At 68.3% G+C, this 54,884-nt stretch carries 53 protein-coding genes, 2 tRNA genes and 1 riboswitch (2 of these 56 only partly in view); of the genes, 17 read left to right on the forward strand and 38 right to left on the reverse strand.

Going from position 1 to position 54,884, the window contains the following annotated elements; all coding sequences use genetic code 11:
- Together ABL838_RS13765 and ABL838_RS13770 are read left to right on the forward strand one after the other, a co-directional pair.
- On the forward strand, positions 1–106 hold the 3' portion of the coding sequence (locus ABL838_RS13765; RefSeq protein WP_184638370.1) for a 2-isopropylmalate synthase. The gene continues 1,433 nt to the left of window position 1, outside the view; 106 of the gene's 1,539 nt are visible here — the last part of the coding sequence; its start codon lies beyond the left edge, outside the window; the stop codon is at positions 104–106.
- Between the two features lie 116 nt (positions 107–222).
- Entirely contained in the window at positions 223–1,437 is a 1,215-nt protein-coding gene (locus ABL838_RS13770; RefSeq protein ID WP_126019166.1) for a serine hydrolase, read from the forward strand.
- A gap of 95 nt (positions 1,438–1,532) precedes the next feature.
- Here ABL838_RS13770 and ABL838_RS13775 read toward each other — a convergent pair whose 3' ends face one another.
- The 3 genes from ABL838_RS13775 to aat are packed head-to-tail and all read right to left on the reverse strand — an operon-like array spanning position 1,533 to position 3,895.
- Positions 1,533–2,363, reverse strand: a complete 831-nt coding sequence (locus ABL838_RS13775) for an IclR family transcriptional regulator (RefSeq protein ID WP_126019169.1) — start codon at positions 2,361–2,363, stop codon at positions 1,533–1,535.
- A gap of 30 nt (positions 2,364–2,393) precedes the next feature.
- Positions 2,394–3,143, reverse strand: a complete 750-nt coding sequence (locus ABL838_RS13780) for an arginyltransferase (protein WP_126019171.1) — start codon at positions 3,141–3,143, stop codon at positions 2,394–2,396.
- On the reverse strand, positions 3,140–3,895 hold the full coding sequence (gene aat, locus ABL838_RS13785) for a leucyl/phenylalanyl-tRNA--protein transferase (RefSeq protein ID WP_418125641.1): 756 nt from the start codon (positions 3,893–3,895) through the stop codon (positions 3,140–3,142). Before aat ends, ABL838_RS13780 begins: the two co-directional genes overlap by 4 nt.
- A gap of 205 nt (positions 3,896–4,100) precedes the next feature.
- Here aat and ABL838_RS13790 point away from each other — a divergent pair, with 205 nt between their 5' ends.
- From ABL838_RS13790 to ABL838_RS13805, 4 genes are read left to right on the forward strand one after another with little or no spacing between them, the layout of a single operon-like run.
- Positions 4,101–6,431, forward strand: a complete 2,331-nt coding sequence (locus ABL838_RS13790) for a xanthine dehydrogenase family protein molybdopterin-binding subunit (RefSeq protein WP_418125642.1) — start codon at positions 4,101–4,103, stop codon at positions 6,429–6,431.
- A 34-nt stretch (positions 6,432–6,465) separates the two neighbouring features.
- Positions 6,466–7,380, forward strand: a complete 915-nt coding sequence (locus tag ABL838_RS13795) for a helix-turn-helix domain-containing protein (protein ID WP_418120232.1) — start codon at positions 6,466–6,468, stop codon at positions 7,378–7,380.
- A complete protein-coding gene (locus ABL838_RS13800) occupies positions 7,359–7,718 on the forward strand; it encodes a VOC family protein (RefSeq protein WP_093054451.1) in 360 nt (119 codons plus the stop codon). The genes ABL838_RS13795 and ABL838_RS13800 overlap by 22 nt, the downstream gene beginning before the upstream one ends.
- A 16-nt stretch (positions 7,719–7,734) precedes the next feature.
- Positions 7,735–8,151: an SRPBCC family protein gene (locus tag ABL838_RS13805; protein ID WP_418125643.1), complete on the forward strand. Its 417-nt coding sequence runs from the start codon at positions 7,735–7,737 to the stop codon at positions 8,149–8,151.
- On the opposite strand, the gene pobA is transcribed toward ABL838_RS13805, so the two are convergent.
- A complete protein-coding gene (pobA, locus tag ABL838_RS13810) occupies positions 8,148–9,329 on the reverse strand; it encodes a 4-hydroxybenzoate 3-monooxygenase (protein ID WP_126019182.1) in 1,182 nt (393 codons plus the stop codon). The genes ABL838_RS13805 and pobA overlap by 4 nt on opposite strands.
- 153 nt (positions 9,330–9,482) lie before the next feature.
- Between pobA and ABL838_RS13815 the strand changes: the two genes are divergently transcribed.
- The 4 genes from ABL838_RS13815 (at position 9,483) to ABL838_RS13830 (ending at position 14,000) form a co-directional block, all read left to right on the forward strand.
- Complete coding sequence (locus ABL838_RS13815) at positions 9,483–10,253, forward strand: IclR family transcriptional regulator domain-containing protein (RefSeq protein WP_418120235.1); 771 nt, start codon at positions 9,483–9,485, stop codon at positions 10,251–10,253.
- Between the two features lie 63 nt (positions 10,254–10,316).
- A complete protein-coding gene (locus ABL838_RS13820) occupies positions 10,317–10,976 on the forward strand; it encodes a response regulator (protein WP_184638356.1) in 660 nt (219 codons plus the stop codon).
- A gap of 109 nt (positions 10,977–11,085) precedes the next feature.
- Positions 11,086–12,423, forward strand: coding sequence for an ATP-binding protein (locus tag ABL838_RS13825; protein ID WP_418125644.1), 1,338 nt, complete (start codon positions 11,086–11,088; stop codon positions 12,421–12,423).
- A 92-nt stretch (positions 12,424–12,515) separates the two neighbouring features.
- On the forward strand, positions 12,516–14,000 hold the full coding sequence (locus ABL838_RS13830; RefSeq protein ID WP_418120238.1) for a DegQ family serine endoprotease: 1,485 nt from the start codon (positions 12,516–12,518) through the stop codon (positions 13,998–14,000).
- Between the two features lie 44 nt (positions 14,001–14,044).
- Here the strand turns inward: ABL838_RS13830 and ABL838_RS13835 are convergent, their stop codons facing one another.
- The 4 genes from ABL838_RS13835 to ABL838_RS13850 all read right to left on the reverse strand — a co-directional run bounded on the left by ABL838_RS13835 (position 14,045) and on the right by ABL838_RS13850 (position 18,019).
- Positions 14,045–14,200: a hypothetical protein gene (locus ABL838_RS13835; protein ID WP_418125645.1), complete on the reverse strand. Its 156-nt coding sequence runs from the start codon at positions 14,198–14,200 to the stop codon at positions 14,045–14,047.
- 132 nt (positions 14,201–14,332) lie between these two features.
- Entirely contained in the window at positions 14,333–16,204 is a 1,872-nt protein-coding gene (locus ABL838_RS13840; RefSeq protein WP_418125646.1) for a sensor histidine kinase, read from the reverse strand.
- Position 16,205: 1 nt separating this feature from the next.
- A complete protein-coding gene (locus ABL838_RS13845; RefSeq protein ID WP_126019195.1) occupies positions 16,206–16,892 on the reverse strand; it encodes a response regulator in 687 nt (228 codons plus the stop codon).
- 125 nt (positions 16,893–17,017) lie between these two features.
- On the reverse strand, positions 17,018–18,019 hold the full coding sequence (locus ABL838_RS13850; protein ID WP_418125647.1) for a helix-turn-helix transcriptional regulator: 1,002 nt from the start codon (positions 18,017–18,019) through the stop codon (positions 17,018–17,020).
- Between the two features lie 105 nt (positions 18,020–18,124).
- Here ABL838_RS13850 and ABL838_RS13855 point away from each other — a divergent pair, with 105 nt between their 5' ends.
- Complete coding sequence (locus ABL838_RS13855; protein ID WP_418120242.1) at positions 18,125–18,529, forward strand: GFA family protein; 405 nt, start codon at positions 18,125–18,127, stop codon at positions 18,527–18,529.
- A 34-nt stretch (positions 18,530–18,563) separates the two neighbouring features.
- On the opposite strand, the gene ABL838_RS13860 is transcribed toward ABL838_RS13855, so the two are convergent.
- Entirely contained in the window at positions 18,564–19,457 is an 894-nt protein-coding gene (locus ABL838_RS13860) for a CsgG/HfaB family protein (protein ID WP_126019203.1), read from the reverse strand.
- A 470-nt stretch (positions 19,458–19,927) separates the two neighbouring features.
- On the opposite strand from ABL838_RS13860, the gene ABL838_RS13865 reads away from it, so the two are divergent.
- Positions 19,928–20,146: a hypothetical protein gene (locus ABL838_RS13865; protein WP_126019206.1), complete on the forward strand. Its 219-nt coding sequence runs from the start codon at positions 19,928–19,930 to the stop codon at positions 20,144–20,146.
- A gap of 15 nt (positions 20,147–20,161) precedes the next feature.
- Here the strand turns inward: ABL838_RS13865 and ABL838_RS13870 are convergent, their stop codons facing one another.
- The 9 genes from ABL838_RS13870 to ABL838_RS13910 form a co-directional block, all read right to left on the reverse strand.
- Positions 20,162–20,563: a GreA/GreB family elongation factor gene (locus tag ABL838_RS13870; RefSeq protein ID WP_418125648.1), complete on the reverse strand. Its 402-nt coding sequence runs from the start codon at positions 20,561–20,563 to the stop codon at positions 20,162–20,164.
- Between the two features lie 339 nt (positions 20,564–20,902).
- Complete coding sequence (locus ABL838_RS13875; RefSeq protein WP_418120244.1) at positions 20,903–21,763, reverse strand: AraC family transcriptional regulator; 861 nt, start codon at positions 21,761–21,763, stop codon at positions 20,903–20,905.
- 132 nt (positions 21,764–21,895) lie between these two features.
- Positions 21,896–21,971 (reverse strand) — tRNA-Asn (locus ABL838_RS13880).
- Between the two features lie 165 nt (positions 21,972–22,136).
- Positions 22,137–22,212, reverse strand: a tRNA-Asn gene (locus ABL838_RS13885).
- A 48-nt stretch (positions 22,213–22,260) separates the two neighbouring features.
- Positions 22,261–24,420, reverse strand: coding sequence for a TonB-dependent siderophore receptor (locus tag ABL838_RS13890; RefSeq protein ID WP_418125649.1), 2,160 nt, complete (start codon positions 24,418–24,420; stop codon positions 22,261–22,263).
- 5 nt (positions 24,421–24,425) lie between these two features.
- A complete protein-coding gene (locus ABL838_RS13895) occupies positions 24,426–25,361 on the reverse strand; it encodes a thiamine phosphate synthase (RefSeq protein WP_418125650.1) in 936 nt (311 codons plus the stop codon).
- Positions 25,358–26,170, reverse strand: coding sequence for a thiazole synthase (locus ABL838_RS13900; protein WP_184638334.1), 813 nt, complete (start codon positions 26,168–26,170; stop codon positions 25,358–25,360). The genes ABL838_RS13895 and ABL838_RS13900 overlap by 4 nt, the downstream gene beginning before the upstream one ends.
- Positions 26,171–26,188: 18 nt before the next feature.
- Complete coding sequence (thiS, locus tag ABL838_RS13905; protein WP_126019219.1) at positions 26,189–26,392, reverse strand: sulfur carrier protein ThiS; 204 nt, start codon at positions 26,390–26,392, stop codon at positions 26,189–26,191.
- Complete coding sequence (locus ABL838_RS13910; RefSeq protein ID WP_369658309.1) at positions 26,389–27,480, reverse strand: FAD-dependent oxidoreductase; 1,092 nt, start codon at positions 27,478–27,480, stop codon at positions 26,389–26,391. The genes thiS and ABL838_RS13910 overlap by 4 nt, the downstream gene beginning before the upstream one ends.
- A 35-nt stretch (positions 27,481–27,515) precedes the next feature.
- Here ABL838_RS13910 and thiD point away from each other — a divergent pair, with 35 nt between their 5' ends.
- A complete protein-coding gene (thiD, locus tag ABL838_RS13915) occupies positions 27,516–28,364 on the forward strand; it encodes a bifunctional hydroxymethylpyrimidine kinase/phosphomethylpyrimidine kinase (RefSeq protein WP_369658308.1) in 849 nt (282 codons plus the stop codon).
- Here thiD and ABL838_RS13920 read toward each other — a convergent pair.
- Positions 28,309–29,652, reverse strand: a complete 1,344-nt coding sequence (locus tag ABL838_RS13920) for a purine-cytosine permease family protein (RefSeq protein ID WP_418125651.1) — start codon at positions 29,650–29,652, stop codon at positions 28,309–28,311. The two genes, thiD and ABL838_RS13920, sit on opposite strands and share 56 nt — an antisense overlap.
- A gap of 76 nt (positions 29,653–29,728) precedes the next feature.
- A riboswitch (TPP riboswitch) is annotated at positions 29,729–29,829 on the reverse strand.
- Positions 29,830–30,027: 198 nt separating this feature from the next.
- On the opposite strand from ABL838_RS13920, the gene ABL838_RS13925 reads away from it, so the two are divergent.
- The gene (locus ABL838_RS13925) at positions 30,028–31,926 is read left to right on the forward strand and encodes an adenylate/guanylate cyclase domain-containing protein (protein ID WP_418125652.1); all 1,899 of its coding nucleotides are present in this window, start codon (positions 30,028–30,030) and stop codon (positions 31,924–31,926) included.
- On the opposite strand, the gene ABL838_RS13930 is transcribed toward ABL838_RS13925, so the two are convergent.
- Genes ABL838_RS13930 through ABL838_RS13940 form a run of 3 tightly spaced genes read right to left on the reverse strand, consistent with a single transcriptional unit; the run spans position 31,900 to position 35,107 of the window.
- Complete coding sequence (locus ABL838_RS13930; protein WP_369658305.1) at positions 31,900–32,883, reverse strand: PDR/VanB family oxidoreductase; 984 nt, start codon at positions 32,881–32,883, stop codon at positions 31,900–31,902. The genes ABL838_RS13925 and ABL838_RS13930 overlap by 27 nt on opposite strands.
- Positions 32,880–34,103, reverse strand: a complete 1,224-nt coding sequence (locus ABL838_RS13935; RefSeq protein ID WP_418125653.1) for a Rieske 2Fe-2S domain-containing protein — start codon at positions 34,101–34,103, stop codon at positions 32,880–32,882. Before ABL838_RS13935 ends, ABL838_RS13930 begins: the two co-directional genes overlap by 4 nt.
- The gene (locus tag ABL838_RS13940) at positions 34,100–35,107 is read right to left on the reverse strand and encodes a Bug family tripartite tricarboxylate transporter substrate binding protein (protein WP_418125654.1); all 1,008 of its coding nucleotides are present in this window, start codon (positions 35,105–35,107) and stop codon (positions 34,100–34,102) included. The genes ABL838_RS13935 and ABL838_RS13940 overlap by 4 nt, the downstream gene beginning before the upstream one ends.
- Positions 35,108–35,191: 84 nt before the next feature.
- Here ABL838_RS13940 and ABL838_RS13945 point away from each other — a divergent pair, with 84 nt between their 5' ends.
- Positions 35,192–36,133, forward strand: coding sequence for a LysR family transcriptional regulator (locus ABL838_RS13945; protein ID WP_369658302.1), 942 nt, complete (start codon positions 35,192–35,194; stop codon positions 36,131–36,133).
- On the opposite strand, the gene ABL838_RS13950 is transcribed toward ABL838_RS13945, so the two are convergent.
- A complete protein-coding gene (locus ABL838_RS13950) occupies positions 36,120–36,863 on the reverse strand; it encodes a TetR/AcrR family transcriptional regulator (protein WP_418125655.1) in 744 nt (247 codons plus the stop codon). The genes ABL838_RS13945 and ABL838_RS13950 overlap by 14 nt on opposite strands.
- A 112-nt stretch (positions 36,864–36,975) precedes the next feature.
- Between ABL838_RS13950 and ABL838_RS13955 the strand changes: the two genes are divergently transcribed.
- Positions 36,976–38,286, forward strand: coding sequence for an aspartate aminotransferase family protein (locus tag ABL838_RS13955; protein WP_418125656.1), 1,311 nt, complete (start codon positions 36,976–36,978; stop codon positions 38,284–38,286).
- Here the strand turns inward: ABL838_RS13955 and ABL838_RS13960 are convergent.
- The 9 genes from ABL838_RS13960 to ABL838_RS14000 form a co-directional block, all read right to left on the reverse strand.
- On the reverse strand, positions 38,283–39,365 hold the full coding sequence (locus tag ABL838_RS13960; RefSeq protein WP_418125658.1) for an NAD(P)/FAD-dependent oxidoreductase: 1,083 nt from the start codon (positions 39,363–39,365) through the stop codon (positions 38,283–38,285). The two genes, ABL838_RS13955 and ABL838_RS13960, sit on opposite strands and share 4 nt — an antisense overlap.
- Positions 39,323–39,652, reverse strand: a complete 330-nt coding sequence (fdxA, locus tag ABL838_RS13965) for a ferredoxin FdxA (protein WP_126019243.1) — start codon at positions 39,650–39,652, stop codon at positions 39,323–39,325. The genes ABL838_RS13960 and fdxA overlap by 43 nt, the downstream gene beginning before the upstream one ends.
- Before the next feature lie 44 nt (positions 39,653–39,696).
- The gene (locus tag ABL838_RS13970; RefSeq protein ID WP_418125660.1) at positions 39,697–41,037 is read right to left on the reverse strand and encodes a sulfate adenylyltransferase subunit 1; all 1,341 of its coding nucleotides are present in this window, start codon (positions 41,035–41,037) and stop codon (positions 39,697–39,699) included.
- 115 nt (positions 41,038–41,152) lie between these two features.
- Complete coding sequence (gene cysD / locus ABL838_RS13975; RefSeq protein WP_418125661.1) at positions 41,153–42,094, reverse strand: sulfate adenylyltransferase subunit CysD; 942 nt, start codon at positions 42,092–42,094, stop codon at positions 41,153–41,155.
- Positions 42,095–42,137: 43 nt separating this feature from the next.
- Positions 42,138–42,758, reverse strand: a complete 621-nt coding sequence (locus ABL838_RS13980) for a phosphoadenosine phosphosulfate reductase family protein (RefSeq protein WP_418125662.1) — start codon at positions 42,756–42,758, stop codon at positions 42,138–42,140.
- Between the two features lie 21 nt (positions 42,759–42,779).
- The gene (locus ABL838_RS13985; RefSeq protein WP_126019251.1) at positions 42,780–43,175 is read right to left on the reverse strand and encodes a DUF934 domain-containing protein; all 396 of its coding nucleotides are present in this window, start codon (positions 43,173–43,175) and stop codon (positions 42,780–42,782) included.
- A complete protein-coding gene (locus ABL838_RS13990) occupies positions 43,172–44,950 on the reverse strand; it encodes a nitrite/sulfite reductase (protein ID WP_418125663.1) in 1,779 nt (592 codons plus the stop codon). Before ABL838_RS13990 ends, ABL838_RS13985 begins: the two co-directional genes overlap by 4 nt.
- Positions 44,951–45,233: 283 nt before the next feature.
- Complete coding sequence (locus tag ABL838_RS13995) at positions 45,234–46,202, reverse strand: tripartite tricarboxylate transporter substrate-binding protein (protein ID WP_418125664.1); 969 nt, start codon at positions 46,200–46,202, stop codon at positions 45,234–45,236.
- Positions 46,203–46,223: 21 nt separating this feature from the next.
- A complete protein-coding gene (locus ABL838_RS14000; RefSeq protein WP_418120257.1) occupies positions 46,224–47,561 on the reverse strand; it encodes an arylsulfatase in 1,338 nt (445 codons plus the stop codon).
- A gap of 93 nt (positions 47,562–47,654) precedes the next feature.
- Here ABL838_RS14000 and ABL838_RS14005 point away from each other — a divergent pair, with 93 nt between their 5' ends.
- Positions 47,655–48,560, forward strand: coding sequence for a LysR family transcriptional regulator (locus ABL838_RS14005; protein ID WP_418125665.1), 906 nt, complete (start codon positions 47,655–47,657; stop codon positions 48,558–48,560).
- 20 nt (positions 48,561–48,580) lie between these two features.
- Here ABL838_RS14005 and ABL838_RS14010 read toward each other — a convergent pair whose 3' ends face one another.
- The 6 genes from ABL838_RS14010 to ABL838_RS14035 all read right to left on the reverse strand — a co-directional run.
- Positions 48,581–49,402 carry a M55 family metallopeptidase gene (locus tag ABL838_RS14010; protein ID WP_418125666.1) on the reverse strand — a complete coding sequence of 274 codons (822 nt, stop codon included), beginning with the start codon at positions 49,400–49,402 and terminating at the stop codon, positions 48,581–48,583.
- Between the two features lie 18 nt (positions 49,403–49,420).
- Complete coding sequence (locus ABL838_RS14015; RefSeq protein ID WP_418125667.1) at positions 49,421–50,503, reverse strand: P1 family peptidase; 1,083 nt, start codon at positions 50,501–50,503, stop codon at positions 49,421–49,423.
- A gap of 16 nt (positions 50,504–50,519) precedes the next feature.
- Positions 50,520–51,452 carry a glutathione ABC transporter permease GsiD gene (gene gsiD, locus ABL838_RS14020; protein ID WP_418125668.1) on the reverse strand — a complete coding sequence of 311 codons (933 nt, stop codon included), beginning with the start codon at positions 51,450–51,452 and terminating at the stop codon, positions 50,520–50,522.
- Positions 51,453–51,462: 10 nt separating this feature from the next.
- Positions 51,463–52,383: a glutathione ABC transporter permease GsiC gene (gsiC, locus tag ABL838_RS14025; protein WP_126019272.1), complete on the reverse strand. Its 921-nt coding sequence runs from the start codon at positions 52,381–52,383 to the stop codon at positions 51,463–51,465.
- Positions 52,384–52,508: 125 nt separating this feature from the next.
- Positions 52,509–54,065 carry a glutathione ABC transporter substrate-binding protein GsiB gene (gene gsiB, locus ABL838_RS14030; RefSeq protein WP_418125669.1) on the reverse strand — a complete coding sequence of 519 codons (1,557 nt, stop codon included), beginning with the start codon at positions 54,063–54,065 and terminating at the stop codon, positions 52,509–52,511.
- Positions 54,066–54,133: 68 nt separating this feature from the next.
- Positions 54,134–54,884 carry the 3' portion of a dipeptide ABC transporter ATP-binding protein gene (locus ABL838_RS14035; RefSeq protein WP_418125670.1) on the reverse strand. The gene runs 1,127 nt beyond the window's last position, so the window shows 751 of its 1,878 coding nt (coding positions 1,128–1,878); its start codon lies off the right edge, out of view — the gene reads right to left on this strand; it ends in the stop codon at positions 54,134–54,136.

The following is a 54,884-nucleotide window of genomic DNA, read 5'->3' on the forward strand; positions in this document are numbered from 1 at the left end:
CGGTGTGGGTGCAGATCCGGACATCGTTGTCGCTTCGGCTAAGGCTTATTTGAGTGCGCTCAACAAGTTACAGAGCCAAGCTGAGAGAGTTGCGGCACAAGGTTAGGTTTTCGGGCGATCCTTGATATTCGAATGAAGAAGAGGATGCAAGTAACTGATATTGCGTGTCTTTTTTGATTTCGATACACTGCGGTCCTCGTTTTTGCCGCTGGAGATTTTTTAATGCCTGAAGCCCGCCTACGCCGAGTTTCCAGCCAGCGGTTCCTGCCCGCTTTCAAAGCCATCGCCGTCGCGCTCTGCGCCACGGCGTTTTTGCTGCCTGGCGCCCAGGCCGCGAAGAAGGAAAAGCCCGCCGCCGCCAAGACCGCCGTCGCCTCCAAGAAGGCGAAGGGGCCGGTGCCGGTCGAAGTCAAGCGCAACGCCGCTTCCTCCAAGACCGCCACTGTCGCCAAGCGCGGCGGCCGTGCCGAAAAGGCCGAACGTGCCGAGAAGGTGGTTCGCGGCGGCCGCAACGTCGTCGCCACCATCCACAAGAAGAACGGCAAGACCGTGGTGGCCGTGCAGCGCCGCTCGGTGGTTCGCGTTGTCGAGGCGCCCGCGCGCCAGTCCTTCGGCCAGATGGCCGGGCTGCATGGAACCGAAGATGCGCTCGACCTGAAGTCGAGCGTCGCCCTGGTCATCGACCAGGACACCCACGAAGTGCTGTTCAGCAAGAACGACCACGCCGTGCTGCCGATCGCCTCGCTTACCAAGCTCATGACCGGCCTGCTCATCAGCGAGGCCCATCTGCCGAACGACGAACTCATCACTATCACCCAGGACGACGTCGACACCGAGAAGCGCAGCAGCTCGCGCCTGACGGTAGGCACCACGCTCTCGCGCGGCGAACTGCTGCACCTGGCGCTGATGTCGAGCGAAAACCGCGCCGCGCACGCGCTGGGCCGCACCTACCCGGGTGGCCTGACGACCTTCGTGAGCATCATGAACGCCAAGGCCAAGATGCTCGGCATGAAGGACACGCGCTACGTGGAGCCCACGGGCCTCTCGAGCCGCAACCAGTCGAGCGCGCAAGACCTGGCGCTGCTGGTCAATGCCGCCTATGCCGATGCCACGGTGCGTTCGCTGTCCACCTCGCCTGAATACCAGGTCGAAGTCGGCAACCGAGTGCTGCAGTTCAACACCACCAACCGCCTCGTGAAGAGCCCTGACTGGGAAATCGGCGTGCAGAAGACCGGCTACATCTCCGAAGCGGGCCAGTGCCTCGTGATGCAGGCGCGGGTGGCGGGCCGCAAGCTGATCATGGTGTTCCTGGATTCGGCCGGCAAGTTCAGCCGTATCGCCGATGCGGAGCGCGTCCGCCGCTGGGTGGAAGCCACGCACTCGGTGGGCTCGCCGGCGGCTTCGTCGCGCAATGCTGCTTACCAGGTGGCTGGCTGATCAGCCGATCGGGCAAGTCCCGGCCCTCCACCTCCAACGAAAAACAGGCCCTCTCGGGGCCTGTTTTGCTTGGGGGTGGCTGTTTGGCCCGCTTGTCAGACGCTGGCCGATGGCGCAGACCCCCCCGAGGGTGACGGCGTTGCCGGCATGCCTTCCTTGAACCCCAGTGCACCCGAGATTTCGTTTGCCGTCGCCTGCAGCTTGGGTAGCCAGCCCTCGTCCAGCCGGTCGGCCGGCGCGGAGATCGACAGCCCCGCCACCAGCTTGCCCTGGTCGTCGTAGATGCCTGCGGCCATGCAGCGCACACCCAACTCCAGTTCTTCGTTGTCGCGGGCAATGCCGTATTGGCGCGCCTTCGACAACTCGCGCTCCAGCGCCGGCAGTTGGGTGATGCTGTTGCGCGTGTGGCCAGCCAGGCCGGTGCGGGTGGCGTAGCTGCGCACCCGTTGCGGGTCATCGGCCGCCAGGAACAGCTTGCCGGTCGAAGTCAGGTGCAGCGCGGCGCGGCCGCCGATGGCACGCACCACCTGCATGCCCGAGCGCTCGCTGTAGGAGCGCTCGATGTACACGATCTCGTCGCCCTGGCGCATGCTGAGGTTGACGGGCTGCTGCGTCAGCTTGTGCAGCTCGCGCATCGGGCCCAGGGCCGCGTCGCGCACGTTGAGCCGGCCCTTGACCAGGTTGCCCAGCTCCAGCAGGCGCATGCCGAGCCGGTAGCTGCCGGCCTCGGGGCGGTCGACGAAACGGCCAACGGCCAGGTCGTTGAGGATGCGGTGCGTGGTCGACGGGTGGAGCCCCGTCTTTTCGCTGATCTCCTTCAGCGAAATGGCGTCCTCGCGAGATGCCAGGACGTCGATCAGCGCAAACATGCGCTCGATCACCTGGATCACGGGAACGGCGGGAATGTCGGATTGGTTTTTTCTCATGGCGCTCTGCGGTGATGACCGAGCGCCATTTTACCTTGTGAAATCACTTGGCGGCTGCCAGCGGCCATCCAACAACACTTCATGAGGGGAGAAGCGCGCCTTGTAGTTCATCTTGGGGCTGTGCTCGATCCAGTAGCCCAGGTAGACGTGCGGCAGCCCGAGCTTGCGGGCCTGCTCGATCTGCCATAGCACGCTGTAGGTGCCGTAGCCGGCGCTCGAATCGGGCTCGTAGAAGGTGTAGACGGCCGAGATGCCGTCGTTGAGCACATCGAGGATCGACACCATCCTGAGCGCTCCCGCGCTGCCGTCGGGCTGGGTCTCGCGGAATTCCACCAGCCGCGAGTTGACGCGGCTTTGCAGCAGGAACTGGGTGTACTGGTCGATGCTGTCGTGGTCCATGCCGCCGCCCGCGTGGCGGCCGTTCTGGTAGCGCAGGTAGAGCTGGTAGTGCTCCGGCATGAAGCACAGCTTGAGCACGCGGGCCTGCAGGTTTGCATGCTGCTTCAGCGCCCGGCGCTGGCTGCGGTTGGGATGGAAGGCATTGGCCAGCACGCGCAGCGGAATGCAGGCACGGCAACCATCGCAGTACGGCCGGTAGGTGAACATGCCGCTGCGCCGGAAGCCGCTGAGCACCAGGTCTGAATAGGCGTCGTTGTGGATCAGGTGGCTGGGCGTGGCCACTTGCGAGCGGGCTTGCCGGTCCGGCAGGTAGCTGCACGGGTAGGGCGCAGTCGCGTAGAACTGCAGCGTGTGAAGCGGGAGGTCCTTGAGGTGCGTCACGTCAGGGAAGGAGGTCGCGCTGAAAGGAGTTCGGACCAGTATACGGGCTCGAATCGCCACCGTGGGCCCTCTTGCTGCCGTGCCCCCGCCACGTGCGCGACGAAGCGCTTGCGGGCCATTTCGCGTGCGCCGAGGCTCGCGAGGTGGGCGGTGTTCTGCTGGCAGTCGATCATCCGCACGCCGAAGTGGCGGCATAGCGACACCAGCGCGGCCAGCGCGATCTTCGACGCGTCCGGCCGGCGGGTGAACATCGACTCGCCGAACACCGCGCGGCCCAGCGAAACGCAGTAGAGGCCGCCCGCCAGTTCGCCATCGATCCAGGTCTCGACGCTATGGGCGTGGCCCGCGCGGTGCAAATCCGTATAGGCGGCCACCATGTCCGGCACGATCCAGGTGCCCGACTGGCCCACCCGCGGCGAGGCCGAGCAGGCCCTGATGACGGCCTCGAAACCGTGGTCGATGCGCACCTCGCAGCCGGGCGCTTCCACGAAGCGCGCCAGGGTCTTGCGCAGAGAGCGGTGCAGCCTGAACTCGTCCACCTGCAGCACCATGCGTGGGTCGGGGCTCCACCACAGGATCGGCTGGTCCTCGCTGAACCAGGGAAAGACACAGTTGCCGTAGGCCTGCATCAGAGTATCGACGTCGAGAGCACCTCCGGCGGCCAGCAGGCCGGGCACCGGGTCGGCCACACCCCAGGCCGAGGCGGGGTCGGGCAGGGCATCTCCAGGTTCCAGCCAGGGAAGTTGTCGCATGGGCATAGGTATACACGGCTTCGCAAACACCAATCCAGTGGGCGAAAATCGCTGGTCGCCGATATCGCCACCAGCGTTCGGCCCACACGCCACGGCACCACAAGACCCGCCGGAAACCCTATAGTGCACAGCTTGCATCCGCAGCACCCACGAACAGATCAGGCAGGCCCGAGCGCACGCCGGGGATAAGTACAAGAGGACAACGTTGACCACTGAACCCAATCCCACCCGCTTCGGCAGCGGCCAGGCAGTGCGCCGCCTGGAAGATGAAAGCCTTCTGTCGGGCGCCGGCCGCTACACCGACGACGTCACGCTCCCCGAGCAGGCGCACCTCGTCTTCCTTAGATCCTCTTACCCGCACGCGCGCATCCTGTCCATCGACACCAGCGCCGCCGCCGCCATGCCCGGTGTGCTGCGAGTGATCACCGGCGCCGAGATGGTGGAGGCCGGCGTCAAGCCTCTTCCTGGCGCCGCCGGCTTCAAGCGCGCCGACGGCAGCGACAGCGCCAGCCCCCCGCGCCGAGCCATCGCCCACGAGCGCACCCGTTTCGTCGGCGAAGTGGTGGCTGCCGTGGTGGCCGACACCGTGCAGCAGGCGCGCGACGCCGCCGAAGCCATCATGGTCGACTACGAAGACCTGCCCATGGTGGTCGACCTCGCCAGCGCCACCGCGGAAGGCGCGCCGCTGCTGTGCGAGGAGGCCACCGGCAACATCTCCGCCGAAATGCGCCACGGCAGCAGCGAAGCCGCCACGGCCGCCTTCGCCAAGGCCAGCCACGTGGTCGCGCTCGACGTGAACAACCAGCGCGTGGTCGCCCTGACGATCGAGCCGCGCTCGGTGCTCGCGGCGCGCGACGCCGAAACCGGCCGCCTCACGATCCGCATGAGCACCCAGATGCCCTCCGGCGTGCGCGATTCCATCTGCGCCGCCATCGGCCTGCCCAAGGAAAAGGTGCGCGTGGTGGTGGGAGATGTCGGCGGCGGCTTCGGCATGAAGACCGGCGCCTACCCGGAGGACATCGCCGTCGCCTATGCGGCGCTCCAGGTGGACCGGCCGGTGAAGTGGGTGGCCGATCGCAGCGAGGAGTTCCTCTCCAGCGCGCACGGCCGCGACATCGAGGCGCGCGCCGAGATGGCACTCGACGCCGACGGCAAGATCCTCGCGCTGCGCATCAAGACGCTGGCCAACGTCGGCGCCTATGCGACCGGCACCGGCGTCGCGATCCAGCTGCTGATCGGCCCCTGGGTGCAGACCAGCGTCTACGACATCCAGACCATCGACTTCCATTTCAAGGCGGTGCTCACCAACACCGCTCCCACGGGCGCCTACCGCGGCGCGGGCCGCCCCGAAGCCATCTTCACCATCGAACGGCTCATGGACGAAGCCGCGCGCCAGACCGGCATCGACCGCATCGTGCTGCGCCGGCGCAACTTCATCCGCCCCGAGCAGATGCCGTACAAGAACCCGATGGCGCAGACCTACGACACGGGCAACTTCGAGTCGGTGATGGACCAGGCGCTCACGCTCGCCGACTGGCAGGGTTTCGAGAGCCGCGCCGCCGAGTCGGCCGGCCGTGGCAAGCACCGCGGCCTGGGCATCGCCACTTTCCTCGAATGGACCGGCGGCAACGTGTTCGAGGAACGCGTCACCGTCTCGGTGCAGGCCGACGGCGTGATCGAGGTTTTCTCGGCCGTCAACGCCATGGGGCAGGGCATTGCCACCTCGCTGGCCCAGCTCGCCGTGGATGCCTTCGGCGTGCCCATCGAGAAGGTGCGCGTGGTGCTGGGCGACACCGACCGCGGCGACGGCTTCGGCAGCGCCGGCTCGCGCTCTCTCTTCACCGGCGGCTCGGCCGTGCGCATCGGCGCCGAGCGCACCATCGACAAGGCTCGCGAACTGGCCGCGCAGGAGTTCGAGGCGGCGCTCGACGACATCGTCTACAGCCGAGGCGTCTTCAACGTGGCCGGCACCGACCTGGAACTCGACCTCTTCACCCTGGCGGCCAAGCAACCGGGGCGCGAGATCTTCGTCGACTCCACCAGCACCGTTGCCGGCCCCACCTGGCCCAACGGCTGCCACATCTGCGAGATCGAGATCGATCCGCCCACCGGCGAGATCAGCGTGGTGGCCTACAGCTCGGTCAACGACGTGGGCCGCGTCATCAATCCGATGATCGTGCGCGGCCAGCTCGAAGGCGGTGCGGTGCAGGGCATCGGCCAGGCGCTGTACGAGCAGGTGGTGTACGACCACGAGACCGGCCAGCCCGTCACCGGCAGCCTGATGGACTACGCCGCCCCGCGCGCCGACATCGTCGACACCATGTTCAACATGGAGATGGACGAGTCGACGCCCTGCAAGAACAACCCGCTGGGCGTGAAGGGCGTGGGCGAGCTGGGCACCATCGGCGCCACGCCGGCCATCGTGAATGCGGTGGCCGACGCCTTCGCGCGCAACGGCTTCGCTACGCGCGCGCCGCGGCTGCACATGCCGCTGAGCCCTGCGCGTGTCTGGCAGGCGATGCAAACGGTCGATTGAGCAATCGTTTTCGTGGGACAGAAAGGCACCGGCCATGCTTGTCACCACCGAGGTCCGGACCGATGCGATCCGCATCGCCAGCTACCGCTGCGACGCGGGGCCCGACGCGCAGCCCTTCACCGAGCTGCACGAAGGCCATTCCGTCTCGTACGTGCGAAGGGGCAGCTTCGGCTATCGCACGCGCGGCAATGCCTATGAACTGGTCGCTGGCTCGGTGCTGGTCGGCTGTCCGGGCGACGAGTACGTCTGCACGCACGACCACCATGTCTGCGGCGACGAGTGCCTGGCCTTTCACCTCTCGCCGGGCTTCGTCGACCTGATCGGCGGTGACCGCAAGACCTGGCGCACCGGCGGTGTGCCGCCGCTGGCCGAGCTCGTGGTCATCGGCGAACTGGCCCAGGCCGCTGCCGACGGACAGAGCGACGTGGGGCTGGACGAACTGGGCATGTGGTTCGCGAGCCGCTTCGTCGAGGTCGTCTCGGGGCGGGCGAAGCCAAAGTTGCCGTCCCCGGCCATCTCTCGCGACCGCCGCCGCGCGGTCGATGCCGCGATGTGGATCGACGCCAACCTGCAGCACGACATCGGCCTCGACGGCGCCGCTGCCGAAGCGGGCCTGAGCTCCTTCCACTTCCTGCGGCTCTTCTCGCAGGTGCTGGGCGTCACGCCGCACCAGTACCTGGTGCGCTCCCGCCTGCGGCATGCCGCGCGCCTGCTGGCCGACGACGACAGCCGGCCCGTGACCGAGGTCGCGCTGGACGTGGGCTTTGCCGACCTCAGCAACTTCGTGCGCACCTTCCATCGCGCAGCGGGCGTGTCGCCGGGCGGCTTCCGCAAGGCGGCCAGGGGCGACCGCAAGATTCTCCAAGAACGCATCGCGGCGCTCTTAGATGATGGACTCCTGATCAACACATCGAGCAGGAAGCCATCATGTACGACCACATCGGACTGAAAGTCAAAGACCTCGCCGCGAGCCGCCGCTTCTATGAAGCAGCGCTCGCGCCGCTGGGCCATGTGCCGGGCCCGCACGACGACAGCTACGCCGGCATCGGCCCGGCCGACGAACCCGCGCTGTGGCTCTACGCCGCCAAGGGCGCGAAGGGGCCGGGCACTCACATCGCATTCCGCGCGCCGAACCACGAGGCCGTGGCCGCCTTCCACAAGGCCGGCCTGAAAGCCGGCGGCACCGACAACGGTGGCGCGGGCCCCAGGCCGGACTACAGCCCGACCTATTACGCTGCCTTCCTGATCGACCCCGACGGCAACAACGTCGAAGCGGTCTGCCCCTGAAGAGAGGTTCCACGCCATGGCCACGGTCTACAAGGAATTCATCGTCGAGGCGAGCGCGGCGCAGGTCTGGGACGCGCTGCGCGACTTCGATGCAGTGCACACGCGGCTCGCGCCGGGCTTTCTCACGGCCTGCACGATCGATGAGGAGGGCGCGCGCATCCTGACCTTCGCCAACGGCCTTGTCGCGCGCGAACTGCTGGTGGGCATCGACGAGGCCCATCGTCGGCTGGCCTACACCGTCACCGCCGGGCAGGCGAGGCATCACCATGCGACGGCGCAGGTTTTCGAGGAAGGCGAAGGCCGCTCGCGCTTCGTCTGGATCACCGACGTGCTGCCCGATGCGATGGCGGCCTACATCGGGCCGATGATGGAGCAGGGCGGCGCTGCCATGAAGGCCGCGCTGGAAGGTCGCCCGGTTCCGTCTGCGGCCTAGAAGTCTTCGAGCGGCAGCCCGACGTAGTTCTCCGCCAGCGCGGTGGAGGCGGCGGCTGAATGCACCAGGTAGTCGAGCTCGGCTTCCTGGATCTTCTGGCCGAAGGCGCCCGTCTCCGGAAAACGGTGCATCAGCGAGGTGAACCACCACGAGAAGCGCTCGGCCTTCCATACGCGGCGCAGGCACAGGTCGGAATAGCGGTCGAGCGCCGAGGCCGACTTCTCGCCGTAGAAGATTTCGAATGCGCGCGAGAGATACCCGACGTCGGCCGTGGCGAGGTTCAGCCCCTTGGCGCCCGTCGGCGGCACGATGTGCGCCGCGTCGCCCGCCAGGAACAGCGAGCCGAAGCGCATCGGCTCGGCGACGAAGCTGCGCAGCGGTGCAATGCTCTTCTCCAGCGAAGGCCCGGTCACCAGTCGCTCGCGCGCTTCTGGGTCGAGGCGTGCGCGAAGCTCGTTCCAGAAAGCCTCGTCGCTCCAGTTCTCCACTCGCTCCTCGGTCGGCACCTGCACGTAGTAGCGGCTGCGCGTGGCGCTGCGCATGCTGCACAGCGCGAAGCCGCGCTCGGTGTTGGCGTAGATGAGTTCGTGCGACACGGGCGGCACGTCGGCTAGCACGCCGAGCCAGCCGAAGGGGTAGATCTTCTCGTAGGTCTGGATCGCATCGGCCGGCACGCTGGCGCGGCTCACGCCGTGGTAGCCGTCGCAGCCGGCGATGAAGTCGCATTCGATCTCGTGCGTCTGGCCATCCTTTTCGTAGCGCACGCGGGGCTTGCCCGACTGGAAGTCGTGCAGGCTCACGTTGGCCGCGCTGTAGATGGTGGCGAGCCCTTCGGCCGCGCGCGCTTCCATCAGGTCGCGCGTCACTTCGGTCTGGCCGTACACCGTCACCTGCTTGCCGCCCGTGAGGCCGTGCATGTCGATGCGGTGGCGCGCGCCCTTGAAGAGCAGCTCGATGCCCTCGTGCGGCAGTCCCTCGGCCTTGGCGCGGGCGTCGACGCCCGCACGCGCCAGCAGGTCCATCGTGACCTGCTCGAGCACGCCGGCGCGGATGCGGCCGAGCACGTAGTCGCCACTCTGGCGTTCGACAATGACGTTGTCGATGCCTGCCTTGTGCAGAAGCTGTCCGAGCAGAAGGCCGGCGGGTCCGGCTCCGATGATGGCGACCTGGGTGCGCATGTTCGTGTCTCCGAGAGGGTTTCACGAAGCGTAGGGTGCACGGGGCCTTCCAGGGAGGCCGTGCGTGCGGCTGTGTGCGATCATGCGAATGCGTGCGCGATCATCGCGCAACACTTCCACAGACGACGAACCCCATCCTCCATCGACCGAAGAATGAGCATCGCCAAGGCCGACTTCATCGAGGGCATCGCCAAGGGCATGGCCGTGCTCGAAAGCTTCGACACCGAGCGCCAGCGCCTGAACGCCACCCTGGCCGCCGAACGCGCCGGCCTCACGCGCGCAGCAGCCCGCCGCCATTTGCTGACGCTGGCCCACCTGGGCTACCTGGAAACCGACGGCAGCTATTTCTGGATGGCGCCGAAGGTGCTGCGCTTCTCGGGCAGCTATCTCGCGTCTTCCCGATTGCCGCGGGCGCTGCAGCCCACGCTGAACCGGCTCGCGGCGCAGACCGGCGAATCGTTCTCGGCCGTGGTGCTCGACGGGGAAGAGGTGGTCATCGTTGCGCGCAGCGGCAGCTACGGCACGCCGACGCGCGTGCTGGCCTATGGCCTGCACCTGGGGGCGCGGCTGCCCGCGCATGCCACTTCCACCGGGCGCGTGCTGCTCGCGGCGATGGCACCGGCGCAGTTCACGCAGTGGCTCAAGGGCCGGCATCTCGCACGGCTCACGCCGCGCACGGTGACGCAGGCGCGCGGCCTGCGTCAACTGATCGCCCGCACGCGTAAAGACGACTACTGCTTCGCGAGCGAAGAGCACGAGCTGGGCGTGCAGGCGCTGGCCGTGCCGCTGCGTGACATGCAGGGCCGCACCGTGGCGGCGCTGAACGTGGTGCTCTCGGGCACGCGCTACCAGGAAGAAGCGCTGCAGCGCGAGATGCTGCCGCTGCTCTTCGAGGCCGCGCGCGAAGTGCGGTCTCTGTTGTGAGCTCGGAGCCAATCTGAACTTTGGCCGCGGCCTGCGCCTCGAATCCCCGAAACGGACACAACCATGCGACTGCTCCTTCTCGAAGACGACGTGATGATCGGCGAAGCGGTGCTCGACCTGCTTCGCGCCGAACAATACGCCGTGGACTGGGTGAAAGACGGCGAGGCCGCCGAAACGGCGCTGCGCACCCAGCAATACGACCTGGTGATGCTCGATCTCGGCGTGCCCCGGCGCGACGGGCTCGAGGTGCTGCGCAACCTGCGAGCCCGCAAGCAGCGCATGCCGGTGCTGATCGCCACGGCGCGCGACTCGGTGCAGCAGCGCATCGAAGGCCTCGATGCCGGCGCCGACGACTACGTGCTCAAGCCCTACGACCTCGACGAGCTGCTGGCGCGCATCCGCGCCTTGCTGCGCCGTGCGGCGGGACGCGCCGAGCCTGTTTACGAGCACATGGGTGTGAGCATCAACCCGGCCACGCGCGAGGTCACGGTGGCCGGCCAGCCGGTGGTGCTGTCGGCGCGTGAATGGGCCGTGCTGGAGCCGCTGCTGGCCCGGCCCGGCATGGTGCTGTCGCGCGCCCAGCTCGAGGAGAAGCTCTACAGCTGGAAGGACGAGATCAGCAGCAACGCGGTGGAGGTCTACGTACACGGCCTGCGCAAGAAGCTCGGCGCCGAACTCATCCGCAATGTGCGCGGCGTCGGCTACATGGTGCCGAAACTATGACTCGCCCCCAGGCCTCGCGCACTTCGTGTCGCTTCGCCAACCCCCTTCCGGGGGCGACGCCTACGGCCCGGCAAAGCCGGTTCCGTGTCGTCCCGCGAAGGGGGCGTGTATGAGCAGAGTCATTGGTTCGCTGACAGGCTCGCTGCGCGCGCGGCTGCTGTGGTTCCTGCTCGCAGCCATCGTGCTGGCGGCGGGGGCGCAGGCACTGGTGGCCTACCGCACGGTGCTGGCCGAGGCCGACGACATCTTCGACTATCACATGCAGCAGATGGCGCTGTCGCTGCGCGCCGGCCTGCCGCCGAGCGCTGCGGTGGGCGGGCTGGGCGCCGCCGAGCAGAACTTCGATTTCGTCGTGCAGGTGTGGACGGCCGATGGCACGCGCATCTTCGAATCCGCCGAGCAGGCCGCGCTGCCGCAGCTCGCGGTGCTGGGCTTCGCCGACGTGAACGCGCGCGGCACCACCTACCGCGTGTTCTCGATGCAGACGCGCAGCCTGGTGATCCAGGTGGCGCAGGACATGGCGGCGCGCCGCCACATGGCGGGCACGCTGGCCCTGCGCACCATCGCGCCGGTGGCGCTGATGGCGCCGCTGCTGATGCTGGTCGTGTGGTGGGTGGTGAGCCAGTCGCTCGCGCCGGTGGCGCGGGTGCGCAAGCAGGTGGCCTCGCGCCAGGCCGACGATCTCTCCCCGGTGAGCGAGGAGAACCTGCCCGAGGAGGTTCGCCCGTTGGTGCAGGAACTGAACCTGCTCTTCGACCGCGTACGCCATGCCTTCGACGCGCAGAAGCACTTCGTCGCCGATGCCGCGCACGAGCTGCGCTCGCCGCTGGCCGCGCTCAAGCTGCAGGTGCAGGGCCTGCAGCGCGCGCCTGACGATGCCTCGCGCGAGCTGGCGGTGAGCAGGCTGGTGGCGGGCATCGACCGGGCGACGCGCCTGGTCGAGCAGATGCTTGCGCTGGCCCGGCATGAAGCCAGCATGGCGGCCGGCGCGAAGCCCGAGCCGGTGGACCTGGCCGAGGTGGCCCGGCTCGCGGTGTCCGACGCCGTGGCGGCCGCACAGGCGCGCGGCATCGACATCGGCATCGCCCATGCCGACGAAGCGGTGGTGCATGGACAGTCCGAGGCGCTGCGGATGCTGCTGCGCAACCTGCTGGAGAACGCGATCAAGTACACGCCGGTGGAAGGCCGCGTCGACATCGGCATCGCGCGCAAGGGCGATACGGCCGAACTCACCGTGGACGACAGCGGGCCAGGCCTGCCGCCGGAGGAGCGCGAGCGGGTGCTCGACCGGTTCTACCGCTCGGGCGAATCCCAGGCGCCCGGCAGCGGCCTTGGGCTGGCCATCGTCAAGTCGATCGCCGACCTGCACGGGGCCACGGTGGCGCTGGAGCAGTCGCCCAGCCTCGGCGGGCTGCGCGTGCTGGTGCGCTTTTCCGCGCGCGCCTGAGCCCCGGCCGCGCCGTTTAAGCGGCGCTTAAGTCAGACCCGCGACATTCCTTTCATCGTTTTGCGTCCATACGCCTTGAAAGGAACCGAAAAATGAACTCACGTCTGACTTCGCCCCGTGCCCTGGCCATCGCCCTGGCAAGTGCGGGTGTGATCGGTGCGGTCGGCGCCGGCGCCTACACCAGCGCCCGCGCCGTGGGCGCGCCGACCACCAATGCCGTCGCCACCGCGCCCGCGGCCATGGTCACGCTGCCCGACTTCTCGACGATCACTTCGCGCGACGGCCCGGCCGTGGTCAACATCAGCGTGACCGGCACCATGAAGGCCTCCGACGACGAGGCAGCCGCCGAGATCCAGGGCATCGATCCGGACGATCCGATGTTCCAGTTCTTCCGCCGCTTCCAGGGCCAGATGAATCCGCGCGGCCAGCAACAGCAGCGCGAAGTGCCGGTGCGCGCGCAGGGTTCGGGCTTCATCGTCGACCCCAGCGGCATCATCATCACCAACGCCCACGTGGTGAAGGATGCGAAGGAAGTCACCGTCAAGCTCACCGACCGCCGCGAATACCGCGCGAAGGTGCTGGGCGCCGACGCCAAGACCGACATCGCGGTGCTCAAGATCGACGCGAAGAACCTGCCCGTGCTCGCGCTGGGCAACACCAAGGACCTGAAGGTCGGCGAATGGGTGCTGGCCATCGGCTCGCCCTTCGGCTTCGAGAACACCGTCACGGCCGGCGTGGTGAGCGCCAAGGGCCGCTCGCTGCCCGACGACAGCTACGTGCCCTTCATCCAGACCGACGTGGCGGTGAACCCCGGCAATTCCGGCGGCCCGCTGCTCAACACGCGCGGCGAGGTGGTCGGCATCAACTCGCAGATCTACAGCCGCAGCGGTGGCTACCAGGGCGTGTCGTTCGCGATCCCAATCGACGTGGCGATCCAGGTGAAGGACCAGATCGTCGCCACCGGCAAGGCGCAGCACGCGCGCCTTGGCATTGCGGTGCAGGAGGTGAACCAGGCCTTCGCCGATTCGTTCAAGCTCGACAAGCCCGAAGGCGCGCTGGTCTCGAACATCGAGAAGGGCGGCCCCGGCGACAAGGCCGGCCTGAAGGCGGGCGATGTGATCCGCAAGGTCGACGGCCAGCCCATCGTGTCCTCGGGCGACCTGCCCGCGGTGATCGGCCAGCAGGCCCCCGGCAAGAAGGTCACGCTCGAAGTGTGGCGCCAGGGCGAACGCCAGGAGCTGCAGGCCAAGCTCGGCGATGCGAGCGACAAGCCCGCGAAGGTCGCCAAGGCCGATGCCGACGTGGGACAGGGCAAGCTGGGCCTGGCGCTGCGCCCGTTGCAGCCGCAGGAAAAGCGCGAGGCTTCCGTCGACAACGGCCTGCTGATCGAGGACGCGGCCGGCCCCTCGGCGCAGGCCGGGGTGCAGGCGGGCGACGTGCTGCTGGCCATCAACGGTACGCCCGCGCAGAGCGTGGAGCAGGTGCGCGAGGTGGTGGCCAAGGCCAGCAACAAGTCGGTGGCGCTCTTGATCCAGCGCGGTGAAGACAAGATCTTCGTGCCGGTGCGTATCGGTTGAGTTCGCCCCGCAGGCATGACGTCGCCCGCCCAGAGCCTCTCGGCTCACATCCTGCCCACGTCGGCGACCATGATCGGCGTGTGCATGACGGTGATGTCCATCGGGCACCTGGGGCCGCGCGACGACATGCGGCTTCTGATCGACCGCCTGCTCGCAGTGGACGCGCTGGTCTTCCTGGCCAGCGCGTTGCTGTCTTTCATCTCGATGCGTTCGCGCAGGTCGGGCGCGGCTGGAGGCCTGGGGCGAGATGGTCTTCATCGCCGGCCTCGGGCTGCTGGCGCTGGGTGCGGTGACGCTGGCCTTTGCCCTGCGCTGAACGGCTGCGCGGCGCCTCAGGCAGGCGAGCAGGGCCAGTCGAGCTGCATGCGCGTGCCGCCGGCGGCCGGGTCCGCCGTCTCGATCTGCAGCCTCGCGCCGATGGACTGGGCGCGCGCCCGCATGTTGGCGATGCCGTGGCCGGTTCTCCCGCCATTGGCCGGCGCCGAAGGCAGGCCGCGCCCGTTGTCGGTGAGCATGATGCGCACCAGCGAAGGTGTCTCTTCCCCGTGCCAGCTCGCGTGCATCACGATGCGCGTGGCGCCCGCGTGCTTGAGCACGTTGGTGAAGGCTTCGAGCAGGATGCGTTGCAGCTGCAGGGCCGCCTGTGCGGCGAAAGGCTCCAGCTGCGGGATCACTTCCACGTCCCACACCAGCTCGATGCCGGCGGCGTCCAGCCGCGGCTGCAGGCGGTAGCGCAGCGTGGCCAGCACGGTGGCCAGGTCGTCGTGCGTGGGCTGCAGCGAATCGACGGCCATGCGCATCTCGTCGAGCGCGAGCTTCACGTGTTCCTCGATCACCGTGCGGTCCGGTTTGGCCTGCGTCACCACGTTGAGGAGGCCGACCAGCTGCGAGCCGACGCCGTCGTGGATCTCCCGCATGATGCGCTGGCGCTCCAGCAGCACGGCCTGTTCCTGCTGCTGCTGGCGTACGGTCTCGAAGGCGCCGCGCAACTGGTCTTCGCGCTCGGCCACGCGGGCCGCGAGGTTGGCGTTGAGCGCGCGGTAGTCGGCTACGGTGCGGCTGTAGCGCTCGACCACCAGGCCGGCCAGGATCATCACGAAGAAGAACATCGCGTGCGCCGTCAGCGTGTAGTAGGCGCCGCCGAAGAGGCCCATGCGCACCAGCAGCAGGTCGTGCGCGCCGGCCAGGATGGCCAGCGTGCCCGCGGCCATCAGCACGCCCGCGATACGGCGACGGTCCACCAGCGCCCCGTACACCACGTAGGGCAGGCAGATGATGCTGATGCATTGCAGGATGACGAGGCCGCCGGTCCACAGCAGCGGCTGCGCGAAGGCGAAGGAGGCGCAGGCCAGCGTGACCGACAGCGCGAGCGCCGTGTAGATCGAGCGCACCAGCCACGGCGGATTGCGCTCCAGCACCAGCAGCACGAAGCGCGCGATCAGCCCGATGTGGCAGGCGTAGCAGACCGCCACGATGGCGCCCCACAGCGGCCAGGGAATGGCCACGTCGGGCCACACGCGGTCGAGGTTGCGCGCCACGCCCGAGAGCGCGGCCAGCGCGAAGCAGCCGTAGAGCGCGTCGCGCTGGCGCAGCCACAGCCCGCCGGCGATGCCGCCCATCAGCAGCAGGCTGACGGCATAGACGATGGCCGAGGTGTTGCGCCAGTTCTGCCGGGCGCGGTAGACCGTTGCCAGCGACGCCTCGGGGCCGTAATCGATGCTGGCCAGCCCCGCGCCGCGCTGGCGCTGGATGGTGGTGCGCACCACCAGCGACTGTGGCTGGCCTGCCTGGTGCAGCACGGCCGGCACCGGCACCAGCAGGTTGCTCTTGGACGCGTCGTAGCTCGGCAAGCCCAGCGTGCCATAGCTCGCCACCAGCGCGTCGTTGAACGAGATCGCCACCTGGTTGCCCGCGCCCGAGAGCAGCAGCGCGGCGGGCTTGCCGGCCGGCACCGCGGAAGCGGGAAGTTCGATGCGGTAGGTGGCCTTGCCGCCGCGCCCGGGGAATTCATGGTCCCAGCGGAAGGGAATCTCCACGCGTCGCTGCTGCGCCGGCAGGCCGTCGGGTTCGAGCACCGCCTCGGCCGAGGGAACGTCGAAAGCGTCGGGCGATTCCGCTGCGTCGGCACGGGAGGCCGCCGACGCCAGGGCGAGCCACAGGCACAAGGCGGCGAGCAGCAGGCGGCAGAGGCCGCCGGCGGTCACGCTAGGGAAGCCAGCCGAGGTTGCGGGCCTCGAACACAGCTTCCGATTTGTTGTGCACATCCAGCTTGCCGTAGATATTGCGGATATGGGTTTGGACAGTCGAGGCCGAGACTCCCATCTGCACACCGACTTCGACATAGGTGAAACCACGAGAGACCAGGTCGAGCACCTCGAACTCGCGCGGCGACAGGCGCTCGGGCACGACCGTCGGCGTGCCAGCCGCCTTGGCCGCGGCCTGTTCCCTGGGCGCGCCGCCCGAGTGCGCCTGCCAGCGGCGCAGCAGCTTGCGCGCGATGACCGGCGACATCGGCGAGCCGCCGGCGCGCAGGTGGCGGATGTGGGTAGCGAGGTCGGCCTCGGTGCCGTCCTTCAGCAGGTAGCCGCTGGCGCCGGCCTCGAAGGCCTGGACCATGTTGGCTTCGTCGCCGAAGATCGAAAGCACCATCACCGCGCAGGCCGGCTGCATGTTGCGGCACTGGCTGATCACCTGCAGCCCGGGGCGGTCGGGCAGGCCGAGGTCCACCAGCAGCACGTCGATCGGGTTGTCGACCAGCCAGCGCAGGATGTCGCTGGCGTTGGAGGCGCTGTAGGCCAGGCTCAGGGACGGGTCTGCGTCGACCACGCGCGAGATGCGCTCGCGCATGCCGGTGTCGTCTTCGACGAGGGCGACCTGTGTTTCCGCGGTCATGCGTGGACCGGGCCCGGAAAGAAGCTGCATGCGCTCATGCATGGCGTGGTGACAAGGCGCATGGGGGAAAAGACCTGGGTTGCTGATGCCGCAAAGGGTAGGGGGCTGCCCGCTCGCTGCCCATCCTATATACGGGGGAGGCGGCCTACCGCTTTCGGTGGCCTATGGGATGTCTTGCCGGTTGCCGCCCTGGCCAGCCGCCCTGCCACGAGCGCGATGTGCCCGACCAGCTCCAGAGGCGACTCGACCTCGAAATCATGCGGCAGGCAGCCCAGCCACACGGCCAGCGCATCGAGCGAATTGGCCGCGGTGGCGATGCGGGTGGAACCGTCGCCGACAGCCTGCGGCGTGCCGCCGACCCAGCCGAGATAGGGCTCCAGCGCCTCGACGGGTGCATGCACCACGATCTGCGCATGGTGCAGGTAGGGCGACACCTTCAGTGCGTGCTCCATGTAGGCGGCCACGTCGCCATGGGGCAGCCGGCGCGGCGTGAAGCGCTCGCCGGTGGGCTCGGGCTCGACGATGCGGTCGAGGCGGAAGGTGCGCCAGTCCTCGCGCGCCACGTCCCACGCCAGCAGGTACCAGCGCCGGCCCGTCTGCACCACGCGATGCGGCTGCGCCGTGCGCTCGGTGAGGGCGTCGTGGTGGTCGCGGTAGCCGAAGCGCAGCTCGAGCCGGTCGGTGCAGGCTTCGGCGAGGAAGGACACGGCCTTCAGGCGCACGGGCGATTTGTCGTGCATCACCGGCACCACCGAAGAGCGGACGCTGTCGAGCCGGCGGCGCAGGCGCGGCGGCATCAGCTGTTCGAGCTTGGCCAGCGCGCGCATCGAGGCGTTCTCGATGTCGCCCGAGGCGCCCACCGGATTGCCCAGGCCGAGCGCGACGGCGATGGCTTCCTCGTCCTCGAGCAGCAGCGGCGGCATCGCGGTGCCAGCGCCGAGCCGGTAGCCGCCGGCCACGCCCGAGGTGGAATCGACCGTGTACCCCAGGCTGCGCAGGCGGTCGACGTCGCGGCGCAGGGTGCGCTCGGTGATCTCGAGCCGGGCGGCGAGGTCGGCGCCCGTCCAGGAGCGTTGCGCCTGGAACAGGGAGAGAAGCCGGATCAGGCGTGCGGTGGCGGAAAGCATGCGCGCATCATGCCTTTGATCGAGGACAGAATCTGTCCGCAATGGGTCGTAGCCTCGGTTCTTCTCTCAACCACCTCCGCACCGCGGAACACAGGACGAAGACCCATGAAGAAGACGTACAACGGCAGCTGCCATTGCGGCAAGGTCCGCTTCCAGGCCCTGATCGATCTCGCCGAAGGCACGGGCAAGTGCAATTGCTCGATCTGCACCAAGACCCGCGCATGGGGCGCGATCGTGAAGCCGGATGCCTTCACGCTGCTTTCGGGGGAGGAGGACCTGTCGCTGTACCAGTTCAACTCGCACAGCACCGAGTGGCTGTTCTGCAGGAACTGCGGCGTGCGTTCGTTCGGGCGCGGCAACGTGCCCGAAATCGGTGGCGCCTATGTGAGCGTCGCGGTGAACTGCCTGGACGACGTGACGCTGGAGGAACTGTCGACGGCGCCCGTCCGGTACATGGACGGGCGCAACAACAACTGGTTCGAGGCGCCGGCCGAGACGCGCTACCTCTGAGCGAGGCGGGCCCGGCCGGCGGGTTGCTGCCTTCTTACTTGCGGCGGCGGGTTGCCGGCGCGGCGCCCGGTGCCGAGGTCTGCGAGGGAGCGGCACCGCCGTCCACGCCCAGACGACCGCCGCCGCCCAGGCCCTGGCCGCGCACCGTCTGCGCCTTGTAGTTGCGCAGCGAGCGGACCATCTGGTTGAAGGCGTCCATGAAGGCCGCCGCGATCACCTTGCCCTGCGGCGTGCGGGTGTAGCCGCCGATGCCGCCGGCGGCGGAGAGGCCGCCCAGGCCGGCGAAGCCCGCGAAGTCGGTCTTGGAGGCGCTGCCTTCGGCGGCCGCGACCTGCACGCCCGAACGGTTGTCGATCAGCGTCAGGAGGGCGCTGGCTTCCTTGGTCTGCAGGCTCGCGCCGAGGCTGGCGATGGCGCGGCCGCGGCCGCCGCCCACCAGGCCGCCGAGCGCGCCGCCCAGGCCGCCGGCATCGCTGTTGCTGAACACGATCTCGGGCGACAGGCCGTAGTCGGAAGCGACCATCTGGCCGCGGCCGAAGTTGCTGCCGCCGCGCATTTCACCCGACTGCATCAGCGCGCGCTCGCGCGTCATCGCGTTCATGCCGGCGGCGCTGCGCTCGACCACCACGAAGCAGTTCGACTGCTGCACCAGCAGGCGCAGCAGGTTGGCCGTGGGAGGCAGCTTGTACTCGCCGGTGAGGATGGTGTACCAGCCCGCGTTCACGTTCTCGATCAGCGAGACCGTGCCCAGCGGCGAATCGCAGCGCTCGAGCTGGCTGCTTTCGCCGGAGGTCGCGGCGCCGGCGGCGCTGCCGGTGGCCACGGTCTTGGCCGACTGGCTGCCCATTTGCATGTCCATGGTCTGGCAGCCCGAAAGGGCCAGCAGGCCGGCGAGTGCGCTTGCGAGAGAAAGTTTAGAAAAAGCCATGTCCCGATCTGTCAAGTGAAAAGAATGCGGCGCCCGTTGCGGACGTCACTTGTCAAGATCGAAGATGGATCTGCCCTGGCCTGTATGACCTCCCGATTCGACGCGCCGCCGGCGACCGCGCGACGATACGACCCGAGATTCAGGCACGCCAGTGCCGAAAGTCATGTGCATTCACGCGCGGCCCGGCCGTGTTTTTTCCACCGCGCGGGCGGCGGCGTATCGGCCGGAGTCCGAAGTGTGGGAGGTGCGGGCCGCGGCAGCCCCCTTCCTCGATCGCCCGGCCGCGACGTCGGGCAGGCGCACTGCGCTTGGGGGACGGGCGGGTGGGGCGCGGCGATTCTATTACTCTGGAAACTTTCAGGAACACCGTGAAACAACGAGAGCTTCCGTACCAATGGCTCAGGAGGGAAAAGCCGCGGGATGCGCTGTCCCGAAAGTTACATTCGGGCCTTCACTTCCAGGAGTTTCAGATGGCGACCAAGAAGAACATCGTTGGAGAAGCAGCCGCGGAACTGACCCGCCAGCAGGTGCAACAGGCCCTGGCCATTGCGGGAGCTTCGAACTTCAGCGCAGCGGCCGACCCGGCTTTCGTCGGCTCCATCCTGGTGGCCCTGGCAGTCAACACGAACTCGGTGAGCGCGACCATCGACAGCGCCAAGGACCGGACCAGCGCGGTGATCAAGCACTGAAAGAAACGACCTGCCTCAGCGCGTGTAGTCGCCGTTGGCCTCGGGCTGGAAGAGCACTGCGGTCACACGCGCAGAGCGCTCGATGCCGTTGGGCATGCGCCAGCAGGCGAGCGCCCCGGTCTTCACCCCCAGCAGGCCGATGCCGACGGGCGACAGCACCGATACGAAGCCAGCGCCCGGCTGCGAGTCGCCGGGATAGCACAGCGTGATCTGCTGGCGCTGGCCCGTGGCCGGGTCCTCGATCTCGACCTGGGAATTCATCGTCACGAGGTCCGGCGGGACTTCGCGCGATGGCAGCACGTCCGCCGCGTCGAGCAGTTCGGCGAGTGCCGGTGGGAGCTGGTGATCCGCCAGTTTGCCGAGGCGGACGAAGTCGAGTTCGGTGAGCGTGCGCTCCCCGTGAATGGTGGCAAGCATGAAGCACTCCAGTTGAGTGCGGCGCCGTCAGGAACGAAGGAAATGAACGGCGACGCGGCCGCGCGGCGGGTGCCCGGCGGTCAATGGTTCGCGCATCAGAAGGAAGGGTAGCGGACCGCCGGGCTCAGGAAAGTGCGCAGGTGCGTCGGTAGGCCGCCATCGTCGCCACGGCACCGGTACGCGCTGCTTCGAGCGCAGCGTGCTTGCGGGAGTGGAACGAACGGGCCATCCGCACGAGTGTAGGGATGCACCACGAGCCCATCAAGCAATGGCCCCGCGTGTACTGCCGTTAAGCACGGCGGGCATGGGCTCATCGCGTTCCAGCCGCGCTAGCCGTTTTCACGGCGTGCCTGTGCGGCGGATCGGAATCAGCAAGTCGGTGCGAAGCTCGGCCTGCGAGACCTGCCGCGGCGAGTTCAGGTAGTGCTCCAGCGTGGGCCGGTCGTCGGGCTCGTAGCCGCTGGCGGGCAGCCAGCGGATGTAGAGGGCGCGCACGGCAGCGTTGATCTGCGAGTACGGGCCCGCGAGGCGATGCGCCGCGTAGCAGCCGCCGGGAATGTCGAGCATCTCGACTTCGGGGACTTCCGGCCACGCATCGGGAGAGTCGACGGCGGCGTAGTACCTGAAGCCGATGCTGCCCTCCGGCTCGTCGAAAGACGCTCCCCAGCGGTCCGTGATGCGGGCCGTGCCGGCGTGCTGGCGTAACCGCCGATGAGTGTGAGGGATGGTCGAGAACGGCCCCTGGTGCCGCAGCGCATGCAGCCGTCGTGTCGGGTGTTCGACTATGCGCACGGCTGGCGCGGCGACGCCGTCATCGGGTTGCGGCAACGCATCGACATCGAGAATCGCCCGCACCATCTTCTGCTGGAATGCGCGCGGCGACTGTCCGGTGAACTGGCCGAAGGCGCGCGTGAAGGCCTGCGGGCTTTCGTAGCCCACGGCCAGCGCGACCTGCGTGATGCTCTGGTCGCCGGCTTCCAGCAGCCGGGTGGCGAGCGCCAGTCGTACGCGCCGCACTGTGGCCGCTACGGTTTCTCCGGCCACGCTCGCATAGACGCGGTGGAAGTGGAAGGGCGAGAAGTGCGCGAGCCGCGCGAGGTCTTCGAGCCGGTGCTCGGCCATCGGATCGGCAACGATGGCCGCGACGGCGCGCGCGACGCGGGCGCGGTAGTCCTGCTCGATGCGGCGGCTGCTTTCCATGCGCGCGAGTGTGCGCCTTTCATGCGAGGGGCACTTAGCCGACTTTGCTCACATGGGCCAGCGGAGCAACCAAAGAAAAAGCCCGCTGTCCGTAAAGACAGCGGGCTCTTCAGAGGCCTTGCGGCTTGATGGTGGCTCCTCGACCTGGGCTCGAACCAGGGACCTACGGATTAACAGTCCGGCGCTCTACCGACTGAGCTATCGAGGAACAAGCCTTAAATTATATGCAATGGATTTGCCGATCTCGGCGCTTCGACTGCATTTTTTGCATCGATGCGACGATTGCCTGCAAGAAACACCGCGCACCACTTCTAATGAAATGCCCCGCTACCTTGTGGGTAGCGGGGCATCCAGAGGCCTTGCGGCTTTGTGGTGGCTCCTCGACCTGGGCTCGAACCAGGGACCTACGGATTAACAGTCCGGCGCTCTACCGACTGAGCTATCGAGGAACAAGCCTTAGATTATAGCGTCATTTTTCATGACTTTCGGCAACGCGTTCAAAGTGCAACGCTCAGCCCCAGACGCAGCGTTCGCGGCGCGCCAGGGAACAGGTAGACGTGCCCGAACTGGTAGGGCGATTCCTTCCAGTAGCGGCGATCGAACAGGTTGTCTACCGACAGCGTCCAGCTCGCGTTCGCGCCGCGCAGCTTCGTGTCGTAGCGCAGCACGGCATCGACGCGCGTCCACGAGGGCAGCGTGATCGAGCCATCAGGCAGCACGTTGCGGCGGCCTTCATAAGAAAGCTGTCCCGCCACTTCGAGCCCCGGCACCGATGAGAAGCGATACGCCGTTTGCGCGCGCAGCACCTGCTTCGGCACATTGGTCGGCGACTGCCCGTTGAGCGCCGGATTGGCCGTGCTCCCGCGCCGCTTCGCATCGATCAGCGTCACGCTGCCACCGATGCGCCAGGGCCCCTGGTTCCACTGCGCACCCGCTTCGAGACCACGATGCACCGCCTTGCCGTCGTTGCGCACCTCGCACAAGCCGCTGCACAGGTCCATGTTGGTCAGCGGCCGCGAGATGTCGAACCATGCGAGCTGCCAGTTGAAGGCGTCGTTGCCGCCCTTGAGGCCAAGCTCCCACTGACGCGAGCGCAGCGCGGGCAGGGCCTGCCCCGCGTTGCTGTACTGCGAGATCCTGTTCGGCACCACCTGCGACTCGACGCCGCGCCCCCAGCTCGCGTAGGCCAGGAGCCCCGGCTGGATGGCGTAGCTCGCCGCGATCCATGGCGTGGTCACGTCCTGCTTGTAGCCGGTCGGGTCCGAGCCGTCGTTGCCGATGCTGCTGCGGTCGAGCCGGGTGTGGCGCGCGCCGAGCCAGGTGGTGAAGCGGTCGTTCCAGCGGATCGCGTCCTGCACCGAGAGCTCGGTCGACCGCTCGTCCCGGTTGGTCTGCGGCGTGGTGGCATCCGGAGCCGGCGGCACGACGGCCGTGCCCCAGATGTTGCCGGTGCCCGCGTAGTTGTAGGCCTGGTTGTCGAAGCGGTTGCGCACGCGGCTTTGCAGCAGCCCGAAGCCGAGCTCGTGCCGCACGCTGCCCGTCGTCACGTTGCCCTTGAGGTTGATGCTGCCGGCCGTCAGCGTGCGGCGCTCGTTGTCGCTGCGGAAGTCGTAGAAGTCGAAGGTGCCATCGGAGCAGTAGCGGTCGTAGTTGCCTTCGGCGCCGCAGCCGAAGGCATAGGCCAGTCGGTCGTCGCTCTTCAGCCGCTGCTGGCCGATCTGCGCGCTCCAGCGCCAGTCGGCGTTCAGCGCCTGGCTGAAGCGCAGCGTGCCCGTCAGCGCCTTGAACACCGAGGGCTGCGACCACGGCTGATTGTTGAGGTTGATGCGCGGATCGACCGGTGCCGGCAGCACGCTGCCCAGCAGGCTGTAGCCGTTCTGGCTGGGCTGCGTCTTGCGGCTTTGCTCGATCTCGAACTCCAGCACCGAGTCGCGCGTGATGCGCCAGTCGGCTGCGAGCGAGAACAGGTTGCGGTTGCCGTCGAGGTTGTGCGTGAGCGGCTTGAGGTTTTCGCTTGCCACGTTGAGCCGGTAGCCGAACTGCCGGTTCTCGCCGAAGCGCCCGCCGAGGTCGATGGCGCCGAGCACGCTGCCGCGGCTGGTGGTTTCGATGCGCACCGTGCGCAGGTCCTGTTCGGTGGGCCGCTTCACGACGTAGTTGACCAGCCCGCCCGGCGCGCTGGTGCCGGCCTGTATGCCGCTGGTGCCGCGCAGGATCTCGACGCGCTCCTTGTTGTCGAGCGGAATCGAAGTCTCGGCGCTGATCGGCAGGCCCTCGCGCCGGTAGTTGAAGCGGTTGTCGAGCACGAAGCCGCGCACCGTGAGGTAGTCCCAGTAGCCGGCGGAGTTGTAGGCGTCGGTGACGGAAGCGTCGAACTGCGTCAGATCGGCGAGCCGTCGCGCGCCGCTGGCCTGTAGCTGCTTGCTGTCGATCACCGTGGCCGAGATCGGCAGCTCGCGAAGCGGCACGTCGCCGAAGCCGCTCACGTCGGCCTGGGGCGCGGCCGTGCCTTCGCTGACGGTGATCTCCGGCAGCGCGGATTGCTGCTGCGCATGCGCTGAACATGCCGCCGCGAAGAGCATGGCTGCCAGCGCACGCGAGACGGGAGACAGCCGATGCCGGCCGGAAGAATCGAAGGGAAGCTCTGTCTTTTTCATTCTGTTCATTTGCCCGCAGCGGCATCGATGGCCGCGATCCATTCCGCGGCCGTGGCTTCCGGGTCGTCGGCTGCGACGAGTGCGCGCACCACGGCGATGGAACCCACACCGGTCGCCAGCACCTCCGGCAGCCGCACCGCATCGATGCCGCCGATGCCGACCTGCGGATAGCCGCGCAGCAGCCGCGCATACGCGCCCAGCCGCGCCACGCCCTGCGGCGCGGTCGCCATCTTCTTGAGCGTGGTCGGGTACACGGCGCCCATGGCGATGTAGCTCGGGCTCACCTTGTCGGCGCGCACCATCTCCGCATAGCCGTGCGTGCTGACGCCAAGGCGCAGGCCGGAGGCGCGAAGTTGCACCAGTTCGTCTGGCGAGAGCGCGTCGAGATCCTCCTGGCCGAGGTGGATGCCGTAGGCACCGGCCGCGATGGCAACCCGCCAGTGGTCATTGATGAAGAGCAGCGCGCCGGTACCTCGCACCTCCTCGACGGCCGCTTGAACTTCGCGCTCGATGGCCGCGCTGTCGTCCGACTTGAATCGCAGTTGCACCGTCGGCACACCCGCGCGCGCCATGCGGCCGACCCACTTCGCATCGGGCAGCACGGCATAGAGGCCGAGCCGTTCTGGGCAGGGCGGAAATGCGTCGTCGCGCGCGGTGGGCGGAAAGGGGCGCATGCCGAAGTCCTCCGGCGCGTCGGGCCACAACGCAGCATCGAAGCTGCTCAGGCGCTGTGTCTGCGCGGTCCATGCGAGGGCCAGGCATTCGGCGTCGATCTCGATGAAGCCGAGCGCGGAACACGCGCGCTTGGCGCCGCGATACACCGGATCGTCGGAAGAGAAGTTGGGCGCGCTCACCGGCGCCGACGTGATCGCGCCGAAGCGCAATCCGTGCGCAGCGACGATGGCCTGCGCGATGGCGCCGGAGTCGAATGTGGTGCTCATGATTCGTGGTGCCAGAAAGGCGTGCCGAGCACGGGCGTGCTGGGTTGCGCGGCCTCCTGCGCGGCCATGGCGCCGGCGCGATGCGCGCTGCGCCCGGCCTGCACTGCGTCGGCGAAGGCGCCGGCCATTGCGACCGGGTCCTGCGCCAGCGCGACGGCCGTGTTCAGCAGCACCCCGTCGTATCCCCACTCCATCACCTGGCAGGCGTGCGAAGGCAGGCCCAGTCCAGCGTCCACCAGCATCGGCACCTTGAGCCGGTCGCGCAGCACCTGCAGCGCGTAGGGGTTGACCGGTCCGCGGCCGGTGCCGATGGGCGCGGCCCAAGGCATCACCGCCTGGCAGCCGACGTCGACCAGGCGCTGGCACAGCACGAGGTCCTCGGTGCAGTAGGGCAGTACCTTGAAGCCCTCGCGGATCAACTGCGAGGCCGCGTCGACCAGGTTCAGCGTGTCGGGCTGCAGCGTGTAGTCGTCGCCGATCAGCTCCAGCTTGATCCACGGCGTGTCGAACAGCTCGCGCGCCATCTGCGCGGTGGCGACCACCTCCTGAATGCTGTGGCAGCCGGCGGTGTTGGGCAATACCGGCACCGCGAGCTTGCGCAGCAGCTCCCAGAAGCCGTTGCCGAGCTCGCTGTTGCCCGAGCCCTGGCTGGCCGTCTGCCGGCGTAGCGAGGCAGTGAGCATTGCGGGCTTCGCGCGCTTCACGGCGGCTTCGAGCAGGTCGGGCGACGGGTAGCGCGCGGTGCCCAGCAGCAGGCGGCTGTGGAAGGTCTCGCCGTAGAGCACCAAGGGGTCGTTCGGGGTCGTCATTTCTGTTGTCTCCATCAATCAGCCGCCCGTCACGGGGCGGATCACTTCGACGCGGTCTTCGGGTTTCAGCGCGCGCGTGGCGTAGGCCGAGCGCGGCACGAATTCGCGGTTCACGGCCACCGCGAAGGGCGGCGTGGCCTCCAGCGCGGCCAGCGCGTCGGTCAGCATCGCCTGGTCGGGCAGGGTGAAGGGCTTGTCGTTGATCAGGATGTTCATCGTCATGTGTCTCGGGTCTCCATGCCGAAGCTCTCCGCAAGGGGCGAGCGGCCCTGCGTCAGCACCTCCATCGCCGCGTCGAGCATCGCGGGCGCGATCATGAAACCGTGGCGGTACAGGCCGTTGATCTGCAGCACGCGCGGTTGCGGCAGGCGCAGGGCAGGGAGGTTGTCGGGCAGCGTGGGCCGGCACTGCGTCGCGATCTCGACGATGCGCGCCTCGGCGAAGCCGCTGTGCACCGCATACGCGGCACTCAGCAGTTCGAGCGTGGAGCGCACGCTGGCGGGCGACATGTCGTCCGACTCGATCTCGGTCGCGCCGATCACGAACAGGTTGCCCGGCTTGGGCGCGATGTAGAGCGGGTAGCGCGGATGCACGAGGCGCGTCGGTCGCTTCAGGCTCACCTCGGGCGCATGCACGCGGATCACCTCGCCGCGCACACCACGAAGAGCATTCCACTGCGGACGGGCGCCGAGGCCGCGGCAGTCGATTACCCAGTCGGGCTGGCCTGTCGTTCCGGGCGAGAAGTCCGAAGGCGTACGCGGCGATTGCCAGTGCAGCGTGACGAGAGGGCTGCTCTCGAGCGTGGCGAGCAGCGAGGCCAGCAGCGCGCGATTGTCGAGCTGGCCTTCGCCCGGAAGGAACAGGCCCTGAGCGAAGCGCTGGCCCAGCGAGGGCTCCAGCGTGGCGATCGCGCGAGCGTCGACGGATTGCATCGGCGCCAGCTCGGGCACCTGCGCACCGGTGTTCGCGAGCACGCGGGCGAGCCGCGTTGCTTCGGCCGCGTCCTGCCGATGCCAGAGCACCAGCGTGCCTTCGCGCTGGAAGAACACGGGCTGTGCCAGCGGCGCGAGCAGCTCCGGCCAGCGCGCGAGCGCGTGCTGCCCCATGCGCACGACAGACACCGGTGCGACGGCCGATTCGGCCAGCGGCGCCAGCATCGCGGCGGCCACGCGCGCGGCAGCGCCTTCGGCCTCGGCGCTGCCGGCCTCGAACACATCGACCTTGCACCCGGCGTGCGCCAGCGTCACCGCCATCAGCCGGCCCATGAGGCCTGCGCCGAGGATGGCGACCGAGTCGAAAGGAAGGCTCATGCCAGGGCTCCTTCGCGTCGCCGATAATTTTCGGCATGACCCAAGAGCCCACTCAGCGCTACGCACGCGTGCTTTCCATCGCCGGTTCCGACAGCGGTGGCGGCGCCGGCATCCAGGCCGATCTCAAGACCTTCGCCGCCCTGGGCTGCTACGGCATGACGGCCATCACTGCGCTCACCGCGCAGAACACGCTGGGCGTCTCGGGCATCCACGGCGTGCCGCCCGACTTCCTCAAGGCGCAGATCCAGGCCGTGGTCGAAGACATCGGCGTCGATGCCGTCAAGCTCGGCATGCTGCACGCGCCCGAGGTGGTCGAAGTGGTGGCCTGGGCCATCGACCGCTACCGGCTGAAGAACGTGGTGCTCGACCCCGTGATGGTCGCCACCAGCGGCGATCGCCTGATCGCGGCCGAGACGGTGCAGGTGCTGGTGCGCGAGCTGTTCCCGCGCGCCGTGGTCGTCACGCCCAATCTCGACGAAGCCGCCTTGCTGATCGGCCGTGCCATCGAAGGCGTGGATGCACTCGACGGCGCGGCCGACGAACTGCTGGCGCTCGGCGCGAAGGCCGTGCTGCTCAAAGGCGGCCATCTGCCGGGCAACCAAGTGGTCGATGTGCTGCTGCAGGCCGATGGCGAACGCAAGCGACTGGCCTCCGGCCGCATCGAAAGCCGCAACCTGCACGGCACCGGATGCACGCTGTCGTCCGCCATTGCCGCGCACCTTGCGCTGGGCGCGACGCTGCCCGAGGCGGTCGAGAGGGCGCGCGCCTACATCCTCGGCGCGATGGCTGCAGGTGCAGACGTGAAGATCGGCGCGGGTCATGGCCCGCTCAACCACGGCTTTGCGCCAGTGCCGACGCACCGGCTGCCGTTGAAGGCCGGCTGAGCCAGGCCAGCGCGAAAGTCGCGGCCAGTGTCGGCAGCGCGGAGCCGAACTGCGGTGCCCACTTGGCAAGCGCGTGATACGCGGCGATGCCCGCGATCCAGATCAGTGCCGCGCCGAAGTCGATTTTGCGCCGCGCGCCTTGCGGCGATACCGCCTCGCCGCTGCCCAGCCGGCCGATGATCACCCCATACAGCGGCACGAACACCGAACTCAGCAGCAGCAGGAAGGGCTCCAGCGTGTGCATCGGCAGCACCAGCGCCAGCGCGATGCACAGGGCAGCCAGCAGCAGGCCCCAGCGCTTCACGCTCCAGCGCGGCAGCAGGCTGTGCGTGGAGACCGAGCCCGAGTAGACGTCGCCGTACGCGTTGTCGAGCTCGTCGATGAGGATGAGGCCCAGCGCCACCAGGCCGCCCTGGGCCAGCAGCAGCGCGGTGACGAGGCCCGTGCCCGGTTCGGCCACGCTCACCACCATCACGCCCAGCGCATAGCACCAGACGTTCGCGACCGCGTAGCCGATCCAGGTGCCGCCGAATGCGCCGCCGAGGCCGCCGGAACTGCGCTTGCCGTGCCGCGCATAGTCCGCCACCAGCGGCAGCCACGACACCGGCATCGCGATCACCAGGTCGAGCGCACTGAACATGCCCATCGTGCCGTCGCCGGGGCGCGCCCAGAAGGCGTCCAGCCCCTTGGCCTGCAGTTGCGCCGCGAACTGCCACGTGAGCCACAGCAGCGACAGCACCACCAGCGGCAGCCCGAACCGGCTCACGAAGCGCCGCACCAGCTTCACCATCGAGCCGGCGAGCAGCGCCAGCAGCACCGCGCCCCACAGCAAGGTCGTCAGCACGCCGCCCCAGAAGCTGCCCAGCGCCGGCCCCACCACCGTCTGGCCGATGGCCTGCGTGCCTTCGCGCATCACCACGAGTTCGAAGGTGGTCCAGCCCACCAGCTGCACGATGTTGAGCAGCACCGGCAGCCGCGCGAAGGCACTGCCGTAGGTGGCGTGCATGAGGCCGGCGCTCGCCAGGCCGCTCTGGCAGCCAAGCCGCGCGGTCCAGGCCAGCAGGCCCGCGCCGATGCAGGAGCCGAGCACGATGGCGATCGCCGCGTCGCGCGTGCCCACGGCCGGCACCAGGTAGGCGCCGATCTGCATCACAAGCAGCCCCACGCCGAGGCTGAACCAGAGCGAGGCATGGTCGCGCCAGCCGAACACGCGCTGCGAGGCGGGCAGGGGCGTCAGCGCCTCGTTCGAGACGCCAGCGGCATCGTTGTTCTTGTCGTCGTATGCCATCCGTTTGCTCCAGTGCAAAAGGTTTGGCAGGTGGGCGAGGCCCCAGTGGCGCGGCTTTCACGCGAGAAGGCGTGAGAGGCCACCGGACCAGCTTCCCTGCGCGAGGATTACCTCAATCAGGTTCAAAGGGACTTTCTCAGCCGGACGGCAAGCCGCCCAACACCCCTAGCAAGTACGCCGCGGCAAACCCGTGGCGCGGAGCCGATTTTATGCGGGGCCGGGAAGCCGCGACGCCAGGCATGCCTTTGCGGGCAGGGAAAACCCTCGGCATGCGGATGCGCCGCGCGAGAATCGACCGCCGAGGAAAACGACGGCAGAAGAAACGGGAGCGCATGCCGATAAGCGTGCAGAAACAAGAAATGAAGAGGAGCTTGCATGGTCGATGAGGATTTCAAGGGCACCCGCCTCAGGCGGTTCAGGGTCGACGTGGGGACCATCATCTGCGCGGTGGCGCTGGTGCAGTCGCTGCTCCTGGTGGCCTTCGGCTACTGGGCCGCCGAGAGGCTGGTGTCGAGGCTCGGCACCGCCGCGCACAAGATCAACCACGACCGGGTCGAGGACAGCGTGCTCGCCTTCCTCGCGAAGACCGAGGCGGCGATCCGTGCGATCGCCGATTCGCCCAGTGTCCATGTCTGCGGCGAAGACGGCGAGCAGACTGCCGAGATGCTCTGGACGCTGCTGGAGCAGACGCCGGAAATCGACAGCATCAACGTGGCCACCGACCATGGCCACGTGCTGATGGCGGTGCGCTACCCGGTGCCGGCCATCCGCCAGGTGCTGCGCGCCGACGGCTTCAGCACCGAGACCTGGCACTACAAGGACTCGCCGGACCGGGACGGCGGCGACGCGAAGCAGCGTTTTGCGACAACATCGATCTCGGCCTACCGCAGCGACTTCGATCCCGAGAAGCGCACCTGGTACCTGGAGGCCATGAAGGCGAAAGGACCGGTGTGGACCCAGCCATTCATGATGAGCGACTCGCAGGAGCTGGCCGTCGGGCACGCGCGGCCTTCGGCGCGCGCCGACGACGAAGGGCACACGCGGGGACTCGTGGTCGATGCCAACGTGTCGCTGGGGCATCTGGCCAGGCTCGTGGGTGCCTTCGGTGCGCAGGGCCATGGCGAGAGCGCCCTGATGAGTTCGGATCACCACGTGATCGCGCGCAGCGACCATCCCGATCCGGTGCGCGAGCTGGAATCGCCCGACAGCGGCGTGCTCGGCGCCATCCATGCGCACATGCTCTCGGTCAGCACGGCAGGCGGGGCCGACGACCAGGCCTTCTCCATCGAGCACGAAGGCAGTCGCTACCTCGTGCAGACCTCGCACCTGCCGCACACCCGGTGGCAGCTCGTGAGCTGGGAGCCCGAGGAGCTGCTGCTCGGTGGCCTGCAGCGCTCGGTGCTCTGGTCGCTGGCGCTGACGGTCAGCTTCCTGGCGCTGGCGCTCATCATTTCGCTGCGGTTGTCGAAGCTGGTGACCGGGCCCATCGAGAACCTCTCGCGCGTCGCGCGCCGCATCGGGCGGCTGGAACTCGACGATCTGCCGATCGAGCCGAGCCGGGTGCTCGAGGTGCAGCACCTCAACCAGGCGCTGGACGAATCCGCGCGCAGCCTCAAGGCCTTCAGCAAGTTCGTGCCGGTGGACATCATCCGGCAACTCGTCGCGGAAGGGCACGCGCTGGGGCCGAGCGGCTCGCCGAAGCGCATCACCGCGATGTTCACCGACGTGGAGGGCTTCACCAGCATCTCGGAGTCGATGCCGGCCGAGGTGCTCGTGCGCCAGCTCACCGAGTACTTCAATCTCGCCGCCGGCATCTTCGCGCGTCACGGCGGCGTGATCGACAAGTTCATGGGCGACGGCATCATGGTGCTGTGGGGCGCACCCACCGAACTCGAGGATGCTGAGTACCGCGCCTGCCTCGCGGCGATCGAGCTGCATGCCGAGATGAACGCGCTCAACGAGAAGTGGCGCGCCGAGGGCCTGCAGGAGTTCCGCACGCGCGTGGGCATCCACACCGGCCATGTGATCGCGGGTGTGCTCGGCTCGAGCAACCGCCTGTCGTACACCGCCATCGGCGACGCGATCAATGCGGCGAGCCGCATCGAGGGTGCCAACAAGGAGCTGGGCACGCGCACGCTGATCTCCGAGGCCACCTTCGAGGGGTTGGGCGGCCGGCTCGCCACGCGCCGCATCGAAGAGCTCGCGGAGCTGCGCGGCCGGCAGACGCGCATGGTGCTCTACGAGCTGCTACAGATCGAGCATCAGCCGGGCTGAACGGGCCCGCGAGCAGCAGGGCAGGAACTGGTCGTTGGCGGCCTGCTCCTCGGGCGTGAGATAGAGGTCGCGGTGCTCGACCTCGCCCTGCAGCACGCGCGTAAGGCAGGTGCCGCACACGCCCTGCGCGCAGGACACGGGGATGTCGACACCCTCGGCCGCCAGTGCGTCCACCACGCTGAGCGAGGCTGGCACGCGCACCACGCGGCCCGAACTGCGCAGCTCGACTTCGAACTCGCCTTGTTCGCCTGCCGGCTGCATCGCGCCCGAGAAGTATTCGAAGTGCACCTGGGCGTCCGGCCATTGCAGGTCGCGTGCCATGGCTCGCACCGCATCGAGGAAGCCCTGCGGGCCGCACACGTAGATGTGCCTGCCGGGTGCCGGGCGGCCGATGGTCGCGGCGAGATCCAGCCGTTGCGTGGGCGGACCGTCGTCATGGTGGAAGAACACCCTGTCGGCGAAGTCGCTGCCTTCCAGCCGACGCCGGTAGGGCGCCCGCGCGGCGGTTCGGCTGCAGCAGTGCAGCGCGAAATCGGCACCCAGCGAGGCCAGCCGCTGAGCCATCGACAGCAGCGGGGTCACGCCGATGCCGCCGGCCAGCAGCAGGCTGTGCGCGGCGCCTTCGTCCAGCGGAAAGTGGTTGCGCGGCGGGCTGATGTTCAGCACCGCGCCTTCATGCACCGCATCGTGCATCGCGAGGGAGCCGCCGCGTGAGGCGGCGTCGCGCAGCACACCGATCTCGTAGTGCTCGTCTTGCCCTGGCAGGTTGCACAGCGAATACTGGCGCACCAGCCCGCCGGGCAGCGACACGTCGATGTGCGCGCCTGGCGCGAAGCCCGGCAGCGGCGCGCCGCTGGCCGAGACCAGCCGGAAGCTGGCCACGTCCTCGGCCTCGACCGTCTTGCGCGCCACCCGCACGGCGATGGGCTGGCCCGCGATGGACGCCGCTGCGCTCATTCGCTCACGATGAAGTTTCCGGCGTCGAAATGCACGGGCGGCGCTGCCGGGTCGAAGCTCACGCCCGCCGGATCGCGCCCCTCGCGCACCGCATCGAGCTGGCGCTGCAGCAGCCGGCGCAGCATCACGATGCCGCGGTCGGAGGTGGCCAGGTGCTCTTCCGAATGCGCGGTGATCGCGCCCTGGCTCACCTGCGCTTCGTAGTCGCCCGGGAAGGCGCGGTGCTCGGCCTCGGTCAGTTCTTCCCACAGCTTGCCGTTCAGGCGCGAGCGCACGCGGGCCAGGTCGCCCGGCGTCTTCACGCGGCCCACGGTGTAGATGCGGAAGCTGTGGTCGTCGATGGGCAGCACCCAGCCGATGGACTCCACCCGGCCGTAGGCCGCCACGCGCGGGTTTGGCACCACGCGCAGCGTGGGCAGCACCGGGCCCGCCACGCGGCGGAAGATGCTGCCGTCTTCCAGCTTGCGGATCGAGATGATCTTCACGCCGGTGTCGGTGCTCTCGAAGGTCACGTCGGGCATCTGGCCCATCAGCGCCACGAACTGCGTGCCGCTGAAGCTGCCGTGCAGCACGGGCACGTGGAAGGGGTCGGCCACGTTCTCGTAGTGCTGCAGCCAGTTGCACGGAATGATCTGCGGCCCGCCGCCGCCGATGCTGTTGCCGTCGGCCTCCAGCGTCTCGCCTTCGTCCAGCGTCTCCAGGCAGTCGTAGCGCGGCAGCACCGGCTTCTTCTCGGCCGGGCCGAGGTAGGCCCAGATCAGCCCGTACTGCTCCTGCACCGGATACCAGGGCTGGCGCACGCGGCCCCGGCTGCGCGCGCCGCCGTCGGGCTCGCAGGGCTGGTCGACGCAATGGCCCTGCACGTCGAACATCCAGCCGTGGTAGCAGCAGCGGATGCCTTCTTCCTCGACGCGCCCGTAGTAGAGCGAGGCGCCCCGGTGCGCGCAGCGCCAGTGCACGAGGCCCGGGCGGCCCTTCCTGTCGCGGAACAGGATCAGGTCCTCGCCCAGCACGCGCACCTGGCGCGGCGTGTCGGTGGCGTCGGCGGCGAGACCGATGGGATGCCAGTAGCGGCGCAGCAGTTCGCCCATGGGCGTGCCCCCGCCGACCTCGGTCAGCTCTGGCTTGTGGCTCGGCGGCTTGCGGCCGTAGGCTGTGCCGGTGTCGAAGGCGATGGGCTGCCATTCGGCGGTGGGGGATGCGGATGCGACGGTGCTCATTCGGGAGTGACTCCTGCGGCCTTGATCAGGTCCGCGACACGGGGAAAGTCGGCCTTGTAGCTGGCCCTGAACTCGGCGGGCGTGCTGCCCAGCGGCTCGAATCCGAAGCCGGCCAGGCGCTCCTGGATATCGGGCATCTTCGTGATCTCGCGCAGCGCGGCCGACCACTCGTCGAGCACGGGCTGCGGCGTCTTCGCGGGGGCATACACGCCGATCCAGCTGTCGAGGTCGAAACCGGGAAAGCCCTGTTCGGTGAAGGTCGGCACGTCGGGCATCGAGCGCACCCGCTGGCGCCCGGTGATGCCCAGCACCTTGATGCGCCCGGCCTGCGCGAGGCCGCGCGCGGTCGCCGGATTGGCCCAGGCCACGCCCAGTGCCTCGCCGAACATGTCGTTGTGCGCGGCGGCCTCGGCCTTGTAGGGCACGTGCACCAGGTCGAGCTTGTTCTGCCGCGCCAGCAGCTCGCCGAACAGATGAGCGTTGGAGCCATTGCCCCAGGTGCCGTAGGAGATGCCGGGATGCGCCTTGGCATAGGCCACGAACTCGCGCACGTTCGAGAACGGCGCCGAGGCGCGTGCGATCAGCATCGGCCCGCCGGTGGCAAGCTGCGACAGCGGCTCGAAGTCTTTCACCGGGTCGTAGGGCAGCTTCGGTTGCAGCACCGCGTTGTTGATGTGGGTGAGCGGCAGTGTGAGAAGCACGGTGTAGCCGTCGGGCGTGGCTTTTGCGACGGTGTCGGCGGCGATGGTGCCGCTGGCGCCGGGCTTGGCCTCGACGATCACCGGCTGGTTCCAGCGGGCCTTGAGCTTTTCGGCGTAGACGCGGGCGATGGTGTCCATCGGGCCGCCGCCGGAGCCGAAGGGGATGATGCGCACCACGCGGTTGGGAAAGTGCGGCGTCTGCGCGAAGGCGGGCAGGGCGAGTGCCGCGAGGCCCGCGCCGAGGGTGCCGAGCGCGCGGCGGCGTGTGGCCTCGCCGGGCGGCGAGGGTCTGAACCGATTCATCGTGTCTCCAGTCGTGATGTACTTGTGCGCTCGACGATACGGACAGCCCGCCCCGCGGGCAATTCGAAGCTTTTGATATGAGATATGGCCCAACGTGATATCCGCAGCCTCGACGTCGGCATGCTGCGGACCTTCGATGCGCTGATGCGCGAGCGCAGCGTGTCGCGCGCGGCGACCCGGCTCTTCCTGAGCCAGCCTGCGGTGAGCGCCTCGCTCAACCGGCTGCGCGATACCTTCGGCGATCCGCTCTTCACCCGCACCGCGCACGGCGTGGAGCCCACCGCCCGCGCGCAGGCCCTGGCCGGGCAGGTAGAGCGCGTGCTGGCCGACCTGTCGGCGATGCTCGAGCCCGGCGAGGGCTTCGACCCGGCCGGGTCGCAGCGCATCTTCCGCATCTCGGGCGGCGACTACGCTAGCCACCTGCTGCTGCCGAGGCTGGCCAACGAGCTGGTGGCCTGCGGCTCGCGCGTGCGCATCTACTGGGAGACCAGTTCCTTCCTCACGCTGACCGAGCGGCTGCGCAAGGGCGACTTCGACATCGCCGTGCTGCCGCGGCTGCAGCCGCCGAGCGACTGCGAATCGGAGTTGCTGTACGAGGACCGCTACGTGGTCGCGGTGCGGCTGGGCCATCCGACGATGACGCAGCAAGCCACGCTCGACGACTTCTGCGAGGCGCCGCACGTGTTCCTGGGCTACGGCAGTTCGGCACTCGACGATCTCATCGACCAGGTGCTGGCGCGGCTGGGCCGCACGCGCACTATGAGCGTGGCCATGACCAGCTTCGGCCAGATCGTCGACCTGCTGGCGCAGACCGACCATGTCGCCGTGATGCCGCTGCGCGTGGCCGAGCGCTTCAGGCATCTGCTCGCGGTGCATCCACTGCCCTTCGAACTGCAGGGCTACCGCTCGGTGGTGTGCTGGAACCGGCGCTCCAACTCCGACGCCGGCCTGCTTTGGCTGAAGGACGCGCTGCTGCGCATCGGGCGCGACGCGCCGGCCGAAGGCGCTGCCGCTAGCGGGCTCTGATCCGGCGCGCGAAGGCTTCGAGCCCGTCGATGGTGATCTGGATATGGCGCTCGAAGCTGCTGTCCAGCGGCACCGTCGTGCCGTTGTCCCAGCGCAGGATGAAGGCCTTGTTTGCCAGCTGAGCGAGATTGCGCGTGAGCACCGGGTGGTCGAGCGGACGGATCGTGTGCACGCGTTCGCGCAGCTCCTCGGCCCAGGCCTGCGTGTTGTCGGCGGGCAGGGGCGAGAACTCCATCGTCAGGAAGCCCAGCATCGCGGCGACCACGCAGTTGTAGGCCTCCAGCAGCGCTTCGTCCTCGAAGCCGGCGTCGGCCAGCGTGGCGAGGATGCCTTCGACCAGCTCCATCGGCAGGCTGCCGTTGGACACCAGTTGCGCGCCCAGCAGCTGCGCCACGTTCGGATGGCGCCGCACGGCGGCACGGCAGCGGCGGAAGAGTTCGGCGATCCAGTCCTTCCAGACGAGCTTGCCGGGCGGCGGCGCGACCTCGGCCATGACCAGCGCCGCCACTTCGGCCAGCAGTGCCTCGCGCGTGCTCACGTGCCAGTGCACGGTGGCCGGGTAGACGTCGAGCCGGGCCGCCACCTCGCGCATGCTGAAGGCGCCCAGGCCGAATTCGTCGATCTGCGCGAGCGCCTCCTCGGCGATGCGCTGCTTCGTCAGGCCACCGCCGCCGGAGGGGCGGCCGGCAGTGCGGGGTTTCGGTGACTTGGGGGGCGATTGCTTCGTCATGGTTGCAGCCATTGTGCGGCAGTCGGGTTGACTGTATAAACAAAATAAATTGAGCATCGAACAATAAATCGCGCTGCATGCGACGGGCGCACACCCTACGAAGGACATTGCCATGGCGCACGCCGACATCGACCAGGCCCTCGCAGCAGCGCACCTGCGCTTCACCGAAGGCAATCCCGCCAGCATGCGCCAGTTCGAGGAACAGGCGCGCTACATGCCCGGTGCCAACAGCCGCTCGGTGCTGTTCTACGCGCCGTTCCCGCTGACCATCGCGAAAGGCGAGGGCGCGACGCTGTGGGACGCCGACGGCCACCGCTATGCCGACTTCATCGCCGAGTACACGGCCGGCGTCTACGGCCATTCGGCGCCAGAGATCCGGGAGGCCGTCGCCGAAGCGATGAACAGCGGCATCAACCTCACAGGCCACAACCTGCTCGAAGGCCGGCTCGCCAGGCTCATCTGCGAGCGCTTTCCGCAGATCGAGCAACTGCGCTTCACCAACTCCGGCACCGAGGCGAACCTGATGGCGCTGACGGCGGCGCTGCACTTCACCGGCCGCCGCAAGCTCGTCGTGTTTTCGGGCGGCTATCACGGCGGCGTGCTTGGCTTCGGCGCCAAGCCGCTGCCGACGACCGTGCCCTTCGACTTCCTGGTGCTGCCCTACAACGACGAGCGGACCGCGCGCGAGCAGATCGACAGGCACGGCCCCGAGATCGCCGCCGTGTTGCTGGAGCCGATGCAGGGCGCGGGCGGTTGCATTCCGGGCCGGCTGGAGTTCCTGCAGGCGCTGCGCGAATCGGCCACCCGCGTCGGCGCGCTGCTGATCTTCGACGAGGTGATGACTTCGCGCCTCGCGCCGCACGGGCTGGCGAACAAGCTGGGCATCCGCTCCGACCTGACCACACTGGGCAAGTACATCGGCGGCGGCATGTCCTTCGGCGCCTTCGGCGGACGTGCCGACGTGATGGCGCTGTTCGATCCGCGCACCGGGCCGCTGGCCCATTCGGGCACCTTCAACAACAACGTGCTGACGATGGCGGCCGGCCATGCCGGGCTCACTAAGCTGTTCACGCCGGAGGCCGCGGGCGCACTGGCAGCGCGTGGCGATGCAATGCGGCAGCGGCTGAACACGCTGTGCGCAGGCGAGGGTGTCGCGATGCAGTTCACCGGCATCGGCTCGCTGATGAACGCGCATTTCGTGGGCGGCGAGGTGCGCAGCACCGATGACCTGGCACCGGTCGACGCCCGGCTGCGACAGCTGCTCTTCTTCCACCTGCTGAGCGAGGGCATCTACACCTCGCCGCGCGGCTTCGTGGTGCTGTCGCTGCCGCTGACCGATGCGGACATCGACCGCTACGTGGCCGCCATCGGTAGCTTCATCGGCGAATACCGGGTGCTGCTGCCCGGTGCCGCTAGGAACTAGCGGGAGCCGGCCACGCCCAGCAGCTCGTGCAGGCGGGTGCTGGTGGTCGTGTACTGCAGCGGAACGGCCTTGCCGGGGAACACGATGGCCGTGGCGCCCCAGGCAGCCAGCGTGGCCTCGTGGAAGCCGCAGACGATGAGCTTCTTCTTGCCCGGATAGGTGTTGATGTCGCCCACCGCGAACACGCCGCGTTCGCGGGTTTCGTACTTCTCTGTGTCCACCGGCACCTGCTTGCGCTCCAGCTCCAGCCCCCAGTCGGCGATGGGGCCGAGGCGCGGCGAGATGCCCAGGCAGGCGACCAGCGCGTCCAGCGGCAGGTCGAGCGTGGTCGCGTCGGGCGTGGTGATCTGGAGCTGCTTGCCGTCGAAGGCCGTGGGCTGGCCGACCTGGAAGGCCATCTTGCTCGCGGCCACGAGGGCGCGCATGGCCGAAACGGTGGCTTCCTCTGCCTGGAAGCCGTCGCGCCGGTGCACCAGCGTGACCTGCTTCGCGATGGCGGTGAGTGCAATGGCGGTTTCGAGCGCGATGTCGTCGCCACCGTTGACCACCACCGTCTGCCCGGCGAAGCGGTCCAGCGAATCAGGGTGATAGAAGAGCGAGGAGCCCTCGAATTGCGCGATGCCTTCGACCGCGATGCGCTTGGGCACGAAGGCGCCGATACCGGCCGCGATGAACACCGTTTTGGCGAGGAATGATTTGCCCGCCGAAGTGGTGAGAAGCAGCCGCCCGTCGGCCTCGCGCGCCAGGGTGGAAACCTGCTCGCCGAAATGGAATTGCGGCTTGAAGGGCGCCACCTGCTGCAGCAGCGACTGCGCCAGGTCGCGCCCGCTGGTCACGGGCGTGCCGGGGATGTCGTAGATGGGCTTGTCGCCATACAGCGCTACGCACTGGCCGCCGGCGGCGGGCAGTGCATCGACGATGTGGCAGGAGATTTCGAGCAGGCCCAGCTGGAAGGCCTGGAACAGCCCCACGGGGCCGGCGCCGACGATCAGCGCGTCGGTCTCGATCGGGGAAACGGCAGGGGCGGCGGGCTGGTTCAGCGCACCAGCTCCCCGATCTTGTCCGTCTTGTCCTTCCACTCCTCGGCGTCGGGCAGGGCGGGCTTGCGCTTGGTGATGCTCTTCCAGCCGTCGGCCTGGGCCAGTTCGGCGTTGATCTTGATGAAGGCGATCTGGTTGGCCGGCAGGTCTTCCTCGGCGTAGATCGCGTTGACCGGGCACTCGGGGATGCAGACCGCGCAGTCGATGCACTCGTCCGGGTCGATCACCAGCATGTTGGGACCTTCGCGGAAGCAGTCGACGGGGCAAACGTCCACGCAGTCGGTGTATTTGCAACGGATGCAGGCTTCGGAGACGACGTGGGTCATTTGTTTTCTGGCGTCAGTGGTGAGGTCGGGGAAAACCCGGGATTTTAGGCCTTTGCGGCGGAAGGCTGCACGAGCACGGCAGCGGCGGTCTTGTGGGAGGCCGTATCGACCAGCACCAGCGAGCCCAGGGCGCGCGATTGCGTGAAGGGCAGCACCGCCAGCGGCTGCTGCAGCGCCAGCACCACGTCGCCGATGGCGTTGGCCTCGATCTGCGTCGCGGCTTCCGATTCGAGCGTGGTGATGTTCACGCGGTCGACAATGCGCGCGACCTTGGCCTTCACCCAGCGGTGGCCCTGCAGCGCCCAGTAGACGCGTCCCGCGACCAGCGGCTCGTCGTCGAGCCAGGCCACCGTGGCGGTGATCTCGCGCACCGGCTCGAAGGCGCCGGGCGCCAGCAGCCAGTCGCCGCGCGACACGTCTACCTCGCGGTCCAGCACGATGCCGGCGCTGTGGCCCGCATGCACCGCCTTCGGCTGGCGCGTGTGGCTCAGCACTTGGGCGACGGTGGCGGTCTGGTTGCTCGGCAGCACGGTCACGCGCTGGCCCGGCTCCACGTGGCCCGAGGCGACGCGGCCCCAGAACACGCGGCGGCCCTGCGAGGTGTCGGCCGACGACGAGAACTTCTCGACCCACTGCACCGGGAAGGCGAAGGGCACGGCCTCGTCCTGCGCCGTCACCGGCAGGTCTTCCAGCAGCTCGAGCAGGCTGGGGCCTTCGTAGCCGACCCAGTCGGCATGGCGCGTCGCCACGTTCCAGCCCTTGAGCGCGGAGATCGGCACGATGGCCGCGACTTTCACGCCGGCCGCTTCGGCAAAGGCGTTCAGCGCGGTCGAGATGCGTTCGAAGGCAAGGCCGGCATCGCCGATGGCGTCCAGCTTGTTGATGGCGAACACGATCGACTGCACGCGCAGCAGGTTGCACAGCAGCGTGTGGCGGCGCGTCTGCGGCAGCAGCTCGCGCTTGACCACGGTGCCGTCTTCCACCTCGGCGGCCCAGGCCAGCTTGGTCGCGTCGACCAGCACCACAGCGGCGTCGGCGGCGGAGGCGGCCGTGACCATGTTGCGCGTGTACTGCTCATGGCCGGGCGCGTCGCCGATGATGAACTTGCGCCTGGCGGTCGAGAAGTAGCGGTACGCCACGTCGATGGTGATGCCCTGTTCGCGCTCGGCCGAAAGGCCGTCTGTCAGCAGGGCCAGGTCGGTCTCGCCGCCGCGCTGCACGCCGGCCAACTGGTCCTGCAGCACGGTCTTGCTGTCGACCAGCAGTCGGCCGATGAGCGTGCTCTTGCCGTCGTCGACGGAGCCGCAGGTGATGAAGCGCAGGGCGGTGCCGGTGTCGCCGTGGACTTCGGCGGGCGAGGCGTTTGAAATGACAGCAGCGTTCATTGAGTGATTCTCCAATTCGTGGAACACCGCGGAACCGGCTCTGCCGGGCCGCTGGTGTTGCCCCCTTCGAGGGGGTGGGCGTAGCGACACGAAGTGCGCGAAGCCTGGGGGTGGGTCAGAAGTACCCGTCTTTCTTGCGCTTCTCCATGGAAGCTTCCGAAGTCATGTCGTCCATGCGCGTGGCGCCGCGCTCGCTCACGTCGACCGACAGCGTCTCGAGCACCACGTCGCTCGCGTCGGCCGCCAGGCTTTCCACCGGGCAGGTGGTGGTGATGTCGCCCACGGTGCGGAAGCGCACGTCGCGCACCTGCACCGTCTCGCCGTCGCGAGCGGGGGTCAGGTTGGTCACCGGCACCAGCAGGCCGCGGCGCTCCACCACTTCGCGCTTGTGCGTGTAGTAGATCGAAGGCAGGCCGACTTCCTCGCGGGCGATGTACTGCCACACGTCGAGTTCGGTCCAGTTCGAGATCGGGAACACGCGAAAGTGCTCGCCCGGGGCGAGGCGGGTGTTGAACAGCGTCCACAGCTCGGGGCGCTGGTCCTTGGGCTGCCACTGGCCGAAGCTGTCGCGGTGCGAAAAGATGCGCTCCTTGGCGCGCGCTTTTTCCTCGTCGCGGCGGGCGCCGCCGATCAGCGCGTCGAAGCGGAATTCTTCAATGGCTTCCAGCAGCGTCACCGACTGGTGCGCGTTGCGCGACTCGCCCGGGTGCGCCAGGCGCACGGTGCCGCGCTTCATCGAGTCCTCGACGCTGCGCACGATCAGCTCGGCACCCAGTTCCTTCGCGCGACGGTCACGGTACTCCGTGACCTCGGGGAAGTTATGGCCGGTGTCGATCATCAAGAGCGGGTAGGGAATGCGGCCGACGCCGAAAGCCTTCTCCGCGCACTTCAGCAGCACCAGCGAGTCCTTGCCGCCCGAGAACAGCAGGGTGGGGCGCTCGAAGGCGGCCGCCACTTCGCGCAGGATGAAGATGGTTTCTTCCTCCAGCGCGTCGAGGTGCGTGTTGGACAGGTGCGCCGGCGGCAGCAGCAGTTCGGTTTCGGTACGTGCGTTCATCGGAGATGGGGCTGGATGCGGTAGGTCGGTGCGGTGCAGGGGCTCAGTGCGCGAGGTGCAGTCCGCACTCGCGGTTGTCTTCGCCCTTGGTCGGGTCGACGTAGTCGAAGTTGTTGGGCAGGCCGTGCTTCACGCAGTACTCGTGCAGGTCCTTGGAAGACCAGTGCAGCAGCGGCGCGACCTTGATCAGCCCGTCGGGGTTGATGCTGACCGGGTCCATCTGCGCACGCACGGCCGTGTCGGTGGCGCGCAGCGCGGTGAACCACACCTTCGGCGCCGTCTCGCGCAGGGCGCGCGCGAAGGGCTCCAGCTTCACCTCTTCGGTGAATGCGGCGTGGCGCGGGTCGTCCAGCGCGGGCGTCGGGCCTTCCACTGCCTCGCGATGGGCGCGCGAGCGGCGCGGCAGGTAGATGTGCAGGTCCAGGCCCAGCTGCTTCGTCACTTCGTCGGCGAAGCGGTAGGTGGCCTCGGTGTTGTAGCCGTTGTCCATCCACACCACCGGCACGTCGCGCTCCACCTGCGTGACCAGGTGCAGGATCACCGCCTCGAAGGGCCGGAAGTTGGTGGTGACGATGGCCGGCTGGCCCAGGCCGAGTGCCCAGTCCACCAGGCCCTGCGCGTTGCGGCCGAGTTCGGCGTTGATGCGTTCGATGTCGATGCTCATGTGCGGTGCTTTCCTGCGCTCTCAGTTTCCGGCCGCGAAGTGCGGCGCGGTCTTCACCGCGTCGCCCTGGTAGAAGGAAGCGAAGCGGTCGAACTGGCGCTGCGCGTCGGTGGCGTCCACGCCTTCCTTGAGCACGGCGCTGGAGAAGCCGGTGCGCTCCATCTGCACGAGCTGGTCGATCAGCACGTCGCCGGTGGCGCGGATGTCGCCGGTGAAGCCCAGGCGGCGGCGCAGCAGGAAGGCCTGGCTGTAGGCGCGGCCGTCGGTGAACTTCGGAAAGTGCAGGTCGATTCGCTCGATGTCGGCCAGGCACTCCTCGATGGCGAGCGGGTCGGCGTCGTTGGCCAGCTGCAGCACCTTCGGGTCGCCGTCGTCGACGTGCTCTTCCGCCGAGAGAATGTTCAGGGTCTTCTTCATGCTGCTTCCTCCACCTTGAAACGTGCACCGTTGGCGGCGGCCTTGAACGCGTCGTGGCCGACGCGGCGCAGCGTGTCGATGAAGTTCTCGCCGCTTTCGCGGGTGTCGCGGTAGGTGTTGAGCACGGCCTCGATCACCCCGGGCACTTCTGCCGCCGAGAACGAGGGGCCGACCACCTTGCCGGCCTGCGGCGTGCCGCTGAGCGCGGAGCCGTCGGAGCCGCCGAGGGTGACCTGGTACCACTCCTTGCCGTCCTTGTCGACGCCGAGGATGCCGATGTGGCCGCTGTGGTGGTGGCCGCACGAGTTGATGCAGCCGCTGATGTGCAGGTCGATCTCGCCCAGGTCGTCGAGCTCGTCGAGGTCCTGGTAGCGCTCGGTGATGGCTTCGGCCACCGGAATGGAGCGTGCGTTGGCCAGCGCGCAGAAGTCGCCGCCGGGGCAGGCGATCATGTCCGTCAGCAGGTGCACGTTGGCGCTGGCGAAGCCGGCGGCACGGGCTGCGATCCACAGCGCGTGCAGGTCTTCGGCATGCACCCAGGGCAGCAGCACGTTCTGGTCGTGCGTCACGCGGGCTTCGCCGGCCGAGAAGCGGTCGGCGAGCTCGGCGATGGTGTCGAGCTGGTCGGCCGAGGCGTCGCCGGGCGCCTGCTTCAGGCGCTTGAACGACAGCGTCACGGCGCGCAGGGCCGGGTTCTTGTGCGGCGCCACGTTGCGCGCCAGCCAGCGGACGAACTGCACGTCGTCGGCGGCGTGGTGGCGCAGCTCGGCGTCGGTCTTCTCGGCGCTCTGCAGCACGCGGGTGGCGAGTGCGGGCGGCACGAAGGACGCGGCCACGCGGTCGTACTCTTCCTGCGTGATGGTGTGCGGCGCGCCGTCGTGCTCGAGGATCTGCTTGTACTCGGCCTCGACATCGTCGATGTAGCGCTGCCCCTCGGCCTTCACCAGGATCTTGATGCGAGCCTTGTAGATGTTGTCGCGCCGGCCGTACCGGTTGTAGACGCGGATCACGGCCTCGAGGTAGTTCATGATCTGCTGCCACGGCAGGAACTCGCGCAGCACCGTGCCCACGATGGGCGTGCGGCCCATGCCGCCGCCCACCTGCACGCGGAAACCGATCTCGCCGGCTTCGTTCTTCACCACGTGCAGGCCCACGTCGTGCCAGCCGGTGGCGGCGCGGTCCTCGGTGGCGCCGGTGATGGCGATCTTGAACTTGCGCGGCAGGAACGCGAACTCGGGGTGCAGCGTGCTCCACTGGCGCATGATTTCCGCGAACGGGCGTGGATCGGCGACCTCGTCGACGGCGATGCCGGCGCGCTCGTCGCTCGTGATGTTGCGGATGCAGTTGCCGCTGGTCTGGATGCCGTGCATGTCGACCGAAGCCAGCAAGTCCATCACGTCGGCCGACTTGGCCAGCGGAATCCAGTTGTACTGGACGTTCTGGCGGGTCGTGAAGTGGGCGTAGTGGGTGGGCAGCTTGTGGCTGCCGAGCAGGCCCTGCGTCTCGATGGCCTTCTTGTAGACCTCCGCCTCGGGCTCGTCGTATTCGCGGGCGATGCGGGCCAGCACGCGCAGCTGGCGGCTCGACAGTTCGCCGTAGGGCACGGCCACGCGCAGCATCGGCGCGTAGCGCTGCACGTACCAGCCGTTTTGCAGGCGCAGGGGGCGGAATTCGTCTTCGGCGAGCTTGCCCTTCTGCCAGCGCTCGAGCTGGTCGCGGAATTGGGCAGCCCGCTGGTGGACGAACTGGCGGTCGAATTCTGTGTATTGGTACATCGTGCGTTTGTCTTGAGGGAAGTGCGGTGCCGCGCGCGTAGCGGGTACCCCAGCAAGAAGGCGCGATTGTCCAAGCGCTCCTTATGGAACCAAACTATTTTTTGGTTCGCGCTTTATGCGGATAAGCTTATTCGCCAGTATCCATGCGGGTTTCCGGATGGTTTGATGCTTATTCCGGATAAGGCGAGGCAGCCGGAGCGAAGAGTCCGGCAAGGCGTTTCCGGGCACGCGCCTGCCCGGCGGCGGAAAGACGGAGGGCCGGGCAGCGCCGGCCGTCATCCGCTCAATCCAGCGGCAGATCGGCCTTCTTCGCCAGCGTCTGCCAGCGCTGGAGTTCCTGCACCACGAAGGTCGTGGTCTGCTCCGCCGTGGCGGGAGCCGGCGTCACGCCCGCGGCCGCGTAGCCCGACTGCACCTCGGGCTTCTGCAGCGCCTGCGCAATCGCCGCGTTGAGCGCGCGCACCCGCTCAGCCGGCACGCCCGCGGGCGCGGCCACCACGAACCACTGGTCCGCGTCGAAACCGGGCAGGCCGGCTTCGCGCAGCGTGGGCACATCGGGCAGCGCAGGCGAGCGCGTGGCAGTGGTCACGCCGTACGCATGCAGCTTGCCCGACTTGATGTGCGGCAGCACCGGCGTGATGCCGAGCATGCCCAGTTGCACCTGCCCGCCGACCACATCGGTGACGGCCTGGCTGCCGCCCTTGTAGGGCACGTGGACGATCCGCGTGCCGGCGATCTGGTTCATCAGCTCGCCGGCCAGGTGCTGGCTGGTCCCGTTGCCGGACGATGCGAAGCTGAAGGCCTTCGGGTCCTTGCCGGCGGCGAGCAGCGCGGCCAGCGTGGGCGGCATCGGGCTGGCCGTGGTGCCCACCAGCACCATCGGCCCCTTGGCCAGCGTGGCCACGCCGGTCAGTTCCTTGCCGATCCGGGGCACGGGCATGCTGGTCAGGATCGGCCCGGGAATGGTGACGACCGTCAGCCCGTCATGCGGTGCCCGTGCGGCCGCCTGCAGCGCGATGGCGCCCGCGGCGCCGGGCCGGTTGTCCACCACCACCGGTTGGCCGAGCGCCTGCTCGACGTGGCGCGCCACGAGGCGGGTCAGGATGTCCACGCTGCCGCCGGCCGGCTGGCCGACCAGCCAGGTCAGCGGGCGGGCACCTTGGGCAAAGAGGCGGGGAGAGGCCGCGAGCGCGACGGCACCGCCCAGGGCGGCCATTGCACGACGACGGGAGATGGAAGGCATCTTGTTCATGGGAGCTCGCTGTTCATCAGGTTAGTCGTCAAGCTGGCCGGGCGGCGTGTTCGGATGCCGCGCGAAGCTGTCCTGGAACGCCTTCACCAGCTTGAGCACCGGCCCCAGCACCCAGGTGTTGTAGACGAGCACGTCGGTCGTTTCCTTCGGGTCGCGGGTGGTGTTGAAGAGATAGGGCGACTCCAGCTTGCCTTTGCCTTCATTCACCTCGGGCTCCCAGTAGAAGTGCAGCTTCCAGTCGCGCCACTTCACCGCCCGCAGCTCGTTCTTTATGTAGAAGGGAAAGCCCTCGCGGGCCGACTTCTCCTGCTCGCCCAGCAGGAAGGGCAGTTGGTCCACGCCGTCGATAGGCCTGTCCTGCGGCAGCTCGGCACCGGCCACGCCCGCCAGGGTGGTGAAGAGGTCGGTCACGTGCACGATCTCGTTGCTCACCCGGCCGGGTGCGATGCGGCCCGGCCAGCGCGCGATGAAGGGCACCCGCAGGCTGCCTTCCATGGCGGTGTGATAGGTGCCGCTCCAGGGGCCGGCCGTGCCCCGGTAGGGAGCGCGGAACTCGGGGCCGTTGTCGCTGCAGAAGATCAGCAGCGTGTCCTCGGCCGCGCCCATCTCGTCGAGCGCGCGCACCACCTGGCCCACGCGGTGGTCCATTTCCACCATCGAATCGGCGAAGTCGCCCGCGCCCGTGCGGCCGGCGAACTCGGGGTGCGGCAGCGTCGGGAAATGCAGGTGCACCAGCGGCAGATAGAGAAAGAAGGGCTTGCCGGCCTCGCGCTGGCGCCGCATGAAGCCGATGGACATGTCGACCAGGTCGGCGTCGATCTGCCGCCGCGCTTCCAGGTCGTACACCTTCACGCCTTCCGAGGGCTCGCCGCTGCGGCCGCGCATGATCCAGGGCAGCTCCACCACGCTGGGGTCGAAGCCCACCGTCGAGGTGAACTGGCTCTCGTCCGTGGTGCGCGGAATGCCGTACCACTCGTCGAAGCCTCGGTCCGACGGAAAGCGCCCCGGCACGTCGCCCAGGTGCCACTTGCCGTAGTGCGCGGTGGCATAGCCCCGGGCAGAGAGCAACTGGGCCAGCGTGATCTCGCGCCGCGTCAGCCCCTGCGGAAGGCCCGGCGGCACCGACTGCAGGCAGCCGGTGCGGATCGGGTGGCGCCCGCTCATCAGCGCGGAGCGGGTCGGCACGCAGTCGCTCTCCACATTGAAGTTCTGCAGCAGCAGGCCCTGCTTTGCGAGGGCGTCGATGTTCGGCGTGGGCGCGCCGCGCAGCGCGCCGCCGCCGTAGCAGCCCAGTTCGCCCCAGCCGAGGTTGTCGGCGACGATGAGCACGATGTTGGGAGAGGAGGAGGGTGAGGGCATGGCGATGGGCTCCGGGAGTGGCGTTTCCGGAATCTAAGTGCCGGTGCCTCCCAGGCTCATTCCCAAGCCATCACTGAGTCATAAACTCGGGGAATGTCCCTGTCGATGCGCGATGTCCAGTATTTCCTCGCCGTGGTCAAGACCGGCCTGCTTTCCGCCGCGGCCGACGAGCAGGGCGTGACCCAGCCCGCGCTGACCAAGGCCGTGCGCCGGGTCGAGGCCGAGTTCGGGCTGCAGCTGTTCGAGCGCAGCGCGCGCGGCATGGTGCTGACCTCGGCCGGGCAGCGGGTCGCCGAACAGGTGCGGCGCCTGCAGGCCGACTACGCCGACACCGTGTTGCTGGCCAACGAGATGCGGGCGCAGCAGGCCGGGCTGCTGCGCGTGGGCGTGACCGACACCACCTCGGGCAACCGCGTCGCCGCTGCGCTGGGCACGCTGCTGAACCAACGCCCGGGGCTGCGAGTGCGCCTGCGCGTCGACCGCTCCGACACGCTGGCCACACTCGTGCGCGAAGGCGAGCTCGACCTGGCCCTGGTGCCCGCCTACGAAGGCCAGCCGCTGGATGCCGAGCGCACCAAGGTCGACAACGACCCGATGCTGCCGCTGGTGCGAACCGGCCATCCGCTGACGCAGCGCTCGCGCGTGTCGCTGGCCGACGTCACGGCATACGGATGGATCTCGGGCCCGGCTACGTCGGCCGCCTTCAAGGCGATCACGGACATCTTCGCGCGCAACAACCTCGCCGCGCCCCGGGTCGTGATGGAGGTGCCTTTCGCGTCCGAGCTGAACCTGTCAGTGCTGGCCGCGACCGACCTCATCACGCTGGTGCCTCGCTCCTTCATGCGGCATGCCGACGACAGCCGCTTTGCGGTGCTGCCGGTGGCGGCACTGCGCGTGCCGCGCGCGGTGGTGCTGCTTTCACGGCCCGGCTCGTCGTGGTCGCCGCTGATGCAGGCGCTGCGCGACAGCCTGCTGGCGCTCAAGGCCGCGTCGGCCTGAGTTGGATAGGTCCCCGCGCCTCAGCGCAGCATCGTCGACATCGCCGAGCAGCAGTTCAGCATGCGCACGGCCGCTTCCACGGTCGGCGCGGTGAAGCGCAGGGTGACGCCGTCCACGCGTTCGAAGCTCGGCCACTGGCAGAACAGGTCGGCCAGCGCGGAGGTCTGGGCGCGCAGCGTCACGGTCTGCGGGCCGGCGAAGACCAGCGGCTTGGCCTTCGAGCGCGCCGCCAGAGCTTCTTCCACGCCCGCGCGGATCGCCCGGCGCGACTGCTCGGGCGACAGTGACACGCCGCTCAGGCAGCCCGTGGCCTTCTTGGTTTCGACGAAGGTCGCGTGCGGGAAGAGCGGGCGGTTCTCGGCGATGAACACGTCGTCGCCGCTGGCCATCACCACGGGCACGCCGTACTCGCCGGCCAGCGCGCCGTAGAGGCCGGCCTCGCCCAGCTCCTCGCTGCCGAGCGAGATGCCCGCGAAGGCGAAGCTGTTGATGGTGTGCGCGAGGATGCCGCGCCCCTGCGCGCGCGAGTGGTAGCCGACCATGCAGACGGCGTCCACGCCGCCTTCCTCCACGCCCGCCACCATGCTCAGGTAGCGCGGCTTGCCCTGGATCACGCGGGCGCGTGCGTCGAGCAGGTCGGGCGGCATGTTGCGGAAACCGCCGTGCGAATCGTTCACCAGCACTTCGGTGGCGCCCGCGTCGAAGGCGCCGGCGATGGCGGCATTGGCCTCGTGCGTCATCAGCAGCCGCGCGCGCTCGTACTCGGGGTTGCCCGCGCGCACCTGCTCGGAGTGGTAGACGCCGGCGACGCCTTCGATGTCGGTGGAGATCAGGACTTTCATGGGTGAAACGGCTCGCGTTCAGGCGTGGGTTGAGAAGATGGCGGAGGCCGGCAGTACGTCGGCCAGCGCGGCGCGGTGGTTGCCGTCGCGCCCGGTGACGGCGGTGGCGCGCCACAGGGCATGGATGATCGCCTGCTCGGTGCTGTCGGCCGCGGCCTGGAACAGGCCGTCGAGCAGGCCGTCGTGCAGCATCGCCACGGCGGGCATCGGCCGCTCGACGCTGTCGGGCACGGTGTAGGCGGTGGAGAAGGCCAGCACGATGTCGCCGCTGCCGTGCCCGAAGACCGAGCCCGTGCGGGCCAGCCCGGCACCGGCGCGCAGCGTAAGGCGGCGCAGCTGGCGCGCGTCGAGCGGCGCGTCGGTGGCCACCACGATGATGATCGAGCCCTTCTCGGCCTCGTTCACCGCCGGCAGGCTGCGTTCGGCCTGCAGCGCGGCGAGCCGTTCGCCCACCGCGTGGCCGGCCAGCAGCAGCTGCGGCTGGCGCCCGTAGTTCGCCAGCACCAGCGCGCCCACCGTGTGGCACAGGCCCTCGCGCGCCGACACCCGCCGCGAGGCGCTGCCGATGCCGCCCTTGAGCTGGAAGCTCGACATGCCGCGCCCCGCGCCGACCGAGCCTTGCTCGAAGTCAGGGGCGGCGCCAGCCAGCGCGTGCAGGTAGTCGGCTTCGCTCACGGCCATGCGCTGGATGTCGTTGAGAAAGCCGTCGTTGCACTCGAACACCAGCGGATTGACCGTGGGCAGCGTGCGTCCGCATTCGGGGTTGTCGGCCACGCAGCGGCGGATCTGCGCCGCCGCCACCGCGCCGACCGAGAAGGTGTTGGTCAGCGCGATGGGCGTTTCGAGCACGCCCAGCTCTTCGACCTGCAACAGGCCGACGCTCTTGCCGAAGCCGTTGAGCACCGCCACGGCGGCAGGCACCTTGTCGCGGAAGAGATCGCCCGCGTGCGGGCGGATGACGGTCACGCCCGTCTGCACCGGGCCGTCGGCCAGCGTGCGGTGGCCCACGGTGACGCCCGCGACGTCGGTGATGGCGTTGCGTTCGCCCTGGAGCAGATTGCCGATGAAGGGGAGGGAGGCCTGCTGCTTGCTGGAAGACATTGCGGAAAAAAGAAACTTACTGGCGGTCGATTTTCGGGTCGAGCGCGTCGCGCAGCGCATCGCCCAGCAGGTTGAAGGCGAGCACGGTGAAGAAGATGGCCAGGCTGGGGAAGAGCGCCACGTGCGGCGAGGTCACCATGTCGGCGCGGGCTTCGCTGAGCATCGCGCCCCATTCGGGCGTCGGCGGCTGCGCGCCCATGCCCAGGAAGGAGAGGCTGGCGGCGGTAATGATCGAGGTGCCGACGCGCATCGAGAAATACACCACGATCGACGAAATGGTGCCTGGCAGGATGTGCCGCACGATGATGGTCCAGTCCGAGGCGCCGATGCTGCGCTCGGCCTCGATGTAGGTCTGCTGCTTCAGCACCAGCGTGTTGCCGCGCACGAGGCGCGCGAAGGCCGGCACGCTGAACACCGAAACGGCCACCACCACGTTGGTCATGCTGCTGCCCAGGATGGCCACCACGCCCAGCGCCAGCAGGATGCCGGGGAAGGCGAAGAGCACGTCCGAGATGCGCATCACGATGCGGTCCCACCAGCCCTCGTAGTAGCCCGCAAGCAGGCCGAAGGCGGTGCCGATGATGCCGCCCAGCACCACCGACAGGAAGCCCGCCATCAGCGAGATGCGCGCGCCGGCCAGGATGCGGCTGAAGATATCGCGGCCCAGCGGATCGACGCCGAACCAGTGCGTGGCCGAGGGGCCGGTGTTCAGCATGTCGTAGTCGAAGAAGTTCTCCGGATCGAAGGGCACGATCCACGGCGCGAACACCGCGACGAACACCAGCAGCAGCACGAAGAGCGCCGCGACGATGCCCACCGGCTGTTTCTTGAAACGGCGCCAGCATTCGCCCCAGGGCGTGCGGACCTTGCCGGCGGTTTGAACAGTCACCACGGCCGGTGCGGGAGATGGAATGGTTTCGGCAGGCACGCCGGAAGCTTGTTGCGTCATGGCTGCTTGCTCACTTGTAGCGGATGGTCGGGTTGATGTAACCGTAGAGCACATCGACCACCAGGTTGATCAGGATGAACTCGAGCGAGAACAGCAGCACCAGCGTCTGGATCACGGGGTAGTCGCGCATCTGCACCGCGTCGACCAGCAGGCGGCCGAGGCCCGGCCAGTTGAACACCGCCTCCACAAGAATGGAGCCGCCCAGCAGGAAGCCGAACTGCAGGCCCATCATCGTCACGACCGGAATGAGCGCGTTGCGCAGGCAGTGCTTGATGATCACGGCGCGCTCGCGCACGCCCTTGGCGCGCGCGGTGCGCACGAAGTCTTCCTGGATCACCTCGACGAAGGAGGCCCGCGTGAAGCGCGCCATCACGGCCGCCACGGCGGCGCCCAGGGTGATCGAGGGCAGGATGTAGTGCTTCCAGCTGCTGGCGCCCACCGTGGGCAGCCATCCGAGCTGGACCGAGAAGATCTGCATCAGCAGCATGCCGAGTGCGAATGCGGGAAAGGAGATGCCCGACACGGCGAGCGTCATGCCCAGCCGGTCCGGCCATTTGTTGCGGTACACGGCAGACACGATGCCGATGGCCATGCCGAAGATCACCGCCCACACCATGCTGGTGATGGTCAGCATCACCGTCGGGAAGAAGCGCTCGCCGATCTCGGTCGCCACCGGCCGCCGCGTGCGGATGGAGGTGCCGAAGTCGCCCTGCAGCATGTGGGTGAAGAAGTTCACGAACTGCTGCGGCAGCGGCTTGTCCAGCCCGAGCTCCGCGCGGACCATGGCCACGGTCTGCTCGTCGGCGTCCTGGCCGGCGGCGAGACGCGCCGGATCGCCGGGCAGCATGTGGACGAACAGGAACACCAGCACCGCCACGATGAGCAGCGTGGGGATCAGGCCCAACAGTCGTTTGAGGAAGTAATTCAGCATGGCATCAGGAAACAGTCACCCTCATTCGGGAAACACCGCGGAACCGGCTTTGCCGGGCCGCAGGTGTTGCCCCCGGCGAGGGGGTTGGCGAAGCGACACGAAGTGCGCGAAGCCTGGGGGAGTACTTAGTTCGACACGGCGATGGCGTCGATGTTGATGTTGCCGTCAGGCATTACGAACACGCCCGACAGACGCTTGGCGTGCGCCGACAGGTTCTGCTCGGTGATCATCGGCACGCGCGGCAGGTCCTTGCGGATCTCTTCCTGCGCGGTCTTGTACAGCGCGGCGCGTTCCTTCTCGTCGGTGGTCACCAGCGCCTTGGCCAGCGAGCTGTCGACCACCTCGCTCTTGTAGAACGACATGTTGTTCAGCTTCGGAGCCCAGGCTTCCGAGGCGAACAGCGGGCGCAGGCCCCAGTCGGCCTCGCCGGTCGACGACGACCAGCCGGTGTAGTACATGCGGACCTTGGCCGTCTTCGGATCGGACCATGCATCCACCTGCTCGGTGCGCTGGCCCACTTCGAGCGCCTGCACCTGCAGCTTGATGCCGATCTGCGCGAGCTGCTGCTGCACGAACTGGATCGTCTTCTGCGAGGTCGTGTTGTTGTAGGCGCTCCACAGCACCGACTCGAAGCCGTCGGGGTAGCCGGCTTCCTTCATCAGCTCCTTGGCCTTCTTCAGGTCGTAGGGAATGGGAGCCATCTTCTCGGCGTACTTCACGCCCTGTGGCAGCACGCCCTGCGCCGGGAAGGCATAGCCGCCGAACGCCACCTTGGCCAGCGCCTCCTTGTTGATGGCGTAGCCGATGGCCTCGCGCACCTTCGGGTTGTCGTAGGGCTTCTGCAGCATGTTGAATGCCAGGAAGCGCGTGATGATCGAGGGCGTTGCCACTACTTCGAGCTTGTCGCTCTTCTTCAGCAGCTCGGCCTGCTCATAGGGAATGGGGAATGCGAAGTCGGCCTCGCCGGTCTGCAGCATCGCGGCGCGGGTGTTGTTCTCGAGCACCGGCTTCCACGACACGTTGTCGACCTTCGGGTAGCCCTTCTTCCAGTAGCCGTCGAACTTCTTGGCCTTGACGGCCTCGGTCTGCTTCCACTCGACGAACTCGAAGGGGCCGGTACCCACGGGGTGGAAGGCGATGTCCTTGTTGCCCCACTTCTTCAGCGCGGTGGGCGAGATCATGGCGGCCGATGCGTGGGCCAGCGAGTTGATGAAGGGACCGAAGGGCTCCTTCAGCGTGATGCGCACGGTGCTCGGGTTGACCACCTCGACCTTGCTCACGCGGTTGAACTGGTTGTAGCGCAGCAGCTTGTTGTCCTGGTTCAGCACGCGGTCGAGCGTGAACTTCACCGCGTCGGCGTTGAAGTCGGTGCCGTCGTGGAACTTCACGCCGGTGCGCAGCTTGATGGTGTAGACCAGGCCGTCCTTCGACACCTCGTAGCCCTCGGCGAGCACGTTCTGCACCTTCAGGTCCTTGTCGAACTGGAACAGGCCTTCATAGAAGGTCTTGGTCACGGCCGTGGTGATGGTGGTGTTGGTGTTGTACGGGTCCAGCGTTTCCGGCTGGTAGCCGATGGACAGCACCACGTCTTTCGCGGCCAGTGCCGTGCCCGAGGCGGCCAGCGCGGCCAGGCCCAGCAGTGCGGATGCCCATCGCAGGGAGGAGGAAGCTTGTTGCGTCATGGAAGAACTCCAGTCGGTTCGAGGAAAAAAGCAGGAGGGCCTGCGGGTTGAAAAAATTGATTGACCGTTCAGAACGCACCGCCGATGGCGTGCTGCGCGACGAAGTGACCCGGCGCGACCTGCACCAGCGGCGGCACCACGGGCTCGTCGCCCACGGCGCGGATCGGGCTGGGAATCTCGCCTTCGAGCAGCGCGCGCGGCTTGTGGCGGCGCGCCGGGTCGGCCACCGGCACCGCGGCCATCAGCTTGCGCGTGTAGGGGTGCTGCGGCGCCTCGAACACCGCGCGGCGCGGGCCGATCTCGACGATCTGACCCAGGTACATCACGGCCACCCGGTGGCTGATGCGCTCCACCACCGCCATGTCGTGCGAGATGAAGAGGAAGGCCACGCCCAGTTCGCGCTGCAGGTCGAGCATCAGGTTGACGATCTGCGCCTGGATGGACACGTCCAGCGCCGACACCGATTCGTCGGCCACCACCACCTTGGGGTTGAGCGCCAGTGCCCGCGCGATGGCAATGCGCTGGCGCTGGCCGCCCGAGAACTCGTGCGGATAGCGCTGCGCCGCCTCGGGCGGCAGGCCCACCTTCTGCAGCAGCCAGTCGACGCGCTGCTGCGCCTCGGCGCCCTTGGCGATGTTGTGGATGAGCAGCGGCTCCATGATCGAGAAACCCACCGTCACGCGCGGATCGAGCGAGGCGAACGGATCCTGGAAGATGAACTGGATGTTGCGGCGAAGCGCCTGCAGCTCGCGCGTGGGCAGCTCGCGGATGTTCTTGCCGCCGAACTCGATCGCGCCGCTCTGGCTCTCGACCAGGCGC

Origin of the sequence: Variovorax sp. 160MFSha2.1, assembly GCF_048305075.1 — a bacterium.
Lineage (GTDB): Bacteria > Pseudomonadota > Gammaproteobacteria > Burkholderiales > Burkholderiaceae_C > Variovorax > Variovorax guangxiensis.

What these genes read in the sequence shown, in the direction of transcription:
- ABL838_RS13770 (WP_126019166.1), top strand. Translation starts at nt 223, where the DNA reads ATGCCTGAAGCCCGCCTACGCCGAGTTTCCAGCCAGCGGTTCCTGCCC.
- ABL838_RS13775 (WP_126019169.1), bottom strand. Translation starts at nt 2,363, where the DNA reads ATGAGAAAAAACCAATCCGACATTCCCGCCGTTCCCGTGATCCAGGTG.
- aat (WP_418125641.1), bottom strand. Translation starts at nt 3,895, where the DNA reads ATGCGACAACTTCCCTGGCTGGAACCTGGAGATGCCCTGCCCGACCCC.
- ABL838_RS13795 (WP_418120232.1), top strand. Translation starts at nt 6,466, where the DNA reads ATGCTTGTCACCACCGAGGTCCGGACCGATGCGATCCGCATCGCCAGC.
- ABL838_RS13800 (WP_093054451.1), top strand. Translation starts at nt 7,359, where the DNA reads ATGTACGACCACATCGGACTGAAAGTCAAAGACCTCGCCGCGAGCCGC.
- ABL838_RS13805 (WP_418125643.1), top strand. Translation starts at nt 7,735, where the DNA reads ATGGCCACGGTCTACAAGGAATTCATCGTCGAGGCGAGCGCGGCGCAG.
- pobA (WP_126019182.1), bottom strand. Translation starts at nt 9,329, where the DNA reads ATGCGCACCCAGGTCGCCATCATCGGAGCCGGACCCGCCGGCCTTCTG.
- ABL838_RS13815 (WP_418120235.1), top strand. Translation starts at nt 9,483, where the DNA reads ATGAGCATCGCCAAGGCCGACTTCATCGAGGGCATCGCCAAGGGCATG.
- ABL838_RS13820 (WP_184638356.1), top strand. Translation starts at nt 10,317, where the DNA reads ATGCGACTGCTCCTTCTCGAAGACGACGTGATGATCGGCGAAGCGGTG.
- ABL838_RS13825 (WP_418125644.1), top strand. Translation starts at nt 11,086, where the DNA reads ATGAGCAGAGTCATTGGTTCGCTGACAGGCTCGCTGCGCGCGCGGCTG.
- ABL838_RS13830 (WP_418120238.1), top strand. Translation starts at nt 12,516, where the DNA reads ATGAACTCACGTCTGACTTCGCCCCGTGCCCTGGCCATCGCCCTGGCA.
- ABL838_RS13835 (WP_418125645.1), bottom strand. Translation starts at nt 14,200, where the DNA reads ATGAAAGACAGCAACGCGCTGGCCAGGAAGACCAGCGCGTCCACTGCG.
- ABL838_RS13845 (WP_126019195.1), bottom strand. Translation starts at nt 16,892, where the DNA reads ATGACCGCGGAAACACAGGTCGCCCTCGTCGAAGACGACACCGGCATG.
- ABL838_RS13850 (WP_418125647.1), bottom strand. Translation starts at nt 18,019, where the DNA reads ATGCTTTCCGCCACCGCACGCCTGATCCGGCTTCTCTCCCTGTTCCAG.
- ABL838_RS13855 (WP_418120242.1), top strand. Translation starts at nt 18,125, where the DNA reads ATGAAGAAGACGTACAACGGCAGCTGCCATTGCGGCAAGGTCCGCTTC.
- ABL838_RS13860 (WP_126019203.1), bottom strand. Translation starts at nt 19,457, where the DNA reads ATGGCTTTTTCTAAACTTTCTCTCGCAAGCGCACTCGCCGGCCTGCTG.
- ABL838_RS13865 (WP_126019206.1), top strand. Translation starts at nt 19,928, where the DNA reads ATGGCGACCAAGAAGAACATCGTTGGAGAAGCAGCCGCGGAACTGACC.
- ABL838_RS13870 (WP_418125648.1), bottom strand. Translation starts at nt 20,563, where the DNA reads ATGCTTGCCACCATTCACGGGGAGCGCACGCTCACCGAACTCGACTTC.
- ABL838_RS13875 (WP_418120244.1), bottom strand. Translation starts at nt 21,763, where the DNA reads ATGGAAAGCAGCCGCCGCATCGAGCAGGACTACCGCGCCCGCGTCGCG.
- ABL838_RS13890 (WP_418125649.1), bottom strand. Translation starts at nt 24,420, where the DNA reads ATGAAAAAGACAGAGCTTCCCTTCGATTCTTCCGGCCGGCATCGGCTG.
- ABL838_RS13895 (WP_418125650.1), bottom strand. Translation starts at nt 25,361, where the DNA reads ATGAGCACCACATTCGACTCCGGCGCCATCGCGCAGGCCATCGTCGCT.
- ABL838_RS13900 (WP_184638334.1), bottom strand. Translation starts at nt 26,170, where the DNA reads ATGACGACCCCGAACGACCCCTTGGTGCTCTACGGCGAGACCTTCCAC.
- thiS (WP_126019219.1), bottom strand. Translation starts at nt 26,392, where the DNA reads ATGACGATGAACATCCTGATCAACGACAAGCCCTTCACCCTGCCCGAC.
- ABL838_RS13910 (WP_369658309.1), bottom strand. Translation starts at nt 27,480, where the DNA reads ATGAGCCTTCCTTTCGACTCGGTCGCCATCCTCGGCGCAGGCCTCATG.
- thiD (WP_369658308.1), top strand. Translation starts at nt 27,516, where the DNA reads ATGACCCAAGAGCCCACTCAGCGCTACGCACGCGTGCTTTCCATCGCC.
- ABL838_RS13920 (WP_418125651.1), bottom strand. Translation starts at nt 29,652, where the DNA reads ATGGCATACGACGACAAGAACAACGATGCCGCTGGCGTCTCGAACGAG.
- ABL838_RS13925 (WP_418125652.1), top strand. Translation starts at nt 30,028, where the DNA reads ATGGTCGATGAGGATTTCAAGGGCACCCGCCTCAGGCGGTTCAGGGTC.
- ABL838_RS13930 (WP_369658305.1), bottom strand. Translation starts at nt 32,883, where the DNA reads ATGAGCGCAGCGGCGTCCATCGCGGGCCAGCCCATCGCCGTGCGGGTG.
- ABL838_RS13935 (WP_418125653.1), bottom strand. Translation starts at nt 34,103, where the DNA reads ATGAGCACCGTCGCATCCGCATCCCCCACCGCCGAATGGCAGCCCATC.
- ABL838_RS13940 (WP_418125654.1), bottom strand. Translation starts at nt 35,107, where the DNA reads ATGAATCGGTTCAGACCCTCGCCGCCCGGCGAGGCCACACGCCGCCGC.
- ABL838_RS13945 (WP_369658302.1), top strand. Translation starts at nt 35,192, where the DNA reads ATGGCCCAACGTGATATCCGCAGCCTCGACGTCGGCATGCTGCGGACC.
- ABL838_RS13950 (WP_418125655.1), bottom strand. Translation starts at nt 36,863, where the DNA reads ATGACGAAGCAATCGCCCCCCAAGTCACCGAAACCCCGCACTGCCGGC.
- ABL838_RS13955 (WP_418125656.1), top strand. Translation starts at nt 36,976, where the DNA reads ATGGCGCACGCCGACATCGACCAGGCCCTCGCAGCAGCGCACCTGCGC.
- fdxA (WP_126019243.1), bottom strand. Translation starts at nt 39,652, where the DNA reads ATGACCCACGTCGTCTCCGAAGCCTGCATCCGTTGCAAATACACCGAC.
- ABL838_RS13970 (WP_418125660.1), bottom strand. Translation starts at nt 41,037, where the DNA reads ATGAACGCTGCTGTCATTTCAAACGCCTCGCCCGCCGAAGTCCACGGC.
- cysD (WP_418125661.1), bottom strand. Translation starts at nt 42,094, where the DNA reads ATGAACGCACGTACCGAAACCGAACTGCTGCTGCCGCCGGCGCACCTG.
- ABL838_RS13980 (WP_418125662.1), bottom strand. Translation starts at nt 42,758, where the DNA reads ATGAGCATCGACATCGAACGCATCAACGCCGAACTCGGCCGCAACGCG.
- ABL838_RS13985 (WP_126019251.1), bottom strand. Translation starts at nt 43,175, where the DNA reads ATGAAGAAGACCCTGAACATTCTCTCGGCGGAAGAGCACGTCGACGAC.
- ABL838_RS13990 (WP_418125663.1), bottom strand. Translation starts at nt 44,950, where the DNA reads ATGTACCAATACACAGAATTCGACCGCCAGTTCGTCCACCAGCGGGCT.
- ABL838_RS13995 (WP_418125664.1), bottom strand. Translation starts at nt 46,202, where the DNA reads ATGAACAAGATGCCTTCCATCTCCCGTCGTCGTGCAATGGCCGCCCTG.
- ABL838_RS14000 (WP_418120257.1), bottom strand. Translation starts at nt 47,561, where the DNA reads ATGCCCTCACCCTCCTCCTCTCCCAACATCGTGCTCATCGTCGCCGAC.
- ABL838_RS14005 (WP_418125665.1), top strand. Translation starts at nt 47,655, where the DNA reads ATGTCCCTGTCGATGCGCGATGTCCAGTATTTCCTCGCCGTGGTCAAG.
- ABL838_RS14010 (WP_418125666.1), bottom strand. Translation starts at nt 49,402, where the DNA reads ATGAAAGTCCTGATCTCCACCGACATCGAAGGCGTCGCCGGCGTCTAC.
- ABL838_RS14015 (WP_418125667.1), bottom strand. Translation starts at nt 50,503, where the DNA reads ATGTCTTCCAGCAAGCAGCAGGCCTCCCTCCCCTTCATCGGCAATCTG.
- gsiD (WP_418125668.1), bottom strand. Translation starts at nt 51,452, where the DNA reads ATGACGCAACAAGCTTCCGGCGTGCCTGCCGAAACCATTCCATCTCCC.
- gsiC (WP_126019272.1), bottom strand. Translation starts at nt 52,383, where the DNA reads ATGCTGAATTACTTCCTCAAACGACTGTTGGGCCTGATCCCCACGCTG.
- gsiB (WP_418125669.1), bottom strand. Translation starts at nt 54,065, where the DNA reads ATGACGCAACAAGCTTCCTCCTCCCTGCGATGGGCATCCGCACTGCTG.